The 56845-nt window shown below is 69.0% G+C and carries 55 protein-coding genes (2 of these 55 only partly in view); 25 read left to right on the top strand and 30 right to left on the bottom strand.

Annotation, left to right across the window (positions count from 1 at the left end):
• From ASD43_RS16195 to ASD43_RS17610, 4 genes are all read right to left on the bottom strand, one after another.
• On the bottom strand, nt 1-79 hold the 5' end (the start) of the coding sequence (locus tag ASD43_RS16195; RefSeq protein WP_157551080.1) for a sensor histidine kinase. The gene continues 1391 nt to the left of window position 1, outside the view; only the first 79 of its 1470 coding nucleotides appear in the window; the start codon lies at nt 77-79; the stop codon falls past the left edge of the window.
• A gap of 26 nt (nt 80-105) precedes the next feature.
• The gene (locus ASD43_RS16200) at nt 106-834 is read right to left on the bottom strand and encodes a response regulator transcription factor (protein WP_056420864.1); all 729 of its coding nucleotides are present in this window, start codon (nt 832-834) and stop codon (nt 106-108) included.
• A 154-nt stretch (nt 835-988) separates the two neighbouring features.
• On the bottom strand, nt 989-2437 hold the full coding sequence (gene gndA / locus ASD43_RS16205) for an NADP-dependent phosphogluconate dehydrogenase (RefSeq protein ID WP_045253537.1): 1449 nt from the start codon (nt 2435-2437) through the stop codon (nt 989-991).
• 87 nt (nt 2438-2524) lie between these two features.
• Nucleotides 2525-2650: a hypothetical protein gene (locus ASD43_RS17610; protein WP_256381367.1), complete on the bottom strand. Its 126-nt coding sequence runs from the start codon at nt 2648-2650 to the stop codon at nt 2525-2527.
• A gap of 223 nt (nt 2651-2873) precedes the next feature.
• Between ASD43_RS17610 and ASD43_RS16210 the strand changes: the two genes are divergently transcribed.
• Complete coding sequence (locus ASD43_RS16210) at nt 2874-3497, top strand: 50S ribosomal protein L25/general stress protein Ctc (RefSeq protein ID WP_056421182.1); 624 nt, start codon at nt 2874-2876, stop codon at nt 3495-3497.
• A 119-nt stretch (nt 3498-3616) separates the two neighbouring features.
• The gene (gene pth, locus ASD43_RS16215; protein ID WP_056420867.1) at nt 3617-4198 is read left to right on the top strand and encodes an aminoacyl-tRNA hydrolase; all 582 of its coding nucleotides are present in this window, start codon (nt 3617-3619) and stop codon (nt 4196-4198) included.
• A gap of 31 nt (nt 4199-4229) precedes the next feature.
• Here pth and ASD43_RS16220 read toward each other — a convergent pair whose 3' ends face one another.
• The 8 genes from ASD43_RS16220 to sdhC all read right to left on the bottom strand — a co-directional run bounded on the left by ASD43_RS16220 (nt 4230) and on the right by sdhC (nt 11590).
• Nucleotides 4230-4883 carry a hypothetical protein gene (locus tag ASD43_RS16220; protein ID WP_082539506.1) on the bottom strand — a complete coding sequence of 218 codons (654 nt, stop codon included), beginning with the start codon at nt 4881-4883 and terminating at the stop codon, nt 4230-4232.
• A 24-nt stretch (nt 4884-4907) separates the two neighbouring features.
• Nucleotides 4908-5912, bottom strand: a complete 1005-nt coding sequence (trpS, locus tag ASD43_RS16225) for a tryptophan--tRNA ligase (RefSeq protein WP_082539507.1) — start codon at nt 5910-5912, stop codon at nt 4908-4910.
• 45 nt (nt 5913-5957) lie between these two features.
• Nucleotides 5958-6800 (bottom strand): exodeoxyribonuclease III, encoded by an 843-nt coding sequence (locus tag ASD43_RS16230; protein WP_200946626.1) that lies wholly within the window; start codon nt 6798-6800, stop codon nt 5958-5960.
• Between the two features lie 10 nt (nt 6801-6810).
• A complete protein-coding gene (locus tag ASD43_RS16235) occupies nt 6811-8019 on the bottom strand; it encodes a YihY/virulence factor BrkB family protein (protein WP_056420879.1) in 1209 nt (402 codons plus the stop codon).
• A gap of 77 nt (nt 8020-8096) precedes the next feature.
• A complete protein-coding gene (locus ASD43_RS16240) occupies nt 8097-8864 on the bottom strand; it encodes a succinate dehydrogenase iron-sulfur subunit (protein ID WP_045253530.1) in 768 nt (255 codons plus the stop codon).
• Nucleotides 8865-8866: 2 nt separating this feature from the next.
• A complete protein-coding gene (sdhA, locus tag ASD43_RS16245; protein ID WP_056420882.1) occupies nt 8867-10693 on the bottom strand; it encodes a succinate dehydrogenase flavoprotein subunit in 1827 nt (608 codons plus the stop codon).
• A gap of 19 nt (nt 10694-10712) precedes the next feature.
• Nucleotides 10713-11156, bottom strand: coding sequence for a succinate dehydrogenase hydrophobic membrane anchor subunit (locus ASD43_RS16250; protein WP_056420888.1), 444 nt, complete (start codon nt 11154-11156; stop codon nt 10713-10715).
• A complete protein-coding gene (gene sdhC, locus ASD43_RS16255) occupies nt 11156-11590 on the bottom strand; it encodes a succinate dehydrogenase, cytochrome b556 subunit (RefSeq protein ID WP_072591539.1) in 435 nt (144 codons plus the stop codon). The genes ASD43_RS16250 and sdhC overlap by 1 nt, the downstream gene beginning before the upstream one ends.
• Before the next feature lie 200 nt (nt 11591-11790).
• On the opposite strand from sdhC, the gene ASD43_RS16260 reads away from it, so the two are divergent.
• From ASD43_RS16260 to ASD43_RS16300, 9 genes are all read left to right on the top strand, one after another.
• Complete coding sequence (locus ASD43_RS16260) at nt 11791-12906, top strand: mannose-1-phosphate guanylyltransferase (RefSeq protein ID WP_056420891.1); 1116 nt, start codon at nt 11791-11793, stop codon at nt 12904-12906.
• A 148-nt stretch (nt 12907-13054) separates the two neighbouring features.
• Nucleotides 13055-14167 carry a BMP family lipoprotein gene (locus tag ASD43_RS16265; protein WP_056420895.1) on the top strand — a complete coding sequence of 371 codons (1113 nt, stop codon included), beginning with the start codon at nt 13055-13057 and terminating at the stop codon, nt 14165-14167.
• 151 nt (nt 14168-14318) lie between these two features.
• The gene (locus tag ASD43_RS16270) at nt 14319-15833 is read left to right on the top strand and encodes an ABC transporter ATP-binding protein (protein WP_056420897.1); all 1515 of its coding nucleotides are present in this window, start codon (nt 14319-14321) and stop codon (nt 15831-15833) included.
• Entirely contained in the window at nt 15830-17143 is a 1314-nt protein-coding gene (locus tag ASD43_RS16275) for an ABC transporter permease (protein WP_056420899.1), read from the top strand. The genes ASD43_RS16270 and ASD43_RS16275 overlap by 4 nt, the downstream gene beginning before the upstream one ends.
• Nucleotides 17140-18426, top strand: coding sequence for an ABC transporter permease (locus tag ASD43_RS16280; RefSeq protein ID WP_056420901.1), 1287 nt, complete (start codon nt 17140-17142; stop codon nt 18424-18426). The genes ASD43_RS16275 and ASD43_RS16280 overlap by 4 nt, the downstream gene beginning before the upstream one ends.
• Before the next feature lie 7 nt (nt 18427-18433).
• Complete coding sequence (locus ASD43_RS16285; protein WP_045253522.1) at nt 18434-18853, top strand: cytidine deaminase; 420 nt, start codon at nt 18434-18436, stop codon at nt 18851-18853.
• Nucleotides 18850-20142, top strand: coding sequence for a thymidine phosphorylase (locus ASD43_RS16290; protein WP_045253521.1), 1293 nt, complete (start codon nt 18850-18852; stop codon nt 20140-20142). The genes ASD43_RS16285 and ASD43_RS16290 overlap by 4 nt, the downstream gene beginning before the upstream one ends.
• 51 nt (nt 20143-20193) lie before the next feature.
• Nucleotides 20194-21309 (top strand): adenosine deaminase, encoded by a 1116-nt coding sequence (locus ASD43_RS16295; protein WP_056420907.1) that lies wholly within the window; start codon nt 20194-20196, stop codon nt 21307-21309.
• 3 nt (nt 21310-21312) lie between these two features.
• Nucleotides 21313-22416: a polysaccharide deacetylase family protein gene (locus ASD43_RS16300; protein WP_056420914.1), complete on the top strand. Its 1104-nt coding sequence runs from the start codon at nt 21313-21315 to the stop codon at nt 22414-22416.
• A 24-nt stretch (nt 22417-22440) separates the two neighbouring features.
• Here ASD43_RS16300 and ASD43_RS16305 read toward each other — a convergent pair whose 3' ends face one another.
• From ASD43_RS16305 to ASD43_RS16340, 8 genes are all read right to left on the bottom strand, one after another.
• Entirely contained in the window at nt 22441-23190 is a 750-nt protein-coding gene (locus ASD43_RS16305; protein ID WP_056420916.1) for an alpha/beta hydrolase, read from the bottom strand.
• A gap of 9 nt (nt 23191-23199) precedes the next feature.
• Nucleotides 23200-24486, bottom strand: coding sequence for a flavin-containing monooxygenase (locus ASD43_RS16310; RefSeq protein ID WP_056420919.1), 1287 nt, complete (start codon nt 24484-24486; stop codon nt 23200-23202).
• A 120-nt stretch (nt 24487-24606) separates the two neighbouring features.
• Nucleotides 24607-25764, bottom strand: a complete 1158-nt coding sequence (locus ASD43_RS16315; protein ID WP_056420922.1) for a mannitol-1-phosphate 5-dehydrogenase — start codon at nt 25762-25764, stop codon at nt 24607-24609.
• The gene (locus ASD43_RS16320) at nt 25761-26192 is read right to left on the bottom strand and encodes a PTS sugar transporter subunit IIA (RefSeq protein ID WP_056420925.1); all 432 of its coding nucleotides are present in this window, start codon (nt 26190-26192) and stop codon (nt 25761-25763) included. Before ASD43_RS16320 ends, ASD43_RS16315 begins: the two co-directional genes overlap by 4 nt.
• 65 nt (nt 26193-26257) lie before the next feature.
• On the bottom strand, nt 26258-27886 hold the full coding sequence (locus tag ASD43_RS16325; RefSeq protein WP_056420928.1) for a PTS mannitol transporter subunit IICB: 1629 nt from the start codon (nt 27884-27886) through the stop codon (nt 26258-26260).
• Nucleotides 27883-29571 (bottom strand): phosphoenolpyruvate--protein phosphotransferase, encoded by a 1689-nt coding sequence (gene ptsP / locus ASD43_RS16330; protein ID WP_056420931.1) that lies wholly within the window; start codon nt 29569-29571, stop codon nt 27883-27885. The genes ASD43_RS16325 and ptsP overlap by 4 nt, the downstream gene beginning before the upstream one ends.
• On the bottom strand, nt 29568-29846 hold the full coding sequence (locus tag ASD43_RS16335; RefSeq protein ID WP_056420933.1) for an HPr family phosphocarrier protein: 279 nt from the start codon (nt 29844-29846) through the stop codon (nt 29568-29570). Before ASD43_RS16335 ends, ptsP begins: the two co-directional genes overlap by 4 nt.
• Nucleotides 29843-30154: a PTS sugar transporter subunit IIB gene (locus tag ASD43_RS16340; RefSeq protein ID WP_056420935.1), complete on the bottom strand. Its 312-nt coding sequence runs from the start codon at nt 30152-30154 to the stop codon at nt 29843-29845. The genes ASD43_RS16335 and ASD43_RS16340 overlap by 4 nt, the downstream gene beginning before the upstream one ends.
• Before the next feature lie 166 nt (nt 30155-30320).
• On the opposite strand from ASD43_RS16340, the gene ASD43_RS16345 reads away from it, so the two are divergent.
• Complete coding sequence (locus ASD43_RS16345) at nt 30321-32243, top strand: BglG family transcription antiterminator (RefSeq protein ID WP_056420938.1); 1923 nt, start codon at nt 30321-30323, stop codon at nt 32241-32243.
• A gap of 35 nt (nt 32244-32278) precedes the next feature.
• On the opposite strand, the gene ASD43_RS16350 is transcribed toward ASD43_RS16345, so the two are convergent.
• Genes ASD43_RS16350 through ASD43_RS16360 form a run of 3 tightly spaced genes read right to left on the bottom strand, consistent with a single transcriptional unit; the run spans nt 32279 to nt 35050 of the window.
• Nucleotides 32279-32542, bottom strand: a complete 264-nt coding sequence (locus ASD43_RS16350; protein WP_056420941.1) for an HPr family phosphocarrier protein — start codon at nt 32540-32542, stop codon at nt 32279-32281.
• Nucleotides 32543-32549: 7 nt separating this feature from the next.
• The gene (locus tag ASD43_RS16355) at nt 32550-34220 is read right to left on the bottom strand and encodes a phospho-sugar mutase (RefSeq protein WP_056420943.1); all 1671 of its coding nucleotides are present in this window, start codon (nt 34218-34220) and stop codon (nt 32550-32552) included.
• Nucleotides 34217-35050, bottom strand: a complete 834-nt coding sequence (locus ASD43_RS16360) for a purine-nucleoside phosphorylase (RefSeq protein ID WP_045253507.1) — start codon at nt 35048-35050, stop codon at nt 34217-34219. Before ASD43_RS16360 ends, ASD43_RS16355 begins: the two co-directional genes overlap by 4 nt.
• Nucleotides 35051-35098: 48 nt before the next feature.
• Between ASD43_RS16360 and ASD43_RS16365 the strand changes: the two genes are divergently transcribed.
• Nucleotides 35099-36553 (top strand): NAD(P)H-quinone dehydrogenase, encoded by a 1455-nt coding sequence (locus ASD43_RS16365; RefSeq protein ID WP_188042459.1) that lies wholly within the window; start codon nt 35099-35101, stop codon nt 36551-36553.
• A 74-nt stretch (nt 36554-36627) separates the two neighbouring features.
• Here ASD43_RS16365 and ASD43_RS16370 read toward each other — a convergent pair whose 3' ends face one another.
• Nucleotides 36628-38394, bottom strand: coding sequence for an acetyl/propionyl/methylcrotonyl-CoA carboxylase subunit alpha (locus ASD43_RS16370; protein WP_056420945.1), 1767 nt, complete (start codon nt 38392-38394; stop codon nt 36628-36630).
• 78 nt (nt 38395-38472) lie between these two features.
• A complete protein-coding gene (locus tag ASD43_RS16375) occupies nt 38473-39111 on the bottom strand; it encodes a Maf family protein (RefSeq protein WP_056421186.1) in 639 nt (212 codons plus the stop codon).
• A gap of 23 nt (nt 39112-39134) precedes the next feature.
• Here ASD43_RS16375 and ASD43_RS16380 point away from each other — a divergent pair, with 23 nt between their 5' ends.
• From ASD43_RS16380 to ASD43_RS16400, 5 genes are all read left to right on the top strand, one after another.
• Entirely contained in the window at nt 39135-40364 is a 1230-nt protein-coding gene (locus tag ASD43_RS16380) for a class I SAM-dependent RNA methyltransferase (protein ID WP_056420947.1), read from the top strand.
• Between the two features lie 36 nt (nt 40365-40400).
• Nucleotides 40401-41063 carry a response regulator transcription factor gene (locus ASD43_RS16385; protein WP_056420950.1) on the top strand — a complete coding sequence of 221 codons (663 nt, stop codon included), beginning with the start codon at nt 40401-40403 and terminating at the stop codon, nt 41061-41063.
• Complete coding sequence (locus ASD43_RS16390; protein WP_056420954.1) at nt 41053-42285, top strand: ATP-binding protein; 1233 nt, start codon at nt 41053-41055, stop codon at nt 42283-42285. Before ASD43_RS16385 ends, ASD43_RS16390 begins: the two co-directional genes overlap by 11 nt.
• Entirely contained in the window at nt 42282-43292 is a 1011-nt protein-coding gene (locus tag ASD43_RS16395; RefSeq protein ID WP_056421188.1) for a hypothetical protein, read from the top strand. The genes ASD43_RS16390 and ASD43_RS16395 overlap by 4 nt, the downstream gene beginning before the upstream one ends.
• Before the next feature lie 265 nt (nt 43293-43557).
• A complete protein-coding gene (locus ASD43_RS16400) occupies nt 43558-44787 on the top strand; it encodes an ROK family transcriptional regulator (RefSeq protein ID WP_235564204.1) in 1230 nt (409 codons plus the stop codon).
• A 197-nt stretch (nt 44788-44984) separates the two neighbouring features.
• On the opposite strand, the gene ASD43_RS16405 is transcribed toward ASD43_RS16400, so the two are convergent.
• From ASD43_RS16405 to ASD43_RS16420, 4 genes are all read right to left on the bottom strand, one after another.
• Entirely contained in the window at nt 44985-45230 is a 246-nt protein-coding gene (locus ASD43_RS16405; RefSeq protein WP_374612834.1) for an acyl-CoA carboxylase subunit epsilon, read from the bottom strand.
• A complete protein-coding gene (locus ASD43_RS16410; RefSeq protein ID WP_396654963.1) occupies nt 45227-46816 on the bottom strand; it encodes an acyl-CoA carboxylase subunit beta in 1590 nt (529 codons plus the stop codon). Before ASD43_RS16410 ends, ASD43_RS16405 begins: the two co-directional genes overlap by 4 nt.
• Before the next feature lie 115 nt (nt 46817-46931).
• Nucleotides 46932-47909 carry a hypothetical protein gene (locus ASD43_RS16415; RefSeq protein ID WP_056420960.1) on the bottom strand — a complete coding sequence of 326 codons (978 nt, stop codon included), beginning with the start codon at nt 47907-47909 and terminating at the stop codon, nt 46932-46934.
• A gap of 80 nt (nt 47910-47989) precedes the next feature.
• Nucleotides 47990-48682, bottom strand: coding sequence for a phosphocholine cytidylyltransferase family protein (locus tag ASD43_RS16420; protein WP_056420968.1), 693 nt, complete (start codon nt 48680-48682; stop codon nt 47990-47992).
• 250 nt (nt 48683-48932) lie between these two features.
• Here ASD43_RS16420 and ASD43_RS17655 point away from each other — a divergent pair, with 250 nt between their 5' ends.
• The 3 genes from ASD43_RS17655 to ASD43_RS16440 are packed head-to-tail and all read left to right on the top strand — an operon-like array spanning nt 48933 to nt 52577.
• Nucleotides 48933-50729, top strand: a complete 1797-nt coding sequence (locus ASD43_RS17655; protein ID WP_327044632.1) for an ABC transporter ATP-binding protein — start codon at nt 48933-48935, stop codon at nt 50727-50729.
• Nucleotides 50705-52270 (top strand): hypothetical protein, encoded by a 1566-nt coding sequence (locus tag ASD43_RS16435; RefSeq protein WP_056420977.1) that lies wholly within the window; start codon nt 50705-50707, stop codon nt 52268-52270. Before ASD43_RS17655 ends, ASD43_RS16435 begins: the two co-directional genes overlap by 25 nt.
• A gap of 40 nt (nt 52271-52310) precedes the next feature.
• Entirely contained in the window at nt 52311-52577 is a 267-nt protein-coding gene (locus ASD43_RS16440) for a DUF3039 domain-containing protein (protein ID WP_045253497.1), read from the top strand.
• Nucleotides 52578-52599: 22 nt separating this feature from the next.
• Here ASD43_RS16440 and ASD43_RS16445 read toward each other — a convergent pair whose 3' ends face one another.
• Nucleotides 52600-53925 (bottom strand): nicotinate phosphoribosyltransferase, encoded by a 1326-nt coding sequence (locus ASD43_RS16445; protein ID WP_056420979.1) that lies wholly within the window; start codon nt 53923-53925, stop codon nt 52600-52602.
• Between the two features lie 75 nt (nt 53926-54000).
• Here ASD43_RS16445 and murI point away from each other — a divergent pair, with 75 nt between their 5' ends.
• The 4 genes from murI to ASD43_RS16465 all read left to right on the top strand — a co-directional run.
• Nucleotides 54001-54834, top strand: coding sequence for a glutamate racemase (gene murI, locus ASD43_RS16450; protein WP_056420982.1), 834 nt, complete (start codon nt 54001-54003; stop codon nt 54832-54834).
• Between the two features lie 61 nt (nt 54835-54895).
• Nucleotides 54896-55630 (top strand): ribonuclease PH, encoded by a 735-nt coding sequence (gene rph, locus ASD43_RS16455; RefSeq protein ID WP_045253494.1) that lies wholly within the window; start codon nt 54896-54898, stop codon nt 55628-55630.
• A complete protein-coding gene (gene rdgB / locus ASD43_RS16460) occupies nt 55630-56223 on the top strand; it encodes an RdgB/HAM1 family non-canonical purine NTP pyrophosphatase (protein ID WP_056420985.1) in 594 nt (197 codons plus the stop codon). The genes rph and rdgB overlap by 1 nt, the downstream gene beginning before the upstream one ends.
• Before the next feature lie 59 nt (nt 56224-56282).
• Nucleotides 56283-56845: the 5' portion of a dihydrofolate reductase family protein gene (locus ASD43_RS16465; RefSeq protein WP_056421194.1), read on the top strand. 13 nt of this gene lie beyond the right edge of the window; 563 of the gene's 576 nt are visible here — the first part of the coding sequence; its start codon is at nt 56283-56285; its stop codon lies off the right edge, out of view.

Here is a 56845-nt window from a genome sequence, read left to right on the forward strand (position 1 = left end):
TGGTGATCACGGCGACGATCACGAGGATGAGCGAGACGAACCCGATCACGGCTGTCATCAGCCGGGTCTGCAGGCTCATCGGACGATTCGTCATCCCCGTGCTGCTCACTGGGGCGCCTTGATCATGTAGCCGACACCTCGCACGGTGTGCAGCAGCGGGGTGCGGCCCGCGTCGATCTTCTTGCGCAGGTACGAGATGTACAGCTCGACGACCGACGATTTGCCGCCGAAGTCGTAGCTCCAGACCCGATCGAGAATCTGCGCCTTCGAGAGCACCCGACGCTCGTTGCGCATCAGATAGCGCAGCAGCTCGAACTCCGTGGCGGTGAGCTCGATCTCGGTGCCGTCGCGCACGACCTCATGGCTGTCCTCGTTGAGCGTGAGGTCGGCCACCCGGAGGATCGACTGCCCCTCGTCTGCCATCGCATGCCCGGTGCGGCGGATGATGGCACGCAGCCTTGCGATCACCTCCTCCAGGCTGAAGGGCTTGGTGACGTAGTCGTCGCCACCGGCGGTGAGGCCCGCGACGCGGTCGCCGACGGCATCCTTCGCGGTGAGGAAGAGCACAGGGACGAGGCTGCCGGACTCGCGGAGCCGGCGCAGCACAGCCATCCCGTCGAGGTCGGGCATCATGATGTCGAGCACCAGGGCATCCGGTTCGAACTCGCGCGCGACCTGCAGGGCCTCGAGGCCGGAGGACGCGGTGCGGACCTCCCAGCCCTCCATCCGCAGCGCCATCGCGAGCAGATCGGTGAGCATCTGCTCGTCATCGACGGCGAGGATACGCAGCGGGGAGCCGTCGGGACGGTGCAGTTCGGGGAGATCGGTGCTCATGAGTACATTCTGCGGAATCAGCTATGGGTTTTCTATGGAGTCCGTTATGCGTCTGCTGTGAGGTCCGAAGCATCGGCGACCCCAGGCGCGATGCAGCGGACACGACGAAGGCCCCGGCGTTCCCGCCGGGGCCTTCGTTCTGTCGCAGACGCGATCAGTGCGTGTCTTCCGCCTCGATCTCGGTACGGTCGCCCGACCACTGCGTGTGGAAGGTTCCCGGCTTGTCGATGCGCTTGTACGTGTGCGCGCCGAAGAAGTCGCGCTGACCCTGCACGAGCGCGGCCGGAAGGCGGTCGGCGCGGATGCCGTCGTAGTACGACAGCGACGACGAGAACGCCGGAGCGGGGATGCCGGCCTCGGCCGCGGCGATGACGACACGGCGCCACGACGCCTGTGCGCGCGTGATGGCCTCGGTGAAGTACGGGGCGGTCAGCAGCACCGGAAGACCGGGCTCCGCCTGGTACGCGTCGGCGATGCGGTTGAGGAACTGGGCGCGGATGATGCAGCCTCCGCGCCAGATCTTGCTGATGGCGCCGAGGTCGATGTTCCAGTCGTACTCGGCCGCGCCGGCGCGGATCTCGTCGAAGCCCTGCGAGTACGCGACGATCTTTGACGCGTAGAGCGCCAGGCGTACGTCCTCGATGAAGGACTCGGTGTCCTCGACCGTGAACTCGTCTTCGGGGCCGGGCAGGTCGCCCGACACCGCACGCTGCTCGGGGTGCGACGAGAGCGAGCGGGCGAAGGTCGCCTCCGCGATGCCGGAGACGGGCACGCCGAGCGACAGGGCGGTCTGCACCGTCCACGCGCCGGTGCCCTTGGCGCCGGCCTGGTCGAGGATCACGTCGACGAGCGGTTGGCCGGTCTCGGCATCGACCTGGCGGAGCACCTCGGCGGTGATCTCGATCAGGTACGACTCGAGCTCGCCCGTGTTCCACTCGGCGAAGATCTCGGCGATCTCGGCGGGGGACTTGCCGGTGCCGCGGCGGATGAGGTCATAGGCTTCGGCGATCAGCTGCATGTCGGCGTACTCGATGCCGTTGTGCACCATCTTCACGAAGTGGCCGGCACCGTCGTGTCCGACGTGCGTGACACAGGGCTCGCCCTCGGCTACGGCGGCGATCGACTTGAGGATCGGCCCGAGGGTGACCCACGACTCATCCGAACCGCCGGGCATGATCGACGGGCCGAGCAGTGCGCCCTCCTCGCCGCCGGAGATGCCGGCGCCGACGAAGTTGATGCCGGTCTCGCGCACGGCCTTCTCGCGACGGATCGTGTCGGGGAAGTAGGCGTTGCCGCCGTCGACGATGATGTCGCCCGGCTCGAAGACCTCGACGAGGGAGTCGATCACGGCGTCGGTCGGCCTGCCGGCCTTCACCATGATGATCGCGGTGCGCGGCTTCTGGAGGCTGTCGGCGAACTCCCGGTAGGTCGCGGCCGGCACGAACTCGGCTTCAGGATGCTCGGAGAGGAGCGTCTCGGTCTTCTCGTAGCTGCGGTTGAAGATCGCCACCGTGTTGCCCTCGCGGCTGGCGAGGTTGCGGGCGAGGTTCGACCCCATGACGGCGAGTCCGACGACTCCGATGTTCGCTGATGCTTCGGGCACAGAAGGCTCCTAGATCGAGAAGAGAGGGATGAGTCCAGATTATCGCGGCGCCGGGGGAGAGGCTCCCGTGTGTCGCCGCCCTCGCCCTCAGTCCTTGCGGTAGCCGGAGCGTCCGAGCGAGAACAGCGCGGCGAAGGTGAAGCCCGCGGCGCACACCGTCATCGCGCCGATGAGCCAGGCGATCGCGTGAGAGAAGAAGACGCCGTCGAGCATGAGTGAGACTCCGTGATCTGCAGAGGGGAAATCGGTGTTCTCAGCCTATCGGCTCATCCGGTACCATGAGAGGAGTACCTCGGCGAGGGATGCTTCTGCGCGTGCGCTGGCATCCGTTATCGACGCGGCGAAGCAAGCCGGTGGCTTTCCTCACGTGTCTGCGTTCGAGAACAATTCCAAGACCACCGCGCGGCTCTCGCTGCGTGTCCCGAAGGAGAACCCCATGTCTGAAGACACCAAGGTCGTCGCCGAGCTCCGCGAGAGCTTCGGCAAGGGCTTCGCCCGCCGTCTGCGCGCAGCCGGAAAGATCCCCGCCGTCATCTACGGTCACGGCACCGAGCCCGTGCACGTCGCACTGCCCGGCCACCAGGTCTCGCTGATCATCCGTCGCGCCAACGCGCTCCTCGAGCTCGACATCGAGGGCAAGGGCCAGCTCGCACTGGTCAAGGACGTCCAGCGCGACCCGGTGCACCAGATCATCGAGCACATCGACCTGCTCGTCGTGAAGAAGGGCGAGAAGGTCACGATCGACGTCCCGCTCGTCGTCACCGGCGAGACGTTCCCCGGCACGATCGCCAACCTCGACGCGACCACGCTGTCGATCGAGGCCGAGGCGACGCACATCCCGCAGAACGTCGAGGTCTCCGTCGAGGGACTCGAAGAGGGCGCGCACATCACCGCCGCCGACGTCAAGCTGCCCAAGGGCTCGACGCTGCTGACCGACCCCGAGACGCTCGTCGTCGCGGTCTCCGTGCCGGTGCTCGACCTCGAGACCGACACCACCGCCGAGGAGCCCGCCGAGGGCGAGACCGAGGAAGAGGCCGCGCAGGAGGACGCCGCGGAGTGATCTCCGCAGGCGCAGCCCACGGCTGACTGCTTCACAGAGGGGGCGCGAGCAGATCGCGCCCCCTCTGTCGTATCCTGACCCGGGCGCCGCACAGGGCCCACCCCCGAGAGGACGACGACATGGCATCCACCTGGCTCGTGGTGGGGCTCGGCAACCCCGGCCCGCGATACGAGGCGACCCGGCACAATGTGGGTCAGATGGTGATCGACGAGCTCGCTGCGCGGCGTGGCGAGACCTTCCGCGAGCACAAGGGCGGCGCGCGCGTCGTGGAGACGTGGCTCCGTCCGGGCGGAGACAAGCTGGTGCTCGCGAAGCCGAACACGTTCATGAACGTCTCGGGCACTCCGGTCGCAGCCCTCGCGCGCTTCTACTCGGTGCCTCCCGAGCAGATCATCGTGATCCATGACGAGCTCGACATCCCGTTCGACACGGTCAAGCTCAAGACAGGCGGCGGACACGGCGGGCACAACGGCGTGCGCGACATCGCCCGAGCGATCACCACGCCCGATTTCCCGCGCGTGCGGGTGGGGATCGGTCGGCCCGTCGGACGGCAGGATCCCGCGGACTGGGTGCTCTCGCCCTTCGGCAAGGACGAACGCGCGAACCTGCCGATCCTCGTCTCCGACGCGGCGGATGCCGTCGAACTCCTGGTCGCCGAGGGGCTCCTCGCCGCGCAGCAGAAGCACCACGCCCCGCGCTGAGCGTGGGTGCACGCCCGGAGGCGCACGGCGGTCAGGGCAGGAAGCCCGTGGCGGTTCCCGTCGATACGGTCACGAGCACGACGACCCAGAAGATGATGGGGCCCAGTACGGCGACGACCAGGGCCGCGATCCCGGCGCCACGCCCCTGCTTCTTGCGGATGGCGAGGATGCCGATCACGATCGCCGCGATCCCGAGGATCGTGCCCGTCCAGAACGACACCTCCGCCCACAGCACCTGGTCGCGGGCGGGGGAGAGGACCGAGAGGAAGTCGGGCGAGGTGGTGTCCAGCCCGCCGGGGATGCGGCGGCCGATCTCGAACCCCGCGATGCCGGCCACGATGGGCGTGACGACGGCCGCCACGATCGACAGGATCAGGGCGATGAGGCCGAGGACCCCGGACTTCTTCGGCTCCGTGGCGGGCGGCTGGTAGGAGCCTGCGGGGGACTGGTAGCCGCCCACCGGCACCTGATAGGCGCCGGGAGGGCTGGCCTGGTAGACGGGAGCGCCCGCGGGCGCCTGGTACGGCTGCGCGGTGGGGGCCGACGGTGCCGACTGCGGGTATGCCGGAGGGGCGGGGGGAGCTGGCTGATACGTCGGAGCCGCGGGCGGAGCCGGCTGATAGGCCGGAGGCGCGGGTGGTACGGGAGGAACGGCGCCGGACGGGGGCAGCTGCGGGTCAGTCACGCCCCCATCCTATGGCGCAGCGCGTCAGATGCGACGGAGCAGTCCCACCCGGTCGTACACCGCTCCGAGAGTGGCGTCGGCGACGGCATCCGCCTTGGCGGCGTTCGCGGCGAGGATGCGGTCGAGCTCCGCGGGATCGTCGAGGAGCTCCAGCGCGCGCGTGCGCACGGGGGCGAACTCGTCGACGACGACCTCGGCCAGACCCTTCTTGAAGTCGCCGTAGCCCCGGCCCGCGTACTCGTCTTCGATCGACCCGACCTGGCGGCCGGTGAGGGCAGAGTAGATCGTCAGCAGGTTGGAGACTCCGGGCTTGTTCTCGCGGTCGAAGCGCACCGACCCCTCGGTGTCGGTCACCGCGCGCATGATCTTCTTCGCCGACTTGGCGGGGTCGTCGAGCATCCACAGCACGCCGGCGTCGCTCTCCGCCGACTTCGACATCTTCGAGGTGGGGTTCTGCAGGTCGTAGATGCGCGCCGTGTCCTTCTGGATCACCGGACGTGGCACGACGAAGGTCTTGCCGAAGCGCGAGTTGAAGCGCTCGGCGAGGTCACGGGTGAGCTCGACGTGCTGCTTCTGGTCGTCTCCGACCGGCACCACATCGGTCTGGTAGAGCAGGATGTCGGCCGCCATCAGCACGGGGTAGGTGAACAGGCCCACGCTCGTGGCGTCGGCGCCCTGACGCGCCGACTTGTCTTTGAACTGGGTCATGCGTCCGGCCTCGCCGAAGCCGGTGATGGTGGACAGGATCCACGCGAGCTCTGCGTGCGCGCGGACGTGCGACTGCACGTACAGCGTCGACAGCGACGGCTCGATGCCGGCAGCGATGTACTGCGCCGCCGTCCGACGCGTCTTCTCACGCAGCTCGGCCGGGTTCTGCGCGACGGTGATGGCGTGCAGGTCGACGACCGAGAAGAACGCGTCGTTGGTGGTCTGCAGCTCCCGCCACTGCAGGAGCGCTCCGATGTAGTTGCCGATCTGGAGGGAGTCGGCGGAGGGCTGCATTCCTGAGTACAGGCGAGGTTTCGTCACAGCATCAATCCTATGGGGATGCCGGCGTCGGCAGAGTCCGCACGCTCAGCAGGTGTAGTCGACCACGACGGGCGCATGGTCGCTCCAGCGCTGGTCGTAGGCGTCGGCCCGAGCCACGTGGTACGCGGTGACCCGCTCGGCGAGGGCCGGGGTGGCCAGGTGATAGTCGATCCGCCAGCCGGAATCGTTGTCGAAGGCCTGCCCGCGCATCGACCACCAGGTGTAGGGGCCCTCGACCTCTCCGTGGAAGGTGCGCCCGACGTCGACCCAGCCGAGGCCCTCGCCGGTGGTGCCGTCGACACCCTCGACGGTTTCGCCCGCCGCGCCGAGGAAGCGGTCGAAGTACGCGCGCTCGCGGGGGAGGAAGCCCGCCTTCTTGCGGTTGCCTCGCCAGTTCTTGATGTCGAGCTCGCGGTGGCCGACGTTCAGATCGCCCGTCACGAGAGCGAGCGGACGGTCGCCCGCACCGAGCTCGGCGAGACGCACGCCGAAAGCGTCGAGGAACTTCCACTTCTCGTCCTGCTTCGGGGTGTCGGCTTCGCCGCTGTGGACGTAGGCGCTGACCACGGTCAGAGGGCGATCGCCGATCAGGAAGTCGGCTTCGATCCAGCGACCCTTCGAGTCGAAGTCCGCATCGCCGAAGTCGGTCCGTGTCGCGAGGGCAGGGGTGCGGCTCGCGATCGCCACTCCGGCACGGCCCTTCGCCGTCGCCTCATCGTGCACGAACGTCCACCCGGGGAGAGCCGCCTCGAGGTGTTCGTCCTGCCCTCGGACCTCTTGCAGGGTGAGGATGTCGACGTCGGCGGTGTCGAGCCAGGAGGCCATGCCGTTGCGAGCCGCCGCTCGGATCCCGTTGACATTGACCGAGGCGATACGCAGATGAGGCATACCCACAAGCCTAACGAGGGGGGCCGACATCGGGAGACGTGCGCCCCGGCTCCGCCAGGAAGCGCTGGACGAGCGGCGACGCCGTCTCCGGCGGAGGGGGAGCGGACGCCTCGAGCGCGTGCAGATCGTCTTCGGCCGCGCGCAGTGCGCGTCGCGCCGCGAAGGCACGGAACCAGGGTGCCTCGTCGACCGCGGCGCGGGCGTCCCGCACGCGGATGCGTGAGGCCCGCAGCAGCGTCCGGTGCTCGGCCACCCGCCGCTCCGCCTCGGACTGGTGCATCAGCGGCAGATCACGATCCTGCGCGGCGACCGCGATCCACGAGGACGCCACCAGCATCACGACGCCGTTGATCCGGAACCAGAGCAGCAGGCCGACGAAGATCGCGAACGTCGCGAGGAGGGGATTCGAGGGGGTGTAGCTCAGCAGGAATCCCACCCCGAACTGCAGCACGGTCATCGCGCCTCCACCGAGCAGCGCACCGGGCCAGATCACGACCCAGTCGAGCGAGGTCCCCGTCAGGAAGCGCACCATCGCGGCGAGCGCGCTCGAGAGCAGGACGAAGGAGAAGAGGATCGTGCCGATGCGGATGCTGATCTCCCAGCCCGTCGATCCGGAATCCCAGCCGACGAGGCCGAGGATCCAGGTCAGCGCGGCCGCGCTGGCGGAGCTGAGCACGGAGCCCGCGATCAGGGCGATCCCGAAGAGCAGCGCGGCCAGCAGATCCCGTGCCTTCAGGAGGACGTAGCTGCGCAGATCCGGCGGCAGCCCGAAGATGTCCCTCGTCGCCCGTCGTGAGAAGGTGACCCAGCCGATGGCGGTCCAGATGACGGTGCCGAGGGCGATCAGACCCGTCACGCTCAGCACGCCGGTGGTGTTCGCCGCGATCTCCTGCACCTGCGCCGGGGTGAACACGCCCCCCTCGTCGCGGATCAGGTTGGGGACGTAGCCGTTCACGAGGGCGATCACGCCGTCGACCGCCTCAGAGCTGCCGCCGAGCCACAGCCCGGTGACGGCGAACGCCAGGTAGATCGCCGCGAAGATCGCGAACAGGGCCTGATAGCTCACCCCTGCCGCGAGGAGGAACCCGTTGTGCTGCAGGAAGTGCCGCCACACCCGCACGGGGAACAGCGCGAGGGTGCGCTGCGTCAGGGCGGTGGCGCGCTCGACCGCAGCGTCGACACGACCGGAGCCCGAGGCACCTCGATCACGATCAGACACGTCTTCACCCTATCCACGCGACGCGAAAGGGCGGGCACCCGACCGGGCGCCCGCCCTTTCGCTGCGTACGAGTCGCGTCAGGGACGCCCGCGCAGCACGGCCTGCTTGACCTCGGCGATGGCCTTGGTGACCTCGATGCCGCGGGGGCATGCCTCGGAGCAGTTGAAGGTGGTGCGGCAGCGCCACACGCCCTCCTTGTCGTTGAGGATGTCGAGGCGCACGGCGGCGTTGTCGTCGCGCGAGTCGAAGATGAAGCGGTGCGCGTTCACGATCGCGGCGGGGCCGAAGTACTGTCCGTCGGTCCAGAACACCGGGCACGAGGACGTGCAGGCGGCGCAGAGGATGCACTTGGTCGTGTCGTCGAAGATCTCGCGGTCGGCGATGCTCTGCACGCGCTCCTTGCCCTTCTCCGGCACGGAGTTCGCCACGAGGAACGGCTGGACCTCGCGGTAGGAGGCGAAGAACGGCTCCATGTCGACGACGAGGTCCTTCTCGAGCGGCAGGCCCTTGATGGCCTCGACGTAGATCGGCTTCGAGATGTCGAGGTCCTTGATCAGCGTCTTGCAGGCCAGACGGTTGCGGCCGTTGATGCGCATGGCATCGGAGCCGCAGATGCCGTGGGCGCACGAGCGGCGGAACGTGAGCGATCCGTCGACCTCCCACTTGATCTTGTGCAGCGCGTCGAGCACGCGGTCGGTGGAGAAGAGCTCCACGTCGTAGTCGACCCAGTGCGGCTCGGAGTCGACCTCGGGGTCGAACCGGCGGATGTTGAAGGTGACGATGAAGGACTGGATCGCCGCCTCTTCGGTCGTGGCTGCGGGGGCTTCGGCGATGGCGTTCGACATGCTCAGTACTTCCTCTCCATCGGCGGGTAGTTCAACTCGCCCTGCTCGTTCTTCGTGAACACGACGGGCTTCCAGTCGAGCTTGATGTGGTCGCCCGGGTCGGACGAGTGCGCATCTCCCGTGAGGTAGGCCATGGTGTGCTGCATGTAGTTCTCGTCGTCGCGCTTCGGGAAGTCGTCGCGCATGTGTCCGCCACGGCTCTCCTCGCGGTTCTGCGCGGCGTAGACGACGACCTCGGCGATGTCGAGCAGGAAGCCCAGCTCGACGGCCTCGAGCAGGTCGGTGTTGAAGCGCTTGCCCTTGTCGTCGACGTGGATGTTGCGGTAGCGGTCGCGCAGGTCGGCGATGACGCCGAGAACGTGCTGCAGGGACTCGTGCGTGCGGAACACCTGCGCGCCCTTGTCCATCTCGTCCTGCAGCGTCTTGCGCAGCACGGCGATGCGCTCGGTGCCCTGGTTGTTGCGCAGCCCCTCGAGCATGTCCGAGACGAAGGCGGCGGGGTTCTCGGGAAGCGGCACGAACTCGGCGGTCTTGACGTACTCGACCGCGTTGCGCCCGGAGCGCTTGCCGAACACGTTGATGTCGAGCAGCGAGTTGGTGCCGAGACGGTTGGCTCCGTGCACCGAGACGCAGGCGCACTCGCCGGCGGCGTACAGACCGGGCACGACGGTGTCGTTGTCGGCCAGGACCTCGCCGTTGTTGTTCGTCGGGATCCCGCCCATCGCGTAGTGAGCGGTCGGCATCACCGGCACGGGCTCGACGACCGGGTCGACGCCCAGGTACGTGCGGGCGAACTCGGTGATGTCGGGGAGCTTGGTCTCGAGGACCTCCGCGCCCAGGTGCGTGCAGTCCAGCAGCACGTAGTCCTTGTGGGGACCCGCGCCGCGCCCCTCGGCGACCTCCTGGACCATGCAGCGGGCGACGATGTCACGCGGCGCGAGGTCCTTGATGGTCGGGGCGTAGCGCTCCATGAAGCGCTCGCCCGAGGCGTTGCGCAGGATCGCGCCCTCACCGCGGGCGCCCTCGGTGAGGAGGATGCCGAGTCCGGCGAGACCGGTCGGATGGAACTGGAAGAACTCGAGGTCCTCGAGAGGGAGGCCCTTGCGCCAGACGATGCCCACGCCGTCGCCGGTGAGGGTGTGCGCGTTCGAGGTCGTCTTGAAGATCTTGCCGAAACCGCCGGTCGCGAAGATCACGGCCTTGGCCTGGAAGACGTGCAGCTCGCCCGTGGACAGGTCGTAGGCCACGACGCCCGAGACCTGCGTCTTGCCGTCGGCATCCTTCACCGTCAGGAGGTCGAGGACGTAGAACTCGTTGAAGAAGTTGATGCCGAGCTTGACGCAGTTCTGGAAGAGCGTCTGCAGGATCATGTGACCGGTGCGGTCGGCGGCATAGCAGGCGCGACGCACCGGGGTCTTGCCGTGCTCGGCGGTGTGCCCGCCGAATCGGCGCTGATCGATCTTGCCCTCGGGCGTGCGGTTGAAGGGGAGACCCATGTTCTCGAGGTCGATGACCGCGTCGATCGCCTCCTTGGCGAGGATCTCCGCAGCATCCTGGTCTACGAGGTAGTCGCCACCCTTGACCGTGTCGAAGGTGTGCCACTCCCAGCTGTCCTCCTCGACGTTCGCGAGGGCGGCCGCCATGCCTCCCTGTGCCGCGCCGGTGTGCGAACGCGTCGGGTAGAGCTTGGAGATGACGGCGGTGTTCGCGCCGGAGCCTGCCTCGATCGCCGCGCGCATGCCGGCACCGCCGGCGCCCACGATCACGATGTCGAACTGGTGGTAGTGCACTCCGTCGCGCACGACGGAAGCCTGGGTCTCTGTAGTCACTTCTCGTATGCCTTCTCTTCTACTTGCCCAGGGTCTGGCACTGTTCCCACAGCGTGCTCGTCTCGGTCACACCGAGGCACGGGTCGAATGTGAAGACGACCAGCGTGCCGAGGATGATGAGCAGTGCCGCGGCCAGGCCGAGGGCCCAGGTGAGTGCCTTGCGGGCGGTGTTGTTCGTGACGTAGTCGTTGACGATCGTCCGCATGCCGTTGGCGCCGTGGATCAGGGCCAGCCACAGCATGAGGACGTCCCACCACTGCCAGAACGGCGTGGCGAACTTGCCCGCGATGAACGCGAAGTCGAGGGCGTGGATGCCCTCGCCGACCATCAGGTTGATGAACAGGTGGCCGAAGATCAGCACGACGAGGACGACGCCGGAGCCGCGCATGAACAGCCAGCCCCACTTCTCGAGGTTGAATCCGCGGCGGGTGCGTGCCGGAGCGGCGACGGTCTGAGCGGTCATCAGTGTCCTCCTCCGAAGCCGGCGAACGCGAGCATGAGGTGGCGCGGCACGAAGCCCGCCATGATGATGCCCCAGACCAGGAGCACGCCCCAGAAGAGCTGTCGCTGGTACTTGGCGCCCTTCGACCAGAAGTCGACCGCGATGATGCGCAGGCCGTTCATCGCGTGGAACACGATGCCCGCGACCAGCACGACCTCGCCGAGGGCCATGATCGGGTTCTTGTATGTGCCGATGACCGCGTTGTAGGCCTCGGGGGACACCCTGATGAGTGCTGTGTCGAGCACATGCACCAACAGGAAGAAGAAGATGGCGACTCCGGTGATGCGGTGAAGCACCCACGACCACATGCCTTCGCGACCTCGGTAGAGGGTGCCGCGGGGCGTCTTGGAAGTGGTTTCCGAAATCGACGGTGTCAAGCGAGCGCTTGTGGACACGGTCGTCCTCCCTGGATCGATGTGACTCGGTCGCGTGCGATGCGTCTTTCCAGCGTGAACGTGCTGTCGTAGGGCACGGCCGATCGGACACCATCCTATTCCCGTGAGAGGGCACCGGGCGACGAAGGGGAACCTAACTCTCTCGATGTCGAGATGTCCGCCTCCGATGTCCGGATGGCGGCCCGCGATAGCCTGTCAGGGTGAGCCAACCGATTCCGAACTTCTATGCCGTCATCCCCGCCGGCGGCATCGGCAGCCGTCTGTGGCCGCTGTCGCGCGCGGACGCCCCGAAGTTCCTGCACGACCTCACCGGGTCGGGGCATTCGCTGCTCCGCGACACCTGGGACCGGCTGGAGCCGCTGGCCGGAACCGATCGCATCGCCGTCGTCACCGGCCGCGCGCATCGGGCCGCGGTCGAGGCCGAGCTCCCCGGCATCCAGGACCTCAACGTCTTCCTCGAGTCCGAGCCCAGGGAGTCGGCGGCCGCGATCGGCCTCGCCGCCGCGATCCTCCACCGCCGCGACCCCGACGTCATCATCGGATCCTTCAGCGCCGATCACGTGATCCGCAGCACGCGAGTCTTCGAGTTCGCCGTGCGAGATGCGGTCGAGGTCGCTCGCGAGGGCTACATCTGCACGATCGGCATCGCTCCGACGGAGCCCGCCATCGGCTTCGGGTACATCAAGAAGGGTCCCGAGCTCGTCGTGGAGGGCGCGCGCGAGGCCGCGCTCGTCGAGAGCTTCGTCGAGAAGCCCGACCTCGAGACGGCGAAGGCGTACTTCGCCGATCGCGACTACCTCTGGAACGCCGGCATGTTCATCGCGAAGGCGAGCGTGCTCCTCGAGGAGCTCGCCGAGAACGAGCCCGCGCTCTACTCCGGACTGCTCGAGCTCGCCGAGGCGTGGGACGACCGCGAACGTCGGGGCCCCGCGGTCGACCGCATCTGGCCGAGGCTGAAGAAGATCGCCATCGACTACGCCGTCGCCGAGCCCGCCGCCCGTCGCGGCCGCCTCGCCGTCGTGCCCGGCCATTTCGACTGGGATGACGTGGGGGACTTCGCCTCGCTCACCAAGCTCATCAACAACGGCCGCAAGAACGACCTCGCCGTGCTGGGGCCCAAGGCCCGGGTGCTCTCGGACGCGGCCAGCGGAATCCTCGTCAGCCAGACCTCGCGAGTGATCAGCCTGATCGGCGTCAAGGACATCGTGGTCGTCGACACCCCCGACGCTCTGCTGGTGACCACGGTCGAGCACGCCCAGCGCGTGAAGGGCGTCGTCGAGTCGCTCAAGCTCACCGGTCGGGGCGACGTGCTCTGATGAGCACCCGCCGGCGCTCATCGGCTGGCTTGGTTTCAGCTTTGTAACCATTCGAAGGCGGCCACGGGTCGAGCATGCACAAAAGTCGAAACAGTAGGTAACTTTGAGCGATCCGCGATGGGCGCGGGACCCTTCCAGGAGGCATGAGTTGACCATCTCCACCACCAAGAAGCTGCTGGGCGCAACCGTCGCCGCTGGCGTCATCTTCTCTCTCGCCGGCTGCGGCCAGGCTCCCACCGAATCCGGTGGTGATGCAGGCGGAGACGCAGCATCCGACTTCCTGCCCTGCCTCGTGTCCGACGCCGGCGGGTGGAACGACAAGTCGTTCAACCAGTCCGCCAAGGAGGGCATGGACAAGGCGGCCGACGAGCTCGGCGTCAAGCCGCTCGAGTTCGAGTCGGCCAACGACAACGACTACGCGCCGAACCTCGAGACCGCTGTCTCCGAGGGCTGCTCGCTCATCGTCTCGGTCGGCTTCAAGCTTTCCGCCGCGACCGTCGAGTCCGCACTGGCGAACCCGAAGATCAACTACGCGATCATCGACGACTACGCCGACACCGACTTCGACGGCACCACGGATGCTCCGAACATCAAGCCCCTCGTCTTCGACACCGCTCAGGCCGCCTACCTCGGTGGGTACGCCGCCGCTGGATGGTCCGCGCAGGCCGGTGTGAACAAGGTCGGCACCTTCGGCGGAATGCAGATCCCGTCGGTCGCCGTGTTCATGGACGGCTTCCAGCTCGGCGTCGAGAAGTACAACGAGGACAAGTCCGGCTCCGTCGAGGTCTTCGGCTGGGACAACGTGACGCAGAAGGGCTCGTTCACCGGCGGGTTCGACGCGAACGACACGGCCAAGCAGACCGCTCAGGGCGTGCTCGACCAGGGCGTCGACGTCATCCTCCCCGTCGGCGGTCCGATCTACCAGAGCGCCGCTGCGGCGATCAAGGACAGCGGCAAGGACACGCTCATGGTCGGCGTCGACAGCGACCTCGCCGTCGCCGACGAGTCGGTGGCCGACGTCACCCTCTTCTCGATCATGAAGGCGATCGACGTCGCCGTCCAGGACGCCACGATCGCCGCCTCCAAGGGCGACTTCGACCCGGCGCCGTACGTGGGAACGCTCGAGAACGAGGGCGTGAAGCTCTCGGGCTTCGGCTCGTTCGAGGGTGACCTGCCCGACGGCCTGCTCGACGAGATCGCAGCGCTGCAGGAGCAGATCATCTCTGGCGACATCACGGTGGAGTCCCCGAACTCCCCGTAAGTCATCGTGGTCCAGCACGGGGCGAGTGGTGAAAGCGGCCACTCGCCCCGTGCCGTGGGCGGACGATGATGACTGTTCACGGCGCACCAGGGCGATCCCCGGTGATTGCGCCGCAGACCCTCTGGATCACACTTCTGGATAAGGTGCAGATATGAAGCTCGAACTTCGCGGAATCACCAAGAGATTCGGCACCCTCGTGGCCAACGACCACATCGACCTGGTCGTCGAGCCCGGGCAGATCCATGCGCTGCTCGGCGAGAACGGTGCGGGCAAGTCCACGCTGATGAACGTGCTCTACGGCCTGTACCAGGCCGATGAGGGCGACATCCTCCTCGACGATGTGGTGCAGCGGTTCCGCGGCCCCGGCGATGCGATGAACGCCGGCATCGGCATGGTGCACCAGCACTTCATGCTCGTGCCCGTCTTCACCGTCGCCGAGAACGTCATGCTCGGCCACGAGCAGACCAAGGGCGTCGGCACCCTCGACATCGCCAAGGCCCGCGAGCACGTGCGCGCGGTCGCCGCCCGCTTCGGCTTCGACATCGATCCCGACGCCGTCGTCGGCGATCTCCCCGTCGGCGTGCAGCAGCGGGTCGAGATCATCAAGGCGCTCTCGCGCGACGCCAAGGTGCTCGTGTTCGACGAGCCCACCGCCGTGCTCACCCCTCAGGAGACCGACGAGCTGATGGCCATCATGCGCCAGCTCCGCGATGAGGGAACCGCGATCGTCTTCATCACCCACAAGCTCCGTGAGGTTCGCGAAGTGGCGGACACCATCACCATCGTGCGTCTCGGGCGCATCGTGGGCGAAGCATCGCCCACGGCCACGAACGGCGAATTGGCGTCGCTCATGGTCGGCCGCGCGGTCGAGCTCACCGTGAAGAAGGATGCTCCGCGTCTCGGCGAGGGCGGTCTGGTGGTCTCCGGCCTGCGCGTGCTCACCGCCGCGGGGGCCATCGTCGTCGACGGCGTCGACTTCACCGTGCGTCCCGGCGAGGTGCTCGCCGTCGCGGGTGTGCAGGGCAACGGACAGACCGAACTCGTCGAGGCCATCGTCGGCCTCGCATCGCGCGTCGAGGGATCGATCACTCTCGACGGCACCGAACTCGTCGGCAGGAGCGTGCGGGCCATCCTCGACGCCGGTGTCGGCTTCGTCCCCGAGGACCGCACGGAAGACGGACTGGTCGCCGGCTTCACCGTCGCAGAGAACCTGATCCTCGATCGCTCGGCCGACCCCGAGTTCAGCCGCGGCGGCACACTGCGTCGTGCGGCGCTCGACGACTTCGCCCACGCGCGCATCAAGGAGTACGACATCCGTGCTCAGGGTCCGCACACTCCGGCGGGCACGCTCTCGGGCGGAAACCAGCAGAAGGTCGTCATCGCGCGGGAGATGAGCCGCGAACTGCGTCTCCTCGTCGCCGCTCAGCCGACGCGCGGCGTCGATGTGGGGTCGATCGAGTTCATCCACAAGCGCATCATCGAGACGCGCGACGCGGGGATCCCCGTGGTCGTGGTCTCGACCGAGCTCGACGAGGTCGCAGCTCTCGCCGACCGCATCGCGGTCATGTACCGGGGGACCATCGTCGGGATCGTCCCCGGCGACACCCCCCGTGAGACCCTGGGACTGATGATGGCGGGCGCCGCCGAAGGAGAGGTGGCCGCATGAGCGGTACGACGCCGCAGGCCGGCTCGAACGAGGGGTCGGGCGATCAGCTCTCGCTGAACACGACGACCACTCTGCGCGACTCCGGAGACGTGCCGCCGCCCCCTCGGGGCAATGTCATCCTGAAGGAGATGCTGCGGGGGAGCGCCGTCACCACGATCCTCGCGATCTTCCTCGCGCTCGTCGTCGGCGGCATCCTCATCGCCCTCACCAACGAGGACGTCCTCACCGCATCCGGCTACTTCTTCCAGCGTCCGAGCGACACGATCGCCGCCGTGTGGAACGCCGTCTACAACGGCTACGAGGCCCTGTTCCGCGGAGCGATCTTCAACGCGCGCGGTGCGGACTTCGCCGCTCAGATCCGTCCTCTGACGAACACGCTCGGCTTCGCCGCCCCGCTCATCGCGGCCGGTCTCGGCGTCGCCCTCGCGTTCCGCGTCGGCCTGTTCAACATCGGCGCCCGCGGGCAGATGCTCATCGGCGTCGCTGTCGCCGGGCTCCTGACGTTCCAGCTCGATCTGCCGTTCTGGCTGCACATCCCTGTGACGCTGATCGCCGGCATCGCCGGCGGTGCACTGTGGGGAGCCGTCGCGGGCCTGATCAAGGCCCGCACCGGGGCGCACGAGGTCATCCTCACGATCATGCTGAACTACGTGGCGTATTACCTGCTGCTGTGGATGATCCGCACCCCCGGCCTCCTCCAGAAGCCGGGCACGAACCAGGCCCTCGGCTATGCCACGCCGGAGAGCGCGCAGTTCCCCGAGCTGCTCGGGCCGCAGTTCCCCCTGCTCGACTTCGGCTTCGTCCTCGTCATCGTCGCGACGCTGTTCGTCTGGTGGCTGATCGAGCGCTCGTCCCTCGGCATGCGGATGCGCGCCGTCGGCGAGAACCCGCACGCCGCCCGCGCCGCCGGAATCAGCGTGCAGCGCGTCTACGTCTACGCCATGCTCCTCGCCGGTGCGCTCGCGGGGCTTGCAGGCATGAACCAGATCCAGGGTGCGGTCACGACCGGCCTCACCGAGACCATCGACGCGGGCATCGGCTTCGACGCCATCACCGTCGCACTGCTCGGGCGCAGCCGCGCCTGGGGCACGTTCGCCGCCGGCATCCTGTTCGGCGCCCTCAAGGCAGGGTCGTTCTCCATGCAGGCGCAGGACATCCCCGTCGACATCGTGCTCGTCGTGCAGTCGCTCGTCGTGCTGTTCATCGCCGCGCCGCCGCTGCTGCGCGCCGTGTTCTTCCTTCCCAAGACCGATGCGGAGAAGGCGGCCAAGTCGAGAGCCAAAGCCGCGAAGAAGGCGGTGACCGCATGACCTCCCTCGCCCAGACCGAAGCCGCCGACGGAACCGTGCAGCTCGCCACCGTGCGCGAGCGGCACCTCAAGGCGCCGATCGTCCTCGCCGGAGCCACCGTGCTGCTGGCCCTCCTGTTCCTGCTCGTTCCGCGCAGCGGCACCAGCAGCTTCCGGCTCAACGACCCCGCCTCGCCCTTCGCGCTGCCCGACGTGGCGCTGCCGACCGGGCCGACGAGCTGGGTCATCATCGCGATCCTCGCGGTGCTGTCGGTCCTGGCCTTCCTGCGCGCATGGTCGTACCGCACGCCGTCGATCTGGCTGGTCATCGCCTTCAGCGTGCTCGCGGTCTTCGGGTTCCTCGTGTGGGCCGGTGCCGGCGGACTCGTGCCCGTGAGCAGTCTGCTCTTCGGTGCCGTGTCGCTGTCGGTGCCGCTCGTGTTCGGTGCGCTCGGCGGAGTGATCGGCGAGCGTGCCGGTGTCGTGAACGTCGCGATCGAGGGTCAGCTGCTGCTCGGCGCCTTCTCGGCCGCCCTGCTCTCGAGCATCACGGGCAGCGCGTTCATCGGCCTGCTGGGTGCGATGGTCGGCGGCGTGCTCGTCGCCGCCGTGCTCGCGGCATTCGCCATCAAGTACCTCGTCGAGCAGGTCATCGTCGGTGTCGTGCTCAACGTCCTGGTCAGCGGTCTCACCGGGTTCCTCTACGGAGCGCTCCTCGCTCCGAACGAGGCGACGCTCAACACCCCGGTGCGGTTCAGTCGCATCGAGATCCCGCTTCTCAGCGACATCCCCATCATCGGACCGGTGCTGTTCAACCAGACGTTCATCGTCTATCTCATGTTCATCACCGTCGCCGTCGTGGCCTGGGGCCTGTACCGCACCAAGTGGGGGCTGCGGCTCCGCGCCGTCGGCGAGCACCCGCAGGCCGCCGACACCGTCGGCATCAAGGTCAACGCGACGCGCTTCTGGAACGTGCTCCTGGCCGGCGCCATCGCCGGCATCGGCGGTGCGTACTTCACGCTCGTCTCGGTGCCGCAGTTCGGCAAGGACATGACCGCTGGCCTCGGCTTCATCGCCCTCGCCGCCGTGATCTTCGGCCGCTGGGACCCGATCCGCGCCACGCTCGCCGCCCTGCTCTTCGGCTTCGCGACGAACCTGCAGAACCTGCTGTCGATCCTGAAGACCCCGATTCCCGGCGAGTTCATGCTCATGCTGCCGTACGTGGTGACGCTGCTCGCGGTGGCGGGCTTCGCCGGTCAGATCCGCGGGCCCGCTGCCAGCGGCAAGCCGTACATCAAGTCCTAGGAGAGACATGACAGACATCGACTGGGACGAACTCCGTCAGGTCGCGACCGAGGCGATGACGAAGGCGTACGCGCCGTACTCGCGCTACCGGGTGGGCGCCGCCGCCCTCGTCGGCGACGGACGCATCGTCGCCGGCTGCAACGTCGAGAACGCCTCGTACGGCGTCACGCTGTGTGCGGAGTGCGCGCTCGTCGGCGACCTGCACATGTCGGGCGGCGGGCAGCTCGTCGCCTTCGTGTGCGTCAACAACGACGGGCAGACGATCATGCCGTGCGGACGCTGCCGGCAGCTGCTCTATGAACACGCGATGCCCGGGATGCTGCTGGAGACCGTCTCCGGCATCCGGACCATCGATGAAGTACTGCCGGACGCGTTCGGCCCCCGAGCCCTTCGTCAGGCTCAGGAACCAGAAGGAGAGTGGCGATGAGCGTTGAGCCTTTCGACGCGGTGGATGTCATTCGCGCCAAGCGCGACGGAGGTGCGGTGCCCGAGAAGGCGCTGCGCTGGATGGTCGACGCGTACACGCGCGGCTACGTGTCGGATGCGCAGATGGCATCGTTCGCGATGGCGATCTTCCAGCGCGGCATGGAGCGCGACGAGATCCGTGTACTCACCGATGCGATGATCGCATCGGGCGAACGGATGAGCTTCGCCACCCTGGGCAAGAAGACCGTGGACAAGCACTCCACCGGAGGCGTCGGCGACAAGATCACCCTGCCGCTCGCGCCGCTCGTCGCCGTGTTCGGCGTCGCGGTGCCGCAGCTCTCCGGTCGTGGTCTCGGGCACACCGGCGGCACGCTCGACAAGCTCGAGTCGATCCCGGGGTGGCGCGCGGCGCTCAGCAACGAGGAGATGTTCGCGCAGATGCAGGGCGATGTGGGCGCGGTGATCTGCGCCGCAGGCTCGGGCCTCGCTCCCGCCGACAAGAAGCTCTACGCGCTGCGTGATGTGACCGGTACGGTCGAGGCGATCCCGCTGATCGCCTCGAGCATCATGTCGAAGAAGATCGCCGAGGGCACCGACGCGCTCGTGCTCGACGTGAAGTTCGGCTCGGGAGCGTTCATGCAGGACATCGACAGGGCGCGCGAGCTCGCCCGCACGATGGTCGCTCTCGGCACCGACTCCGGCGTCGCCACCACCGCGCTGCTGACGGACATGAACGTGCCCCTCGGCTTCGCCATAGGCAACGCCAACGAGGTGCGCGAGTCGGTCGAGATCCTCGCCGGCGGCGGACCCGCCGACGTCCGGGAGCTGACGATCGCCCTGGCTCGCGAGATGCTGGCGCTGGCCGGACAGCCGGACGCCGATGTCGAGGCGGCTCTCGACGACGGACGCGCGATGGACGGCTGGAAGGCCATGATCCGCGCCCAGGACGGCGACCCCGACGCGGCACTGCCGACGGCGCGGGAGACCCACGTGGTCACGGCACCGGCAGACGGCGTCGTCTCGCAGATGGATGCACTGCCGTTCGGCGTCGCAGCCTGGCGGCTCGGTGCAGGACGCGCGCGGGCGGAGGATCCGGTCGTCTTCGAAGCCGGCATCGATCTGCACGCGAAGCCGGGCGACCGGGTGGTGGCCGGTCAGCCGCTGTTCACCCTCTCCGCTGCAGATGAGGCGCGATTCCCGAGAGCGCTCGAGGCGCTGGAGGGCGCGTGGGCCGTCGGCGACGAGGCTCCGACCGCGGGTCCCATCGTGCGCGAGCGCATCACGGCGTGAGCGGCGACCGCTAGCCTGAACTGAGCTCAATCCGCGACCGAGAGGAATCCGATGTCGATCGACGCGAACGGTGATGTCACCATCCAGGGGGCCTCCCTGCGCAGCCTGCCCAAGGTGTCGTTGCACGACCACCTGGACGGCGCCGTGCGCCCGTCGACCATCATCGAGCTCGCGGATGCGATCGGACTCGCTCTTCCCGAGACGAACCCGAGGTCGCTCGGGCAGTGGTTCGCCACGAAGAGCGACTCGGGCTCGCTCGTCGAGTACCTGAAGACGTTCGACGTCACCACCGCCGTCATGCAGACGACGGAGGGCCTGACCCGCGTCGCGCGCGAGTTCGTGCAGGATCTGGCGGACGACGGCGTGATCTACGGCGAGGTGCGCTGGGCTCCCGAGCAGCACCTCACGCGCGGACTCTCGCTCGAGCAGGCCGTCGAGGCCGTGCAGCAGGGCATCGAAGAGGGCGAGGATGCCGCGGATCGCGCCGGTCGCAGCATCCGCGTCGGCCAGCTGCTCAGCGCCATGCGGCACACCGATCGCTCGAGGGAGATCGCGGAGCTCGCGGTCGGCTTCCGAGGCCGTGGTGTGGTCGGGTTCGACATCGCCGGTCCCGAAGACGGATTCCCCGCCTCGGATCACCGCGCTGCATTCGACCTCCTCGCCGAGAACTTCTTCCCGGTGACGGTGCACGCCGGCGAGGCCGCAGGCCCCGATTCCATCCGCTCCGCGCTGATCGACGGACGCGCACTGCGTCTGGGGCACGGCGTGCGGATCGCGGAGGACCTGCAGGTGATCACCCAGGAGGGCGACGAGGTGCAGGTGCAGTTCGGCGACCTCGCCCGCTGGGTGCGGGATCGCGAGATCCCGCTCGAGCTCTCGCCCTCATCGAACCTGCAGACCGGGGCGATCACGGCATGGGGCAACACCCTCGCCGACCACCCGTTCGATCTGCTCTACCAGCTCGGATTCGCCGTCACGGTCAACGTCGACAACCGCACCATGAGCGCCACGTCGCTCACGCGGGAGCTCGCGAACCTCGTGGCGACGTTCGAGTACGACCTCGACGATCTCGAGACCTTCCAGTTCAACGCGGCGGCCGGGGCGTTCCTGCCGGTCGAGGAGCGCGAGGAGCTCGTCGAGATGATCGCCGAGGGATTCGACGTCTGAGTCATGGTTTCCGGGGGGAAACGACGCCGTGCAGGCCTCGTCATCATCATCAGTGCCGTCGTCGTCCTCGCCGGGGGAGCCGCCCTGGCGTACGCCTTGGTCACGCGCACGCCGGCGGAGGTCATTCCGCGCACGAGCACCGCGACCATCGAACGCTCTCTGACGCCCGCACAGCGGCTCCTCGCGGATGCGGACGACCCGCTGGCGTGCGCGGTGAGCTTCGTGGGCGACGGCGCACCGCAGGACCCGATGCTCCAGCATCAGGACGCCCTGTACGTCGGTCTTCCGATCCCCGCCCAGGACGGCCGCGTGTTCGCGGGCTGGTACGCGACCGAGGCCGATGCCACGGCGATGACGGTCGCCGCCCGGGTGAACGGCGCCGACCCGGTCGTCTGCGTCGATCAGCAGGTAGCCCTGTTCGCCGCGTGGACCACGCCGGAGGCCAACGCGGCCGCCGACGTGCAGGTGTCGATCCTGATGTACCACCAGTTCACGACGAACCCCGACGGAGAGTCCGGATGGCTGCGGGGCAACTACGCGTACATCGGCGACTTCGACGCGCAGATGAACCACATCGCGAGCACCGGCTTCTACCTCCCGACGTGGGATGAGCTCAGCGCGTTCATCGACGGTCGGCTCTCACTGCCCGCGCGTTCCGTGATCATCACGGATGACGACGCGGACCAGACGTGGTTCGACCTGGCGGTGCCGGTGATCGATCGGTACGGGCTCCTCTCGACCTCGTTCATGATCACCGCGGATCGTCAGGATCCTCCGCCCTCGGAGTACGTCCTCCGGCGATCGCACACGCATGACATGCACAAGGCGGGCGACAACGGCAAGGGACGGATGGTGAACTGGACCGCCGAGCAGATCGCCGCAGACCTCAACGCCTCCGCCGACGTGCTCGGAGTACGCGAGGTCATCGCCTACCCCTACGGTCACTACAACGACACGGCGAAGCAGGGCGTCACGATGGCCGGCTACGAGATGGCGCGCACGATCGAGCCGGGATACGTCGAGATCGGCACGGACAAGCTGGCACTCCCCGTCGTCCGCATCGACTACGGCATGGGTCTCGACTCGCTGATCAAGCGGATCGGCTGACCGCCGTCCACCCTTGGCAGCCGGTCAGCGCGGGGCGAGCTCCGCCATGAAGGAGCCGAGGATCTCGGCGACCAGCGCGTGCATCTCGTCGCTCGTGATCTTCGGCTCTCCGTCGCCGGACTGCGGGCCGTAGTCGCCGAACGATGCGTGCGACGCTCCGTCGATCGCGACCATCTTGGCGTCGGCCGGCAGCAGGTCGCGGGCCGCATCGACCTTCGCGGGCGTGGACAGCCCGTCTGCGGTGCCCGAGAGGCTCAGCACCGCGAGATCGGAGTCGGAGACGTCGTTCGCGCAGTAGGAGCCGAACAGCACGAGTGCCTCGGCATCGGCGGCCAGCTGGCAGGCGCGGACGCCACCCAGCGAATGACCGCCGACGGCCCAGTCGTCGATGTCGGGGGCGGCGGAGGTGAACGCGTCGAGTCCGCGGAGGTCGAAGAACGCGAGGTTGAGCCATGGGCGCGTGATCACGACCGTGACGCCCTCTTCGGCGAGGCTCTGCAGGATCGGGGCGTACGCCCACGGATCCACCTTCGCTCCGGGCACGAAGACCAGGCCGCGGTCGGAGGCGCCGTCGGCCGGGGTGAGGACGATCCCCTGCTCGGCATCCTCCACCTGGATCGCGGGGTTCTCCCTGACGCTCGCCAGCGGTGCCCGCTCCGCCGGCATCACCCCGATCTGGCTCCAGGCGACGGTGCCGCCGATTCCGAGGACGAGGACGGCGACGAGTCCCCAGACGATCACCTTCAGGACGCGACGGCCACGCTTCTTCTGCACGTCTCCAGACTACGGCTCGATCGCGAGCCGCTCCCGGCGTACGGCCGTGCGGTACGCGTCCTTGTTGACGTAGTACGCCATGCGGTCCAGCCCGAGGTAGCGGTAGCCGCCGGTGAGGTCCGGCCACGGTGCGGTCCTCACACGGGCCCGGAACCGCGCGGCGGCGCCGGGGTCACGCTCGGCGGCATGGAGGTAGGCGGCCAGGAGGTCGGCCTGTTCGTAGCGCCCCTGCCAGCCGATGCCGGACGCCTCGATCATGCCCATCACGTACAGACCGTTGAACGAGGACGGGAAGATGTTCAGGAACAGACGAGGGGCTGCGCCCTGCCACGACAGGTGCGCGCGGTCGACGAACGGGTAGTCCAGCCGGTATCCGGTCGCGAGCAGCACGAGGTCGTAGTCGTCGGCGGACCCGTCACGGAACCGCACGGTCGCCCCGTCGAATCGGTCGACGTCGGGACGGATGCGCAGATCGCCCTGCCCGAGATGGTTGAGGATCATCGTGTTGACGATCGGATGGGATTCGTAGATCCGATAGTCCGGCCGGGGGAAGCCGAAGCGCACGGGGTCGCCGGTGAACGCGCGGAGCACCCGACTGTCGACCGCCTGCTTGATGCGAGCCGGCAGCGGCCTGCCCTGGTTGAGGGTGTCGCTGGGGCGTCCGAACAGGTATCGCGGCACGAAGTAGTAGCCGCGGCGCACGCTCATGTCCACGGACGCCGCTCGGTGCACCGCGTCGACGGCGATGTCGCACCCGGAATTGCCCGCGCCGATCAGCAGCACGCGTCGTCCCTCGAGCTGGTCGGCGGATCGATAGTCGCTGGTGTGCATCAGCTCACCGGTGAACGCGCCGGCGAAGGCGGGGATGCTCGGCGTCGCCAGGGTGCCGTTCGCGAGCACGACTCCCGCGTACCGCCGCGTCCGTGTGCCCTCCGCGTCCACACTCGTGAGGTCCCAACCGCCGTCGCGCGGCTCGAGGCGGGTGACGGTCGTGTCGAAGCGGAACAGATCGACGAGGTCGAAGCGGTCCGCGTACTCCTCGAAGTACTCCTTCAGCACACGGTGACCGGGGTAGTCCGCCGAGGACCGCATGGGGAACTCGGCGAACTCCGTCGTCGTCCTCGACGAGATGAGATGAGCCGACTCGTACATCGTGCTGCGGGGGTTGTCGATGTCCCAGAGCCCGCCGACGCCGTGCGAGGCCTCGTAGCCGTCGACGGCGACACCCCGACGCGTCAGCGCCCGCGCGGCGGCCAGTCCCGACGGACCCGCGCCGATGATGGCGTACCTGCTCATGCTGCTCCTCACACGGCACCGTGCTGACACGGCATCCTGCTCACACGACACCGTGCTCGCGCGACTGCGCCCCCTGCCGATCGTAACGGCAGGGGGCGCAGGGGCGACAGGGCGCAGGACTCAGGCGCGCAGCGCCGTCTGCCGCGACACGACCGCATCGTGGATCGCCGGGAAGAGCGGATGCTCGGGCGCGAGCCCCGTGGTGCGGGTGGTGAACGCCGCGGCGTCCTCCGTGCGCAGAAGCTGCTGCAGCTCCACGGCCTGCTCGTCGTCCGACTCGTCGAACTCGAGGGCGGCGGTGACCGCGCCGACGAGCGCCGTCGTCGACAGCCCGCGCTCTGCGGCCATGGCCGCGGGGCCGATGAATCGCTCGTTGCGCGAGATCTTGCGCAACGGCTGACGTCCCACGCGCTGCACCGTGTCGACGAGTGCAGGGTTGCGGAAGCGCTCGAGGATCGTCGCGCGGTAGTCGGCGAGGTCGGCAGGATCGAGACCGTGCTGTGCGACGAGCACCGCCGACGTCTCCTCCAGGGCGGCGGAGACCCGAGCCGCGATCTCGGCGTCGTCGAGCGCATCCGAGATGCGCTCGATCCCGGCACGGGCGCCGAAGTACGCCGTGGCGGCGTGCCCGGTGTTCACCGTGAACAGCTTGCGCTCGATGTAGGGCGCCAGGTCGTCGACGAAATGCGCGCCGGGGATCGTCGGCAGAGCGCCGTCGAAGGCCCCGGTCTCGATCGCCCACTCGAAGTACGGTTCGACGGTCACGTCGACACCGCCGTCCGCGGGCTGTCCCGGCACGATGCGGTCCACCGCGGTGTTGGCGAACACGGCGCGCGAGAGCAGGTCGCCGGCATCCGCGCCCGCCGCCTTCTCGACCTCCGCGCGCAGGGTGTCGGTCGCGCCGATCGCGTTCTCGCACGCCATGACCTGCAGCGGGGCGGCGTCGGGGGAGCGGCGGCGCAGCCCCTCGACGATCGTCGGCGCCACGAACCGCAGCACGGTCGGACCCACGGCCGTCGTGACCACGTCGGCCGTGGCGACCTCGTCGGCCACGGCATCCGGATCGGTCTTGCTGTTCACGGCGCGGAAGCCGGTGACGGCGTGGTCGACGCCTCCCGGGCCGGCCTCGTGCACCGTGTACGAATCGACCGCGTTGATCGCGTCGACCAGGGCGTCGGCGACGTCGGAGAAGACGACCTCGTAGCCGCCCTCGTGCAGCAGCAGCCCGACGAAGCCGCGCCCGATGTTGCCGGCGCCGAAGTGGACCGCCTTCTTCACTCGTTCACCGCCGAGAGCAGGGCGTAGAGCTCCTCCGGGGTCTGTGCGGCGTTGAGCTTCGCGACGTCATCCTCGTCGGAGAAGAGGATCGCGATCTGCGAGAGGATCTCGAGGTGCTCGTCGCCGCGGCCCGCGATGCCCACGACGAACGTGGCGGGCTCGCCGTCCCAGTCCACGCCGCCGTCGTAGCGGACCACCGAGAGCGCGGAGCCGAGGATGGCATCCTTCGCGTCGTTCGTGCCGTGCGGGATCGCCAGGCCGTTGCCCATGAAGGTCGACACCGTCTGCTCGCGCTGGCGCATGGCGTCGACGTACGCGGGGGTGACGGCGCCGGCGGCCACGAGGATGTCGGTGGCCTCCTGCAGGGCGGCGTCCTGCGTGCTGGAGCCTGCGTGGATGCGGACCTGGTCGAGGGTGAGAACGCTCATGGTGATTCCTTCTTCCTGAATGTGGAGGAGGGGCGGATGCCGAGGCACCCGCCCCTCCCGGTCTGTCACGCCTCGGTGCCGCGCTGCTCGCGCACCATCTCGACGACTTCTTCATACTTCGGGGAGTTCATGAAGTTGTCGACCGACACGTGGATCGAATTCGGCGACTGCGCCTTCGCGCGATCCGTCAGCTGCTGCTGCGTGATCACGAGGTCGGCCGTGCCGTCGAGGTTCGCGATGGCCTGGTTGGTGACGGTGACGCCGTCGACCCCCGCCTTCTTGAACCTGTTGCGCAGCACGCTCGCGCCCATCGCCGACGAGCCCATGCCGGCATCGCAGGCGAACACGACGTTCTCGATGCGGCGGTCGGTCGCGACCGCTGCACCCGCGCCGGCACCCGCGGCCGCGCCGGAGGAGGCGCGGAGCGCGTCCATCGCAGCCGACGACTTGCCCTTGTTGGCCTCGGTCTGTGCGATCGCGGCGCCGAAGGTGTCACCCTCGGCGGCCAGGTCGCTCTTGCGAGAGGCTCTCAGGATCACACCGGTGATGAGGAACGTCACCGCGGCCGCGACCACCACCGACAGGTACACGACGAGGAGGTTGCCCACGCCGCTGCCGATGGCCGCTGCCGTCACGGCGATGATGCTGCCGGGTGCGGCCGGGAAGGCCAGGCCTCCGCCGAGGATCATGTTCGTCGTGACACCGGCCGCTCCACCCGCGATCAGCGCGAGGATCGTCGTCGGCTTGCTGAGCGCGTAGGGGAAGTAGATCTCGTGGATTCCACCGAAGAACTGGATGATCGCCGCTCCCGGTGCCGACGCCTTCGCCGCACCGACCCCGAAGAACGTGAAGGCCAGGAGCAGTCCGAGGCCGGGGCCGGGGTTCGCCTCGATGAGGAAGAGGATCGACTTGCCGTTCTCCGCAGCCTGCTCGATGCCGAGCGGTGTGAACACGCCGTGGTTGATCGCGTTGTTGAGGAACAGAACCTTGGCGGGCTCCACGATGATCGACACGATCGGCAGAAGGCTGAGCGACACGAGCCAGTCGACAGCGGCGCCGAGCACGGCGCTGATGCCGAGCATCGCCGGACCGAAGGCGAAGAAGCCCAGGATCGCGAGGATCATTCCGAGGATGCCGGCAGAGAAGTTGTTCACCAGCATCTCGAACCCGGGGCGGATCTTGCCGTCCCACAGTCGGTCCATCTGCTTCGTGATCCATGCGGCCAGCGGGCCCATGATCATCGCTCCGAGGAACATGGGGATGTTCGTGCCGACGATGACTCCCATCGTCGCGATCGTGGCCACGACGCCACCGCGCTCGCCGTAGACCATGCGGCCGGCGGTGTTGGCGATGAGCAGCGGGAGCAGGTACGTGACCATGGGTCCGACGAGGCCCACGTAGGCGAAGATGTTGCCGCCGTCGCCTTCGGCGAGTGCCGTCATGGCACCCTGCCAGCCGATGACCGCGGAATCTCCGCCGCCGCCGATGATCTCGGCGACCGGAGCCCAGTGCCATCCCGGGAAGGGCGTCTCCGCCCCGAAGAAGCCTTTCGGGATGAACAGCATGGTGATGAATCCCCACGCGATGAACGCGGCGATGTTGGGCATGATCATTCCGGACAGGAACGTGCCGAAGCGCTGCACGCCCGTTCGGAGGCCGCCTGCCTTCGTGGCGGCCGGTGACGTCGTCGTCATGATGTCGTCTCTTTCTGCTGGTGAGGGGGAAGGGGTGCTGTGGCGTCGGCCACGGCGAGGCGGGCTCCGGCGGCGTCGTCTGCCGCCAGTGCCAGTTCGGCGAGGTTGCGGGCCTCATCGAGGGTTCGGGTGGAGAGCATCTGGCGCACGTCCGCGAGTGCGGAGGGCGCCATCGAGAGGGTCGTCGCGCCGAGGCCGACGAGCACGACCGCGAGCATCGGATCTGCGGCGGCTTCGCCGCAGATGCCGACGGGTTTGCCGAGGCGGGCACCGGCGGCGCCGACCTCGCGCACGAGGCGGAGGACCGCAGGATGCCAGGGATCCTGGAACCCTGCCACCGAGCCGAGCATCCGGTCCGCGGCCATCGTGTACTGGGTGAGGTCGTTGGTGCCGATCGAGGCGAAGTCCGCGTGGGCGAGCACCCGATCCGCCAGCAGCGCCGCCGCCGGGACCTCCACCATGACGCCCGCCGTCTTCAGCCCGTATTCGCGGGCGAGGGAGGTGAAGTACTCGGTCTCCTCGACGGTCGCGACCATCGGCGCCATGACCCACAGGTCGGCCTCGGTCGCCGCATCCGCCTCGGCGAGCGCCGTCAGCTGCTCGCGCAGGATGTCCTCGCTCGCCCGCAGCGCGCGCAGACCGCGGAGCCCGAGAGCGGGGTTCTCCTCGTGCGCGTCGTTGAGGAACGCCAGGGGCTTGTCGGCGCCGGCATCGAGCATCCGCACGACGACCTTCTTGCCGGGGAAGGCCGCGAGCAGCTCCCGGTAGGACTCGCGCTGCTGCTCGACGGTCGGCGCCTGGGCCGACGAGAGGAACAGGAACTCGGTGCGGAACAGCCCGACGCCCTCAGCCCCGCGTTCGACGGCATCGGCTGCGTCTGCAGGTTTCCCCAGATTCGCCAGCAGCGGGATCAGCGTGCCGTCGGCGAGGGCGCCGGGAGTCAGTGGTGCGTCGTCCGCCGAGCGTCGAGCGGCCGCACGCTGGTCGGCGCGGTCCTTCTCCTCGTCGGTCGGATCCACGGTCACGATCCCTGCCGCCGCGTCGACGATCACGGAGGTGCCCGTGCCGAGGTCCACGGCCGCAGATGCGCCGACGATCGCGACGATGCCCTTCTCCCTGGCCAGGATCGCGGTGTGCGAGGTGGGGCCGCCGTCGAAGGTGACGAGGGCGAGCACCTGATCGAGGTCGAGGAGCGCCGTGTCCGCGGGCGCGAGGTCCCTCGCGACGAGGACGAACGGATGACCCGGATCCGGCACGCCGGGAGCGTCCTCGCCCCGGAGCCGGGCGAGAACGCGCTGGGCGATGTCGTCGAGGTCGGCGGCGCGCTCGCCGAGGTAGCCGCCGACGGCCTCCAGCGTCGCGCGGAAGCCGGCGAACGCGTCGTGCACGGCCCACTCGGCGGTGGCGCCGTCGTCGATCCTGGCGTCGACCTCGTCCTGCAGCGTCGGGTCCTCGGCGATCATCGCCTGGGCCTCGAGCACCTCCTGGGCCGAGCCGCCCGCGGACTCGCCGCGAGCCGTGAGCTCCGCCGCGACCGCGGTGACCGCCTCACGCGCGCGGGTGCGCTCGACGTCAGCCCCCTGCGTGCTCGGAGTGTTCTCGGGTGCGGGCGAAGCCTCGGTCATGCGCACGACGACGCCCTGGGCGACGCCCAGCCCGATGCCGACGCCGCGCACTTCGCTCATGCGCTCTCCTGGTCGTGGTCGGTGGTGAGCAGTTCGGTCAGGGTGTCGAGAACGCCCTCCGCGCCGTCGCCGTCCGCCGACAGAGTGACGTAGTCGCCGTGCTCCACCGCGAGCGCGATGACACCGAGGATGCTGGCGGCGTTGACCGGCTTGCCGGAGTCCTTCGCGATGGTCACCGGGATACCCGACTCCTTCGCAGCCTGTGCGAACAGCTTTGCGGGGCGGGCGTGGAGTCCGTGGGAGGAGCCGATCCGAACGGTGCGGGAGACGGTCATGATGTTCCTTTCGAGGTGGTGTCGGCGAGGATCGAGCGCGCGAGTGCCAGCGTGCGGGTGCCGTCGCGGTCGGTGAAGACGTCCTCCGGGAGCACGACGACACGGGTGCGCGCCACGTCACGGATGGCGTCGAGGCGATCGGCGAGGTGAGGGCCCACGAGGACGAGGTCGTGCACGCCTCCGGCGACGGAGTGCTCCATGCCGGCAGACGCGTCCCAATCGAGACCGGCGTCCGACGCCGCTCTGCGGAGCCGCTGCGCGACGAACGTGCTCGACGCGCCAGCGCCGCACACCACGAGGATCCTCATCGATGCTCACCCTTCCTGAGAACAGTCTGGGAACCGGAAGCCCCCTCTCGCCAACAGCATCCTTTCCGCCCCTGCGGAACGTGGGTTCCGGAGCGGGGTGCTCCGCTTACTGACATCATGGGAATCACGTCAGGACAGTGCAGTCGGCACGGAGGAGGGGAGGATCATGTCGCGTCAGCGTCAGGACCAGCTCCTCTCGACCCTCCTCCGCCAGGGCGACTGGGCGACGGCCGCGAGCCTCGCCGATCAGCTCGGGGTGACCCCGCGCAGCATCCGCTCGTATGTGGCCGCCGTGAACGCCCGGACCGGTGATGCGGACGCCGTGGAGTCCGGACCCGCGGGGTATCGGGCTGGTGTCGGTGCGCGTCGCGCACTGCGCACGCGGCAGAGCGGCGAGTCGGCCCCCAGAGACCGACTGCACGGGCTGGTCCGCACGCTCCTCGACGTTCCGACCGGCGTCGACGTGTTCGAGGCGGCGACCGAGCTGCACGTCAGCGAGGCGACCCTCGAGGCGGATCTCGCGCGGGTGCGCGGCCTGCTGGAGGGGACGGAGCTGACCCTGGAGCGCGACCGCGAGATCGTGCGGCTGCGCGGCACCGAAGCGGCGCAGCGGCGGCTGCTCAGCCGCCTCGCCCACGACGAGATGGACGCCGCCTCCTTCCACCCCGAGACCTTCCGGCGCGCGCTCGAGGGCGGCGCGGTCGCGGCGGGGTCGGTCGCGCCCTTCAAATCCGCGCTGGTGCGCGAGCTCGGTCAGCTCGGCTACTACGTCAACGAACTCGCGATCTCCGACGTACTGCTGCACATCGCGATCGCCGCCGAGCGGGTCGCCGCGGGACATGCCCTGGAGGCCGGTCCCACGGGGGCGCGCGAGGAGATCCCCCGGGTGGGCGCCGTGATCGCCCGTCTGGCTCGCGAGCACTTCTCGGTCACGCTGGGCGACGGCGACAGCAGTCACCTCGCCTCGCTCGTGCTCACGCGCATCGTCGCACCGGGGGAGGATGCCGCGGGCGACGTGGCACGCAGCGGTGTCGACCCCGCGGTCGAGAGCGCCGTCAGAGCCGAGATCGCCCGTGCCGCCGAGGACTTCCAGGTCGATCTGGTGGATGAGACCTTCGTGCTCCGTCTGGCGCTGCACGTGCAGAACCTGATGCGGCGTGCCGAAGAGCGGGCGCTGACCCGCAACCCGCTCACCCGCTCGCTGAAGACCTCGTATCCGATGATCTTCGAGGTGGCCGTCTCGATCGCCAGCGGGCTGCACGATCGCCTGGGCACGCCGATCCACGACGACGAGATCGCCTACGTCGCCATGCACGTGGGAGGACGCCTCGAGCGCAGCCGCAAGGCGGAGTCGATCCTCACGGCGACGATCGTCTGCCCCGGATACTACGAGCTCCACGAACTGCTGCGATCGAGCGTCGACCGGTCGCTGGGCTCGGCGATCGAGGTCACCAGCGTCATCACGAACGTCGATCCCGACTGGACGTCCTTCGACACCGACCTGGTGCTCAGCACCATCGAGCCCGGCGCGGTCGGCGATCGGTTCGTGCGCATCCAGCCCTTCCTCACCGACTCCGATGTGGATCGCATCCAGCAGGCCGCGGCCAGGGTGCGACGGGGGCGACGGCTGACCCGGCTGCGCGCCGAGCTCGCCCGCTACTTCGATGCCGACGCCTTCGTCTACCCGCTCCCCGACGAGGGCGAGGAGGCGATCATCCGACGACTCGGAGGGCTGCTCGTCACGGCCGGGCTGATCGGCGAGGACTATGTCGAGAACACGATCGTGCGCGAGCGCATGTCGTCGACCGCGTTCACCGACGCGCTCGCCGTCCCGCACGCGCTGCAGATGACGGCGACGAGGACGGCGATCGCCATCGGCGTGGCGGACGGATCCGCCGCGTGGGGCGGAGGACGGGTGCAGGTGGTCGCGCTCGCCGCCTTCAGCGAGACGGATCGTGCCGCATTCCAGACGGTCTTCGAGCAGCTCGTCGAGGTGTTCAGCGAGCGCGACAGCGTGCAGCGCATCCTCCGCCGGGGCACGAGCTTCGAGACGTTCCTCGACGAGCTCGTCGCCGTCATCGACGGCTGACGGTCAGCGGTCGCCGGCCGTCCGCCCCCGTGTCGTCAGCCGCGGGGGTCGAGGACCGCGGCGAGGGTGTCGAGGACGGAGGCGGCGCCGGCCGACTCCGCGGTCTCGAGCACCACGGCGTCGCCGGGCGCGAGCGCGAGATCCATCAGCGCGAGGACGCTGCTGAGATCCACGACCGCGCCCGACGACGTGCGCAGGGTGACGGCATGCGGATGCGCCTGCACGAGCCGCACGAGCTCGGCGACGGGGCGGGCATGCACCCCGTTGTGCGCGGTGATGACGACGTGTCTTCTCGGCATCCGCGGCCTAGGAGCGTTCTTCCAGGAGCGACCGCACGGCGGCCTCGAGTCCGCGCACGGTCTCGGCCGCGCCCGCAGCCGAGTCGGCCTTCGCGTCGATGTAGACCTTGAGCTTGGGCTCGGTGCCGCTGGGGCGGACGATGATCCGGGAGCCGTCGTCGAGCCGATAGCGCAGGACGTCGCCCGAGGGCTGCCCCTGCGCCGCGTGCAGCAGGTCCTGCGCCTCGGCGACGCCGAGAGTGCCGAAGCGCGCGGGGGGCAGGGTGCGCAGTGAGAGCATCACGTCGCCGATGATCGAGAGGTCCTCGACGCGCACCGACACCTGTCCGCTCGCGTAGTGGCCGTAGGTGTCGCCGAGCTCGGTGAGCAGCTCGGAGAGCGACCCTCCGCGGGCGTGCGCCTCGGCCGCGAGACCGAGGATCGCGACCGCAGCCGAGATGCCGTCCTTGTCACGCACCGTCTCGGGGTTGACCAGGTACCCGAGCGCCTCCTCGAAGCCGAAGGCGATCCCCGGCGCACGCGAGATCCATTTGAATCCTGTGAGGGTCTCGTGGAAGTCCAGTCCGTGATGAGCGGCGACGGCGCCCAGACCGGGGGAGGAGACCAGCGAGCAGGCCAGTGACGCCCCCGGTGTGCCCGCGGCGACCCGCGCCGCCCGCGCGCCGAGCAGCAGGCCGACCTCGTTGCCGGTGAGGCGGCGCCAGCCGCTCTCCGAGGAGGCATCGGGGATCGCCACGGCGAGGCGGTCGGCATCCGGGTCGTTCGCCAGGATGAAGTCCGCCTGCACCCGCCGGGCGCGTGCGAAGGCGAGGTCCATCGCACCGGGTTCCTCCGGATTGGGGAACGACACCGTGCGGAAGGTCGCGTCTGGCTTCGACTGCTCCCCGACGACCATGGGCTGCGGATACCCCGTAGCAGCCACGATCTTCGACAGCGTCTCCCAGCCCACCCCGTGCAGCGCCGTGTACACCCAGCGCAGATCCGAAGCGCCTGCGGGGGCCGGCGCCACCGCGGCGGTCGCGGCGATGTACGCGTCGACGACATCCTCGCCCGCCGTCTCGTACGCCCGCGAGCGCGGGAGCGTGGAGATGTCGCCGTCGTCGGCGATCCGCTGGATGTGCGCGGCGATCTCCGAGTCGGCGGGGGCGACGATCTGCGACCCCTGATCCGCTCCGCCGAGGTACACCTTGTAGCCGTTGTCGTTCGGCGGGTTGTGCGAGGCGGTCACCATGACACCGGCATCCGCGCCGAGGTGCCGCACCGCGAAGGCGAGCACCGGGGTCGGCAGGAGCCGGGGGAGGAGGATCGCGCGGAGTCCCGCTCCGGCGAACAGCTCGGCCGAGTCCGTCGCGAAGACCCGCGAGTTGCGACGGCCGTCGTAGCCCACGACGACCGTGGGGGTGCCCTCACCGGCGCGCTCGCGCAGGAATGCGGCGAAACCGGCGGCGGCCTGCGCCACCAGCACCCGGTTCATGCGGTTGCTTCCGGCCCCGAGAGCTCCGCGCAGTCCCGCGGTGCCGAAGGCCAGACGGGTGCCGAAGCGATCGTCGAGGTCGGCGACGGCGGTCTCCTCGCCGCCGGCGGCGCGGGTGATCACCGCGGCGAGCTCGTCACGGGTCTCCGCGTCGGGGTCCTGCCGCATCCACGCGCGAGCCTGCGCGAGACGTGCCTCGCTCACAGCGCCTCGACCACGCGGGCGAGCAGCGCCGAGATCACGGGCTCCGCCTCGCGGCCGGCCTCGATCACCTCGGCGTGGCTGAGCGGGGTCTTCTGGATGCCGGCGGCGAGGTTCGTGATGAGCGAGAAGCCCAGGATCTCCATCCCGGCCTCCCGCGCGGCGATGGCCTCGAGAGCCGTCGACATGCCGACGATGTGTCCGCCCATGTGCTTGGCCATCTGGACCTCGGCCGGCGTCTCATAGTGCGGTCCGCGGAACTGCGTGTAGACGCCCTCGTCGAGCGAGGGATCGACGCTGCGCGCGATGTCGCGCAGACGGGTGGCGTAGAGATCGGTGAGGTCGATGAACGTGGCACCCTCGAGCGGCGAATCGGCCGTGAGGTTGATGTGGTCGCTGATCAGCACGGGCTGGCCCGGGGTCCAGGTCTCGCGCACGCCGCCGGCGCCGTTGGTGAGCACCATGATCTTTGCGCCCGTGGCCGCGGCCGTGCGCACCGAGTGCACGACACGACGGACGCCGTGGTTCTCGTAGTAGTGGGTGCGGGCGCCGATGACGAGCACGTTCTTGCCGTCGGGGGTGCGGATGCTGCGGAGAGTGCCGACATGGCCCTCGAGGGCGGGCTTGGAGAAGCCGGTGACCTCGGTCGCCGGGATGGTCGCTGTGGTCTCGCCGATGATGTCGGCGGCCTTGCCCCAGCCGCTGCCGAGAGTCAGAGCGATGTCGTGCTTCTCGACTCCGGTCAGGCGCGCGATGTCTGCGGCTGCGGCTGCGGCGACCTCGAACGGGTTCGCATTCGGGTCGTCGAGGGGGTTGCTGTGTGTTTCGGACATGGATCCACTCTAGGAAGGTGCAGGCTCGGGGGCCAGGATTGCGGAAGAATGGAGACCATGTCTTCCACCCCTTTTGAGCGCACTCAGCGCGTCGCCGTCCTCGGTGGCGGTCCCGGCGGTTATGAAGCGGCCCTGGCGGCCGCTCAGCTCGGAGCCGAGGTGACCCTGGTCGAGCGCGTGGGCGTCGGAGGCGCGGCCGTGCTCACCGACGTCGTGCCGTCGAAGAGCCTGATCGCCACCGCGGATGCCGCCGTGGCGATCTCGGAGGCCTCGGATCTCGGCGTGCAGTTCTACGCCAAGGGGGAGCACGGCAAGCCGCTCAAGCCCGAGATCGCGATCAACCTGGCCGCCGTCAACAAGCGCCTCATCGCACTCGCCGGTCAGCAGTCCGAGGACATGCGCACGACACTCCTCGACGCCGGTGTGCGGATCCTCTCCGGCCACGGCCGCCTCGAGGGGCCGAATGCGATCGTCGTCTCGACCGGCCAGGACGGCACCGACTTCGACCGCATCGAAGCCGACACCATCATCGTCGCCGTCGGGGCCTCGCCCCGTGAGCTCGACTCCGCGAAGCCCGACGGCACACGCATCCTCACCTGGACGCAGCTGTACGACATGAAGGCGCTGCCCGAGCACCTCATCGTCGTCGGCTCCGGTGTGACCGGTGCCGAGTTCGCCTCGGCGTACATGAACCTCGGCGCGAAGGTGACCCTCGTCTCCAGCCGCGACCAGGTGCTGCCGGGTGAGGACCAGGATGCCGCGCACGTGCTCGAGAAGGTGTTCACACGTGGCGGCATGACGGTGCTCTCCAAGGCTCGTGCCGAGAAGGTCGAGGTCACGAAGGACGGCGTCATCGCCACCCTCTCCGACGGGCGCACGGTCGAGGGCAGCCACTGCCTGATGGCCGTGGGCTCCATCCCGAACACGGCGGGCATCGGGCTCGAAGAGGCGGGCGTCGAGCTCACCGAGCAGGGCAACATCCGCGTCAACCGTGTCGCGCGCACCTCCGTGCCCAACGTCTACGCGGTCGGCGACTGTACGAACTTCTTCCCGCTGGCCTCCGTCGCGTCGATGCAGGGCCGCACGGCCGTGTTCCACGCGCTGGGCGACATCGTCATCCCGTTGGAGCTGATCAAGATCACCTCGAACATCTTCACGGCGCCCGAGATCGCGACGGTGGGCTACTCCCAGAAGGACGTGGAGGAGGGCGTCGCAGACGGGCTCGTCTACAAGCTGCCGCTGGCGGCGAACCCGCGCGCCAAGATGATGGGCATCAAGGACGGCTTCGTGAAGCTGATCGCCCGCAAGGGATCCGGCACCGTGATCGGCGGCGTGATCGTGGCGCCCAAGGCCTCCGAGCTGATCTATCCGATCGCCGTCGCGGTCGAGCGCCGTCTGACCGTCGATCAGGTGTCCCGCGTGTTCGCGGCATACCCGTCGCTGTCGAGCAGCATCACCGACGCGAGTCGTGCCATGCACCTCGTCAACGCGAAGATCACCTGACCTCTGCGACATCCGCAGCGTGCGAGAAGAGGCGCCCCACATCAGCGGGGCGCCTCTTCTCTTCGACGACGTGGTCAGCTGATGGTGAGCAGCTGGTGGCCGGCCGAGACGGTCGCTCCGGCGACCGCGCCGATGTTGCCGATCGTCCCGTCCTTGTGCGCCTGCAGCGGCTGCTCCATCTTCATGGCCTCGAGGACGACGACGAGATCGCCCTTGACGACCTGCTGCCCCTCCTCGACGGCCACCTTGACGACGGTGGCCTGCATGGGCGACTTGACGGCATCGCCGGAGGCCCCGGCGCTCACCGAGGTCGAGTGGTTGCGGCGCGACGGCGGCACGGCCGCCGGGCGACCGGAGGTCCCTGCGGCGACGGCGACGCGGTCGGGGAGGCTGACCTCGAGACGCTTTCCTGCGACCTCGACGACCACCGTGTGGCGGGTCTCCGAGGGGGACGGCGTCTCCAGCTCGCCGTCCCAGGCGGGGATGTCGTTCTCGAACTCCGTCTCGATCCAGCGGGTGAAGACCCCGAACTCACCGTTCTCCGCCGTGAAGGCGGCGTCGCGGACGACCTTGCGGTGGAAGGGCAGGACAGTGGGGAGACCGGCGACCTCGAACTCGTCGAGAGCGCGACGCGAGCGCTCGAGCGCCTCGGCGCGGTCCTTGCCCGTGACGATGATCTTCGCGAGCAGGGAGTCGAACGCGCCCGACACGGAATCACCGGCGGTGACGCCGGAGTCGAGCCGGATGCCGGGGCCGCCGAACGTCTTGAACACGTGGATGGGGCCGGGCTGCGGCAGGAAGCCGCGACCGGGGTCCTCGCCGTTGATGCGGAACTCGATGGAGTGACCGGTGGGGGCGGGGTCGTCGTAGTCGATGGTGCCGCCCGCGGCGATGCGGAACTGCTCGCGCACCAGGTCGATGCCGGTGACCTCTTCGGACACCGGGTGCTCGACCTGGAGGCGGGTGTTGACCTCGAGGAACGACACGGTGCCGTCGGCGCCGATGAGGAACTCGCAGGTTCCCGCACCCACGTAGCCGACCTCCTTGAGGATCGCCTTGGAGGCGGAGTACAGCTGCGCGTTCTGCTCGTCGGTGAGGAACGGCGCGGGCGCCTCCTCGACGAGCTTCTGGTGCCGGCGCTGCAGCGAGCAGTCGCGGGTGGAGATGACGACGACGTTGCCCTCGGCATCCGCCAGGCACTGCGTCTCGACATGGCGCGGCTTGTCGAGGTACTTCTCGACGAAGCACTCGCCGCGTCCGAAGGCGCTGACCGCCTCGCGGGTGGCCGACTCGAACAGCTCGGCGACCTCGTCGAGCTCGCGCGCGACCTTCAGGCCGCGGCCGCCGCCGCCGTAGGCCGCCTTGATCGCGATCGGGAGACCGAACTCGCGGGCGAAGGCGATGACCTCGTCGGCGCCCGAGACCGGACCCGGGGTTCCGGGGGCGAGCGGCGCTCCCACCTTCTCGGCCACGTGGCGGGCGGTGACCTTGTCACCCAGCGCCTCGATGGCCTCGGGGGACGGGCCGATCCAGGTCATCCCCGCACCGATCACGGCACGGGCGAACTCCGCGTTCTCCGCGAGGAAGCCGTAGCCGGGGTGCACGGCGTCAGCGCCGGCACGACGGGCGACCGAGAGGATCTTCTCGATCTGCAGGTAGGTCTCGGCGCTGGTGGACCCGCCGAGGGCGTAGGCCTCGTCGGCGAGACGGGTGTGCAGAGCGTCGCGGTCCTGGTCGGCGTATACGGCGACGGAGGCGATCCCGGAGTCACGAGCGGCACGGATGATTCGGACGGCGATCTCGCCGCGGTTGGCGATGAGCACCTTGGCGATATCAGGCATGGTTGCCAGCCTAGCGAGAAGGTTCTCGATCCATTTGACGACTCTCCACAAGAAAGACGCGAAAACGTCGAGCGGACTCTACGACCAGAGGTCCGTCCAGCGGACACCGAGGTCGGTGGAGAGCCGTCGCACCGTCGACAGCGACATCCCGACGACGGTCGAGGGATCACCCTCGACGCGGGTGATGAAGGCCCCGCCGAGACTGTCCACGGTGAAGGCGCCCGCGACGAGCAGCGGCTCCCCGGAGGCGACGTACGCGGCGATCTCGGCATCGGTGACGTCCTCGGCGAATGTCACCGCGGCTTCGGCGGTCGCCGTCGCCTCGACCGGCTCCGCCCCGGGGGAGACGCGGTAGACGGAGTGGCCGGAGTGCAGGATGCCGGTGGCGCCGCGCATCTCCCGCCACCGTCGTGTCGCCTCCTCCGCCGTATACGGCTTGCCGTACACGCGGCCGTCGAGGGCGAACATCGAGTCGCCCCCGATCACGATGCCGTCGAACTCGCCGTCGGCCGCGAGCCGGTGCGCCACGTCCGCGGCCTTGGCCCTGGCGAGCAGGAGCACGAGGTCGGCGGGAGGGAGATCCGCGCCTCTCTCCGCCGCCGCGGCGGCGGCCACGGCATCCTCATCGACGTCGGGTGACTGGGTCAGCGGCTCGATCCCGGCCTGTCGCAGCAGCATCAGACGGGCGGGGGAGGTGGAGGCGAGGCAGACGCGCATGTCCACCACCGTATCCTCGAAGGATGACTTCCTCCCCAGCCCTGCTCGATCTGGACATCACCGGCATCGCGCACGGCGGCACGTTCATCGCCCGCCACGACGGACGCGTCGTCTTCGTCTCCGACGCGATTCCGGGTGAGCGGGTGCGCGCCCGACTCACCGCCGACTCCACCGACGAGTCGAAGAGCTTCTGGCGGGCGGAGACGGTGGAGGTCCTCGAGGCCTCGCCGCACCGTCGCCCCCACATCTGGGCGGAGGCCGACGTGTCGAGGGCGCCGGAGGACCGACCGGGTGGCGCCGACCTCGGTCACATCGATCTGGCCCACCAGCGCACCCTGAAGCGCCAGGTGCTGACCGAGGCGCTCGACCGGTTCGCCGGCCCCGGACTCGAGGCCCCCGAGATCGAGGCGGTCGACTCGACCGACGGCACCGGATGGCGCACCAGGGTCACCCTGCACGTCGACGACGAGGGCCGGGTCGGGCCCTATGCCGCGCGCAGCCACCGGGTGATCCCTGTCGGCTCGCACCCCCTCGCGCGCCCGGCGATCGCGAAGGCGGCTCTGCGTCTCGAAGGCGGGGAGGCGGGCAGCGTCGATCTGGTCGAACCCGGCGACGGCACGGTCCGCGTCATCCGTCGCGAGCGGCTCGACGAGCGCCCGGCACGCGGGCAGGGTCGTCGGCCCGCGCCGGAGGTCGTGTACGAGCAGGTGGGCGACCGCCGGTTCCAGCTCGACGCCGGCGGGTTCTGGCAGGTGCACCCGCGCGCGGCGTCGGTGCTCGACGGTGCCGTCTACGGGATCCTCGACGGACACGTCGACCCCGAGGCGTCGCACCTCGACCTCTACGGCGGGGTAGGGCTGTTCGCCGCATCCCTCGCCGACCTCGGTGCCACCGACACCGTGACGGTCGAGTCGAGCAAGAGGGCGACCGCCCACGCGCAGCAGAACCTCGCGGGGATGGGCGTGAGGGCGGTGACCGCGCGAGTCGACCGCTACCTGGCCGGCCTGGCCGCGGGAACCCGCACCGGTGCCGTCGTGCTCGACCCGCCCCGGGCGGGAGCCGGGCGCGCGGTCGTCGACGCGCTGCATGCCCTCGCGCCGGACGCGATCGCGTACGTCGCCTGCGATCCCGTCGCACTGGCCCGCGACCTCGGGACCTTCCGTCAGCACGGATGGAACGTCGGCACGCTGCGAGGCTTCGACCTCTTCCCCCACTCGCACCACTTCGAGGTCGTCGCGCTGCTCACCCGGTGACCGGGCCGCTGCCGTCGCACTCAGTAGGCTGGGGGGATGAGCAGGGTCGCACTGATCGACGATCACGAGTCCGTCCGCCTCGGTCTGGAGGCGGCATGCGCCCGTGACGGCGCGCAGACGGTGGTCTTCTCCGGGAGCACCGTCGTGTCGTATCTCGACTGGCGTTCCGCGACATCCGCGCCCTCGGCCGACGTGGTCGTCCTCGATCTCACGCTCGGCGACGGCACGACGGTGACCGAGAACGTCAGAGCCCTCGTCGACGACGGAGCGAGCGTCGTCATCCACAGCGTCGCCGACCGACCGGCCGCGGTGCGCGAGGCGCTCGCCGCGGGGGCCGCAGGCGTGGTCAGCAAGTCCTCGGCTCTGGATGACGTGCTCGACGCGATCCGGACCGTGGCCGACGGCGAGCCGCTCAACAATGTGGAGTGGGCCAGCGCCGTCGACGGGGACCGCGACTTCGCCGACGCGCAACTGTCGGCCAGGGAACGCGATGTGCTGCGCCTGTACGCCGCCGGTCTGCCGCTGAAGGCCGTCGCCGAACGCCTCGGCGTCGCCTATTCGACGGCCAAGGAGAACATCACGCGGATCCGGGTGAAGTACGTCGAGGTCGGCCGACCGGCCCCCACGAAGGTCGATCTCCTGCGCCGCGCCATGGAGGACGGGATCGTCGCCGCAGACGGGACCCCGAGTGCCCACTGACCCGCTCAGCATCCGCGAGGCCTGGTCCACGATCCCCTCGCCGGGGAGCGTGGAGACCGAGTTCGAGCGGTTCACCGGCAAGCGCATGGAGCGCATCCTCGCGACCGTGGTGGCGCTCGGCTCCGGTGTCCTCGGCACGCAGGCGCTGATCGCCGGGATCGCCACGACGGCCTGGTCGGATGCCGCGCGGGTCGCGATCCTGCTGGTGGTCTTCATCCCGCTGCTGGCGATGCTGATCGCGTGCGTCGCCGGGCGCGGGGTGCGCGTCGCGGCGGGGATCTTCGCGATCCTCTACGTCCTCGCGCTGGGAGCCTGGCCGATCTTCGTCGATCCGGCGGGCAGAGCGGCGGATCAGCCGTGGATCTTCTTCCTCGTCAACGTCGGAGTCGTCGCGGCCGTTCTCGCCTTCCCGCTGTGGCTGCAACTGTCGTGGGCGGTGGCGCTGCCCTTCGTCTACGGCTACGTCCGGCTCGTCGAGGGCGACTTCTCGCGCGAGTACTGGGTGACGACGGCTTTCGACGTGTCGTTCACCCTGATCCTCGGCATCGTCATCATCGCGTTGGGGTGGATGTTCCGTTCGGTCGCGGCGGGCGTCGACGACGCTCGCACCCGGGCCGTGGCCTCGTACGCCGGCGCCGCCGCCGCGGCGGCCGCCGAGGAGGAGCGTGCCGCGATGTCCGCCCTCATGCACGACAGCGTCCTCGCCGCGCTCATCGCCGCGGAGCGCGCCGACGGCGAGCGGGCTCGGGACCTCGCAGTGGGGATGGCGCGCGAAGCGCTCACCCGTCTCGCCAACACCGAGGCCGCGGTCGCGGAAGAGGGGAGCGACGAACCGGTCGGCGCGGCGCAGATCGTGGTGGAGCTGCGCCGCGCGCTCTCCGAGCTCGGTGCAGATGCGATCGTCGAGGAGCGAGGCGGGATCGGACTCATTCCCGGGCGCGCGGCCCGTGCGCTCGTGCTCGCTGCGCGTCAGGCTCTCGGCAACGCGGTCGCGCATGCGCAGGGCAGAGGACTGCACATCATCGCCGAGGGGCGCGGGGAGGAGGGGATCAGTGTGACGATCTCCGACTCGGGGCCGGGCTTCGACCTGCGGGAGGTCGGGGAGGATCGGCTCGGCATCAGCGCGTCGATCCTCGCGCGCATGGCCGGAGTCGCCGGGACCGCCGACATCGAATCGAGCGAGTGCGGCACGACGGTCACGCTGGGGTGGGAGCGCCGATGACGTGGACGGTGCGCAGTGTCGCGACCTCGCTCGCGGTGGGATTCGCGATGTACTTCGCGGCGCGCGGCGTGTGGTGGATCGAGCAGCCCACGGCCCCCCTGCTCATGGTGGCGGCCATCGGTCTGTACCTCGTGGTCGTGAACGTCGCGATCCTCTGGGATTCCGCCGTCTCGGTACGGATGCCGATCTGGGCAGCGCTGCTCGCACTGATCTCGAGCGCACTCATCCCCGTGCTCGTGACGTTCTCGCTCGACCCGCTGACGCTCACCGCCCCGTTCGCCACCTGGTACATCGGCGCTCTCGGAGTGCTGGGCGTCGTCTGCATCGTGCGCCGACGGTTCGTGATCGGGTGGCTCGTCGTCCTCATCCTCCTCGCGTCGTCGTCGGCGTTCCTCGGCCCCTTCGTCGCGCTGTCCCTCGGCGTCGTCGGGTCGTTCATGTGGGTCGCGGTCGCGCACCTGCTCGTCATGTTCTGGGATCGCGCCGTGCGGGACGCGGAGCGGCTCGCCGGGATCCAGCAGGCGGTCTCGGCGTGGCACGCCACACAGCAGGTCAGGCAGAAGGAGCGGCGGCTGCGGACGCAGTTCGCGTTGGCCGTCGCGGGGCCCGTGCTGACCCGTGCGGTGGCGACGGGCGGTGTTCTCGATGACGAGGAACGGCTCCGTGCCCGCCTCGCGGAAGGGCGCCTCCGAGACGAGCTGCGGGGTGCGGATCTGCTGAACGACGCGGTGCGGGATGCGATCGAGGATGCCCGGCGACGCGGCGCGGTCGTCACGGTGTTCGACGAGGGCGGACTGGACGACGTCGATGAGGATCGACGCGCGGCGATCCGCGATGAACTGGCGCGGGTGCTCCGCGCAGCGGATGCCGAGCGCTGGATCATCCGCGCAGCGAGGGACGAGCGGACGGCGGTCACGGTGGTGGGCCGAGCCGGGTCGCGCGGAGCGGGCGATGACGACGCGGTAGACGTATGGCACGAGATCGCTCGCGAGGCCGCGGCGGAGTGACGCACTCTTCATCCCTCGGCTCCGGCCGGGGGAGGGAGCCGGAGACGAGGTTGGATGGAGTGGGCGAGGGGCGGCGATCACGCCAGCCCCTCGCCATGCGGACAGTTACCCGAAAACCGTCCGCTGGTGGCTGATCTGCGTCTGTCTACCCTGTGACAGAGACACCAGCCGAACGCGAAGCGTCCCCACAATTCTGACGCGTCTGCGCACGGCTGTCTGTAGGTATTTTGGGGGACAAGACCCCGGCGATAGGAGAGGATGGGGCATGGGTACGCGCAGAGGGACCAACCTCCCCAGGATGGGGGACTTCAATCAGTCCGTGATCCTCGAGGGCATCCGTCGGTCTGCTGCGGGTCTGAGCCGGATCGAGCTCGTCGACATCACCGGCCTGTCGGCGCAGACCGTCACGAACATCACCCGTCGACTGCTCGATGAGGGCGTCATCGCCGAAGCCGGTCGCACGATCAACGGACCGGGCAAGCCCCGCGTCACGTTGCGCCTGGTCGCCGAGAGCCGCTTCTCGGTGGGCGTGCACCTCGATCCTGCGGTGATCACGATCGTGCTCCTGAATCTCGCGGGGCAGGTCGTCGGCCGGCGCGCGCAGCGGACGACGGATCAGAATCCTCAGCACATCGTCGCGACCATGGCGCAGACGATCGACGCCGTGATCGACGAGGCTGGAATCGACCGCGGCCTCGTCGCCGGGGTCGGCGTCGCGGCTCCCGGACCGCTCGATGCCGAGAAGGGCACCGTGCTCGACCCGCCGAAGCTCGCGGGATGGCACCGTGTGCCGCTGCGGTCGGGGCTCGCAGAGGCGACCGGCCTGGCCGTCACGATCGAGAAGGACACCACGGCGGCGGCCGTCGGAGACCTGTGGACGAGCAGATCGACGGCGGGGGGATCCTTCGTGTTCATCTACCTCGGCACCGGGATCGGTGCGTCTCTCGTCCGCGAGGGGGAGGTCGTCGCGGGCGCCTCCCACAACTTCGGGGAGATCGGCCACATCATGGTCGATCCCGACGGGCCCGAGTGCGCCTGCGGGGGTCGGGGGTGCGTCGAGGTGGTGTGCACGCCGCAGGCGATCGTCGAGCAGGCGGTGGCGGCGGGCGTCTTCGACGACGAGGGAGCGGACGAGGCGCATGACGTGGATGTACGTCTCACCCGGCTGTGCGAGCGTGCCAAAGCAGGCGACGCCGGCGCCGCGCGCGTGCTGCGCCGTTCCGCCGGGCATCTCGCGGTGCTGATCTCCGTTCTGACGAACGTGCTCGACGTCGACCGCGTGGTTCTGGGCGGGCCGTTCTGGGCGAGGCTGTCCACGGTGTATCTGCGAGAGATCCCCGGACCCCTTCGGCTGCGCAACGCCACGAGATCGGTCCGTGAGCTGCCGGTGGAGGGGACGGTCGTGGGAGACGACGGGGGCGCCGTGGGTGCGGCGTGCGTCGTTCTCGATGCGATGCTGACACCGCGCGCGTCGGACCTGTACCTCGGCGACTGAACGGATCGTCAGTTCTTATACCGGAATACTGGTCGATCTCTCGACCGCAATAACTCCAATCGATATAATATCGAGTGGATGCGCCGACTGGGGTGATCCTGATGCGCGACGACGGTCCCGCATCGGCCGGGGGGAGACTGTCTGCGCGGCCCGTGAGCTGGGGGGCTCCGGGCCCGCAGGCGCCGCACATCTCGGGTTCAGCCCGCGAAGCGGCCCCAGGGGATGTCGCGTCGCAGCGGTGTGCGCAGCGGACGCTGTGTGCGAGACCACGCCGATACGACGGGTTCCTCTGCGACGGCGCCCGCAGCCTCCTGCGCGTAGGCGTCGCTGACCACGGCGATGAGAGCGGCGAGCTCCTCCTCCGTGGCGGCACCGCGCGTGATCTGCATCGCCGGCGTCGGCTGCGTGTCCGACCCGGCATCCGCCCCCTGCGCGTCGCTCACAGCGGGATGTTCCCGTGCTTCTTGGGCGGAAGCTCCGCTCGCTTCCCGCGCAGCGCCCGAAGCGCCTTCGCGATCGAGACGCGGGTGTTCGCCGGCTCGATGATGCCGTCGATCTCGCCGCGCTCGGCGGCGAGGAAAGGTGACGTCACGCTGTACGTGTACTCGTTGGCGAGCTTGGTGCGCACCGCGGCGACGTCTTCGCCGGCTTCTTCGGCGCGCTTGATCTCACCGCGGTAGAGGATGTTGACCGCGCCCTGGCCGCCCATGACGGCGATCTCGGCCGTGGGCCACGCGAGATTGACATCGGCTCCGAGCTGCTTGGAGCCCATGACGATGTACGCGCCGCCGTAGGCCTTGCGCAGAATCACCGTCACCAGCGGAACGGTCGCTTCGGCGTAGGCATAGATGAGCTTCGCGCCGCGGCGGATCACGCCGGTCCACTCCTGGTCGGTGCCGGGCAGATACCCGGGAACGTCGACGAGGGTGACGATCGGGATCGAGAACGCGTCGCAGAAGCGGACGAACCGGCTGGCCTTCTCGCCGGCTTCGATGTTGAGGGTTCCCGCCATCTGCGACGGCTGGTTCGCGATGATGCCCACCGAGCGGCCTTCGACGCGTCCGAATCCGATCACGATGTTCGGGGCGAACAGCGGCTGGACCTCGATGAAGTCCCCGGCGTCGACGACGTGCTCGATGACCGTGTGGATGTCGTACGGCTGATTGGCGGAGTCGGGGATGATCGTGTTCAGCGAACGATCGGCATCCGTGGTCTCCCACTCGAAGCCGCTCTCGTACCCCGGGATCTCCGCCATGTTGTTGTCGGGGAGGAAGCCGAGCAGCGTCCGTGCGTAGTCGATCGCGTCGTCCTCGTCTTCCGCGAGGTAGTGCGCGACGCCGGATCGGGTGTTGTGGGTGAGGGCTCCACCGAGCTCCTCCATGCCGACATCCTCGCCCGTGACCGTCTTGATCACATCGGGACCGGTGACGAACATCTGGCTGGTCTTGTCGACCATGATCACGAAGTCGGTGAGCGCGGGGCCGTACACGGCTCCACCTGCGGCCGGGCCCATGATGATGGAGATCTGCGGGATGACACCGGAGGACCGGGTGTTCAGGCGGAAGATCTCGCCGTACTTGCTGAGGGCGAGCACGCCCTCCTGGATCCGGGCGCCGCCGGAGTCGAGGATGCCGATGATCGGCATGCCGCCCGAGAGCGCGAACTCCATGATCTTGATGATCTTGTCGCCCGACACCTCGCCGAGCGAGCCGCCGAACGTGGTGAAGTCCTGCGAGTAGACCGCGACCGTTCGTCCGTGGATCGTGCCGACGCCGGTGACGACCGAGTCGCCGTAGGGGCGGTTCTTGTCCATCCCGAAGGCCGTGGTGCGGTGGCGCACGTACTCGTCGAACTCGACGAAGCTCCCGGGGTCCACGAGCAGTTCGATGCGCTCGCGGGCGGTCATCTTGCCCTTGGCGTGCTGCTTGTCGTGCGCGATCTTCTCCGCGTCGACAACGGCTTCGTTGTAGCGAGCGCGGAGGTCTGCGATTCTGCCGGCGGTGGTCGAGAGTTCGGGCTTGTCCGTCACGGATTCCACCCTATCGTCGGCTCGGGCCGCGCCGTTGGATGCTCGCCACAACGGGTCGTCCGATCCTTTGGTGAGGATCGTGCGAGCGTGGCCGGATCGTCAGCGCACTCCTCGCTCAGCGCTGAGAGTCACCGGACCCGAGCTCGCCGGGGAGATCGTGCGTCCCCGCCTGATCGATCGCCTTCGCGCTCTTCCCGCGGCCTCGACCGACCGAGGCGATCCGGCGTCCCGCCCAGCCGACGCCGCGCGCGGCCGAGCCTGCGGCACCGGCGACGGCGCCCCCCACGAACTGCGCCCCGTGCAGCATCCGCAGCTCCAGCTTCTCCGCACCGTCGACGGGTTCGAGCTCGAGGGGGAAGTCCATCGGCGCGTTCCCGAACGCGCGGTGAGACGTGGTGAGCACCCGGCGGCCGAGGATGTGGTTGCCCGCCCCGCCCACGGCGGCCCCCACGCCGAACGGCAGCGCCTTTCCGACGAACGACGCACCTCCTCGGGTGGCGAACTGCTTGACGAACATGCTCTTGAGTCGGTCGACGAGCGGACCGACGGCCGCTTTGGGCAGCGACTTCGTGACCATCTCTCCCCAGTACGACGACCGGGTGCCGCCCTTGCCCGTGGCCTCGCCGGCGAGCTGGCCGACCAGCGCCACGCCTTCTTTGCCGAGCATCAGGGTCATCACCAGTGCTCGCGCGCGGTCGGGGTTGGAGATGGCGATGCCGTGCACCTCCGCCACGGACTGCGCGAACAGCGCCGTCGATTCGACGAAACCGACGGTCTCGACGCCGGAGAGGGCGAGGGTGATCCCGGTTCCGATGCCGGGGACGACGGCCGTGGCTCCGACCGCTGCTCCTCCGGTGGTCACCGCCGCGAGGTATCGCCGCTCCAGGATGCGGATGATCTGCTCGGGGGATGCCTGCGGATTGCGCAGGCGGATGCTGCGGATGTGCGCGAGCACCAGAGGCCGCTGGATCGACAGCACGCGGTCGAGGCCTCGCACCATGAGCGGATGCTCGGTGGAGCCCACGGGAGGCACACCCTTGTCCCACGGGGAATCATCGGGGAGGGAGTGGATCTTGTGCACCTTGGAGGCCATGCGTCGATCCTAGGAACCCCTGCCGCGAAAATGCCGAAAGCCCGGCACCCTTGACGGGGCCGGGCTTTCGTGGAAGACGATCAGACGAACAGGTTCGCCCGCTCGAGGTCTTCGGCGAAGTCGACCTCGACCGCGTACAGGTCAGAGACGTCCATGGGCTCGAGGAGCAGCCCGTCCTCGGCGATCGCGAGCTCGAGGCCGCGCTCGAAGTAGTCCTGGTCCTCGACCCGCTGCAGCTGGCGCATGAACGCCTTCTTGTTCGCGGCGGAGATGTAGTTGATGCCGACGGCCTCGCCCAGGCCGCCCTTGACGGTCTTCGACAGCTTGTCGATGAAGCCCTCGGCCGTGACCGTGTACTTCACCTCCTCGTCGCTGACCTTCGAGGTGTTGACCGTGACGAAGGACTGGTCGCGCTCGATGAAGGCCGCCGCGCGGCCGAGGATCATCGGGTCGAAGACGACGTCGCCGTTCATCCAGAGAACGCCGGCCTTGCCTGTGGCGCCGAGGGCGCGCAGCAGGCTCTTGGACGTGTTGGTCTCGTCGTAGCGCTCGTTGTGCACGTAGTTGACGCTGGGGAAGGCCTCGATGATGGTCTCGGCGCGGTATCCGACGACGGACGTGATGCGGGCATCGGAACCGAAGGCGGCGCGGATGTTGTCGTGCTGCTGGCGCATGATGGTGCGCCCGTCGCTGAGCTCGGTGAGCGGCTTGGGCAGCGCACGGCCCAGGCGCGAGCCCATTCCGGCTGCGAGGATGACGGTCTGAAGAGTCACGAGTGCTCCTAAAGGAAGTTGTGTTCACGATCGGTTCACCGATCAGACACTTCGTCGTGCCGAGAGTCATGGTATCGACCGAGCCTGGGAACCCCGGGGGCTGAAGGCCGCTGTTGCCAATTCGTGATCCAGTACACACCCCACACTCAGATTCGTAAAGGGGGCGCGCGTTTTCGGTGAACCTGCGCGTCGGCCGGGTAATTGTTGCGGCGACCCGAAGAAATCGATCGCCCGTTGATACCGTAGGACGGTGACTGCTTCCCCCGACGACCCCACCGATCAGGCGGCTGACGCCGCCCCCGCGCCTGAGAAGAAGACGCCGGCTCGGAGGACTCCGACGAAGAAGGCTCCGGTGAAGAAGGCCGCGACTCCGCGGACGCCGGCGAAGGCGGCCGCCGAGAAGGCCGCCGCGACCATCGAGGTCGTCGCGGAGCCCGCTCTGCGGATCAGTCCGCGCCCCGGCGAGGGGGCAGGCTCCGCCGCGCCGGTGAAGAAGACCGCCGCCGCCGCGCGCACCGCCGCGGCCAGGAACTCCGCGCCTAGAAGCTCCGCGCCCAAGACCACGGCGGCCAAGACCGCAGCGGCCAAGACGACCGCATCCAAGACGACAGCGGCAAAGACTGCGGCAGCGAAGGCCACGGCGGCCAAGACGACCGCGGCGAAGACCGCAGCGGCCAAGGCGGCAGCGGAGAAGAGCGCGGCAGCGAAGACCGAGGCCCGCACGGCGGCAGCGCGTGCCACGGCGGCCAAGACGGCCGCCGCTCGGACGGCGGCGGCCAAGGCTGCTGCAGCGAAGGCTGCCGAAGCGGAGGCGAAGGCCGCGGAGGCGGAGAAGGCTGCCGCTGCCGAGGCCCAGGCTGCCGAGGCTCGGGGCAGCGACGCCCGGGATGTCGAAGCTCAGGGCGGCGAGGCTCAGGATGGCGACGCGGGCGCGCTCGAGACGCACACGCTGATCGACCCCGCACATGACGAGGCGGCGTCCATCGAGTCCGCGGTGAGCGCGCCGGAGGCGCAGGAGCCCGAGATCGTCGTCGCGGAAGAGACCGATGCGCCCGCAGTCGAGGAGCCTCCCGTGGTCGAGGGGTCTCCCGCAGTCGAGGAGTCTCCCGCGGTCGAGGAAGCCCCCGTCGAAGAAGTGACCGACGATGCGGTGCGCACCGATGACGAGGTCACCGAAGTCGAGGCCGAGGCAGAGGCCGAGCAGACCGTCGTCGAGGACGACGCGACCGCCGTCGCGGGCGTGGTCGCAGGCGGGCAGCCGGTCGGCGGCCCCGGAGCGGCATCCGCGAGCGAGGCGATACGCATCCGTGGGCTCGTCAAGAGCTTCGGCGACCACACGGCTGTCAACGGCATCGATCTGACCGTGCCCGCCGGATCGTTCTACGGGATCGTCGGCCCCAATGGTGCAGGCAAGACCACCACACTGTCGATCGTCGCGGGACTGCTGCGCTCCGATCGGGGCGAGGTGGTGATCTGCGGTATCGACCAGGCGAAGAAGCCGCTCGCGGCGAAGCGCATGATGGGCGTCCTCCCTGATCGCCTGCGGACCTTCGACCGACTGACCGGGCGTCAACTCCTCTACTACTACGGTCTGCTGCGGGGCCTCCAGTCCGACGTGATCGAGAAGCGCGTGGGAGACCTCGCGCGGGCCTTCGATCTGGGCGAAGCGCTCAACCGCGTCGTCTCCGACTACTCGGCGGGTATGACGAAGAAGATCATGCTCGCCGGTGCGATGATCCACTCGCCCCGTGTGCTGGTGCTCGACGAGCCGTTCGAAGCTGTCGATCCCGTGTCTTCGTCGGTGATCCTGGACATCCTGCGTGCGTACGTGGCACACGGCGGGACGGTGATCCTGTCCAGTCACGGCATGGACCTCGTGGAGCGCGTCTGCTCCCGCGTGGCGATCATCGTCGGAGGTGAGGTGCTCGCCGAGGGCACGGTCGACGAGGTGCGGGCGGGGCAGAGCCTCGAAGCGCGGTTCGTCGAGCTCTCCGGCGGCATCGGAGAGGTGGAGGGGCTCGAGTGGCTGCACACGTTCTCCGACTGAGGGCTGCGCTCCTGATCGGATCGCTGCGCGGCGAACGTCGGGTCCGGACGCTGGTCGTGCTCGCCGTCGTCGTCGCCCTCACCGCTGTCGTCTGCGCCGCCGTGCTCAGCCTCGTCGATGCTCCCGTGGCCGTGGCACGCACCGTCATCATCCTCGGCAGCGCCGCGCTGCTCCTCGGCTTCCTCGTCGGACCGCTTCTCGTCGGATCCTCCGATCAGCTCGATCCCCGCCGCTTCGCGGTATTCGGAGTGAACGAGCGGCAGATGCCCTGGATCCTCGCGCTCGCCTCCCTGATCAGCGTCCCGAGCCTCGCGTTGATCGCGGTCAACATCAGCGTGTGCATCGTCGCGATCACGCTCGGCGCGCCCTGGGCGCTCGCCGTGCTGATGAGCGTCGTCAGTCTCCTGACCGCGACCCTCGCCGCGCGGGTGAGCATGGCCGTGAACGCCCTTCTGCTCCCCGAACGCCGCTCTCGCGAGCTCACCGCCCTCTTCGCGCTGGCCGTCGTCGTGGTCGCGTTCCCCGTCGCCGTCTTCCTCGCCTCACTGAAGTGGGACGGACAGGTGCCCGCCGCAGTGAGTGCGCTCACCGCATCCGTCGGTCTCACGCCCTTCGCCGCGCCCTCGCGCGTGCTCTTCTCGTTCGCCTCCGGCGATCCGACCGGCTCATGGATCAGCGGCATCGTCACACTGATCACTGCGGCAGGACTCTGGATCCTCTGGTCCTGGCTGGTGCGACGGCTCCTCACCACCACCGCACGCCCCGTGGCCTCGCGGGAGCGCTCGGGTCTCGGCTGGTTCGGCCTGATGCCGTCGAACGCGTTCGGTGCGATCGCCTCGCGCAGCCTGGTCTACTGGCTGCGCGACCGGCGGTACATCATGAACCTCATCGTGGTGCCCGTCGCCGGCGTGCTCACCGTGCTGCCGCTCCTCGTCGCAGGCGTTCCACTCGAGATCGCCGCGCTCGTGCCGGTGCCGGTCATGGCGCTGTTCTTCGGATGGCTGCCGCACAACGACGTCGCGTACGATTCGACCGCGCTGTGGACGCACATCGCCAGCGGCGTGAGAGGACTGCCCGACCGGCTGGGGCGTCTGGTCCCGGTCGCGCTCGTCGCGATCCCCGTCCTCGCCGTGGCCGTGCCGCTCACCCTGCTCTGGATCGACGACTGGCGGCTCCTGCTCCCGCTCACCGGTCTGGGCGCCAGCCTGCTGCTGTCCGGTCTCGGCTTCTCCAGCATCGTGTCGGTCGTCGCCCCCTATGCGGTCTCGCGCCCGGGTGACAGCCCGTTCCAGCAACCGCAGCGTCCGACCTCTCGAGGCACGTACGGGCCCGCGATCGCATTCCTCGGAGCGATCGTGGTCAGCATCCCGACGATCTGGCTGCTCGTGCTCACGATCGTCGAGGGCGGGCAGTTCGCACCCGCGACGTTCTGGGCGGGGCTCGCGACCGGAATCGTCGCGCTCGTGGCGGGAGTGGCACTGGGCGGACGCATCTTCGAGCGGCAGGGCGAGCGCCTGATGGAGTTCGTCGAGACCGCGTGACCGCTGCCCACCCCGCGTGCTCCACGGCTAGACTCTCGGAATGAGTACTCCGCTGGACAGCCCCGATCAGGGTGGCGTGGCAACGCTCGATCGCGAACTCGAAGAACTCCTCCGCGAGGAGAATCTCGAACCGGGAGACCACGAGCGCTTCTCGCACTACGTCAAGAAGGACAAGATCCTCGAGTCCGCGATCACCGGAAAGCCGGTACGCGCACTGTGCGGCAAGAAGTGGACCCCGGGCCGCGACCCCGAGAAGTTCCCGATCTGCCCCACGTGCAAGGAGATCTACGAATCGATGGTGCGCTGAGGCGCCACAGCGTCCGCGACGCTCACCCCGCGTCGACGAAGACCGTGGGGATCGCCGGGTCGGACTTGCTCAGCGCGAGCGCTCGCACGGGAAGCTCCTCCCGCACCCGCAGATGATGCGATCGGGCCGACGTCGTGCCCTCGGGACCCTCGAACGACGGATCGATCTCACCGCGCTCGACGAACGTCGTCTGCAGCGCGCGGCCATCCGGATGCTGCGCGGGAGTGCCGAGCTCCTCGAAGCCGTCCGACACCACCACCGTCTCCGCGGTCGCGACGCCGTCGACGAGAGTGCGGAACGCCGCCTTGCGCCCTCCGTGCGACGCCTTGTCCGTGGAGGCCTTCGCGACTCCGATCCAGGCACCGCTCGGATCCTGCCGAGCGACCAGCTTGTAGACCATGCTGGCGGTGGGGTAGCCCGATCCTGTCACCACCGAGGTGCCGACCCCGTAGGCGTCGACCGGTGACGCGGCGAGGGCCGCGATCGCGTACTCATCGAGGTCGCTCGTGACGGTGATGCGTGTGTCCGTCGCACCGAGCTCGTCGAGTTGCGCGCGCACCTCGGCCGCGACGATGGGCAGGTCGCCGGAGTCGATGCGCACGCCGCCGAGGCCGGTTCCAGCCACTCGGATCGCGGTCTCGACGCCCGTGCGGATGTCATAGGTGTCCACGAGCAGTGTCGTCGCGGTGCCGAGGCTGTCGATCTGAGAGCGGAACGCCTCCTCTTCGCTCTCGTGCAGCAGCGTCCAGGAGTGCGCGGCGGTCCCCATGGTCGGGATCCCCCAGCGCCGCCCGGCCTCGAGGTTGCTCGTCGCGCCGAAACCGGCGATGTACGCCGCCCTGGCGGCCGCGACGGCCGACTGCTCGGCGGCTCGGCGCGAGCCCATCTCCGCCAGCGGCCGCTCGCCGGCGGCGATGCTCATGCGGGACGCGGCGGTGGCGACCGCCGAGTCGTGGTTCAGGACGCTGAGCGCCAGGGTCTCGAGCACCACCGCATCGGCGAAGCTGCCCTCGACCGTCAGAATGGGCGATCCGGGGAAGTAGAGCTCGCCCTCGCGGTAGCCGCGGATGGAGCCGGTGAAGCGGTAGTCCTCGAGGTAGCGCAGCGAATCCGCGTCGACCACGTCGTTGTCGCGGAGGAACCGCAGCTCGTCGTCCTCGAATCGGAACTCGCGCAGCAGGCTGAGCAGACGCCCCGTACCGGCGACCACGCCGAAGCGGCGTCCGCCCGACAGGCGGCGGGAGAACAGCTCGAACACGCTGGGCCGTGAGGCCGTGCCGTCGCGGAGTGCGGCGGCGAGCATGGTGAGCTCGTAACGATCGGTCAGAAGCGCCGTGGACGTCGTCATCCGCTCAGCATAGTGACGAGATCCGCTCGAGTTCCTGAGCATGACCAGCGGCGCGCGCGGGTAGGCTGGGGAGTCATGAACGACGCCCCGATCGGAATCTTCGACTCCGGTGTCGGCGGACTCACGGTGGCCAGGGCCATCCGAGCCCAGCTGCCCCGGGAATCGTTCGTCTACATCGGTGACAGCGCGCACTCGCCCTACGGCCCGAAGCCCATCGCCGATGTGCGGCGCTACAGCCTCGAGGTTCTCGACACTCTCGTCGACCAGGGCGTCAAGATGCTCGTGATCGCCTGCAACACGGCATCCGCGGCCATGCTGCGGGACGCACGCGAACGCTACGACGTGCCCGTCGTCGAGGTGATCGGGCCCGCCGTGCGCCGGGCCGTGTCGACCACGCGCAACGGTCGGGTCGGTGTGATCGGCACGGTCGGGACCATCGGCTCCCGCGCCTACCAGGACATGCTCGAGGTGAACGAGCGTCTCGAGGTCTTCACCGCGGCATGCCCGCGCTTCGTCGAGTTCGTCGAAGGCGGCATCACCGGGACCCCCGAGGTGCTCGCCACCGCCGAGCAGTACCTCGCACCGCTGCGCGACGCCGGGGTCGACACGCTCGTACTCGGGTGCACGCACTACCCCTTCCTGCGCGGCGCGATCAGCTACGTGATGGGTGAGGGGGTCACGCTCGTCTCCAGCGACGACGAGACGGCGGGAGATGTCTACCGTCAGCTGGTTCGCGGAGATCTGCTCGCATCCCCCGACGCCACGGCGTCGTACGTGTACGAGGCGACCGGTGATTCCGCCACCGAGTTCACCGCGCTCGCCAACCGCCTGATGGGTCGCGAGGTGCGCGACGTGCAGCTCGTGCAGACCGGCGTCATCACCCTCCCGGGGCACGCCGCCGGGCTCTGACCTCGGCGTCCTCCGACTTCCTCCGTCTTCGCTTCACCCACCCTCCACCCGAAGGAATCTCATGACCAGCATCGTCCGTGCCGACGGCCGTTCCACCGACCAGCTCCGCGAGATCACCATCGAGCGCGGATGGAGCGCCCACGCCGAGGGATCGGCACTGATCAGCTTCGGGGGGACGAAGGTGCTGTGCACCGCCTCGTTCACGAACGGGGTGCCGCGCTGGCTCACCGGCAAGGGCAAGGGGTGGGTCACCGCCGAGTACTCGATGCTTCCCCGCGCGACCAACAGCCGCAACGACCGCGAGAGCGTGAAGGGCCGGATCGGCGGACGCACGCACGAGATCTCACGCCTGATCGGCCGCGCGCTGCGTGCGGTCGTCGACACCAAGGCCCTGGGGGAGAACACGATCGTCATCGACTGCGACGTGCTCCAGGCCGACGGGGGAACGCGCACCGCCGCGATCACCGGCGCCTACGTCGCTCTCGCCGATGCGATCGAGTGGGGCCGTGAGAAGAAGTTCATCGGCAAGAACTCGACGCCGCTGCTGGACTCGGTCTCCGCCGTGTCCGTCGGGATCATCGACGGCGAGCCCATGCTCGATCTGGCATACGTCGAAGACGTCCGCGCCGAGACCGACATGAACATCGTGGTGACGGGTCGCGGCCTGTTCGTCGAGGTGCAGGGAACCGCCGAGGGTGCCCCCTTCGACAAGCGCGAACTGGATGCGCTGCTCGACCTGGGCGTCGCCGGCTGCGCCGACCTGAAGAGCGAGCAGCTGAAGGCGCTCGCGGGCTGATGAAGGTCGTCCTCGCCACGCACAACCCGCACAAGGTCGACGAGTTCCAGCAGATCGTCGCGGTGACGCGTCCTGATCTGGAGGTCATCGGCTACGACGGTCCGGAGCCGATCGAAGACGGGGTGACCTTCGCGGAGAACGCGCTCATCAAGGCGCGCGCCGCCTCGCTGCACACGGGCCTCGCGGCTCTGGCCGACGACTCCGGCATCTGCGTCGACGTGCTCGGCGGGTCACCCGGTGTGTTCTCCGCCTACTGGGCGGGGCAGAAGAAGGATGCCGCGGCCAACCTCGCACTGCTGCTCGATCAGCTGCAGGACATCGCGGACCCGCACCGCAGCGCCCACTTCACCTCGACCATCGCGCTGGTGACCCCGGAGGGTGCCGAGCACGTGGTGGTCGGGAACTGGCCGGGGCGCCTCGCGACCTCGGCATACGGCGGCGGCGGGTTCGGCTACGACCCGATCTTCATCCCCGACGGACAGCCCGCAGGCGCTGAGCGCACCGTGGGAGATTTCACCGCCGACGAGAAGCAGTCGCAGTCTCATCGGGCGCGGGCCTTCCGCGAGCTGGCGCCACTCCTCGCCGACCTCTGACTCTTCACAGTAACCACTACGCTTGACGTACTTCACCCGTAGTGGTTACTGTGGTCGGCATGCGAGAACTCACCTACTACATCGGCGTGACCCTCGACGGATTCATCGCGGGGCCTGACGACGAGGTCGACTTCTATCCCGTGACGCCGGCGTTCGCCGAGACGCTGGGAACGGAGCTCGCCGACATCCAGCCTGCGCATGTGCGAGCCGGTCGGGGAGGCGTCGACGAGCCGCTCACCCGGTTCGACACGGTCGTGATGGGTCGTCGCACCTACGAGCCCGCGCTGCAGGCCGGGATCACCGATCCGTACTCGCAGCTGCGGACCGTGGTGTTCAGCAGCTCGCTCGCGGACCCGAGGGAGGCGAATGTCGAGGTCGTCCGCACCGATCCGGCGTCGCGCGTACGTGAGCTCAAGGCGGAGGACGGGCTGGGGATCTACCTCGCCGGTGGGGCGATGCTCGCAGGAGTGCTGCTCGAGGAGATCGACCGCCTGATCGTCAAGAAATACCCGGTGATCGCCGGGTCCGGCATCCCGATGGCGAGACACCCGTTCGCCCCGACGATGTTCGCTCTCGACCAGGTGCGTGCCTTCGACAACGGCTGCATCGTGCTCGAATACAC

This window comes from Microbacterium sp. Root553 (genome assembly GCF_001426995.1).
Lineage (GTDB): Bacteria > Actinomycetota > Actinomycetes > Actinomycetales > Microbacteriaceae > Microbacterium.

Coding starts and splice junctions, on each gene's coding strand:
- ASD43_RS16200 (WP_056420864.1), bottom strand. CDS start 834: ATGAGCACCGATCTCCCCGAACTGCACCGTCCCGACGGCTCCCCGCTG.
- ASD43_RS17610 (WP_256381367.1), bottom strand. CDS start 2,650: ATGCTCGACGGCGTCTTCTTCTCTCACGCGATCGCCTGGCTCATCGGC.
- ASD43_RS16210 (WP_056421182.1), top strand. CDS start 2,874: ATGTCTGAAGACACCAAGGTCGTCGCCGAGCTCCGCGAGAGCTTCGGC.
- pth (WP_056420867.1), top strand. CDS start 3,617: ATGGCATCCACCTGGCTCGTGGTGGGGCTCGGCAACCCCGGCCCGCGA.
- ASD43_RS16230 (WP_200946626.1), bottom strand. CDS start 6,800: ATGCCTCATCTGCGTATCGCCTCGGTCAATGTCAACGGGATCCGAGCG.
- ASD43_RS16240 (WP_045253530.1), bottom strand. CDS start 8,864: ATGTCGAACGCCATCGCCGAAGCCCCCGCAGCCACGACCGAAGAGGCG.
- ASD43_RS16250 (WP_056420888.1), bottom strand. CDS start 11,156: ATGACCGCTCAGACCGTCGCCGCTCCGGCACGCACCCGCCGCGGATTC.
- ASD43_RS16270 (WP_056420897.1), top strand. CDS start 14,319: ATGAAGCTCGAACTTCGCGGAATCACCAAGAGATTCGGCACCCTCGTG.
- ASD43_RS16275 (WP_056420899.1), top strand. CDS start 15,830: ATGAGCGGTACGACGCCGCAGGCCGGCTCGAACGAGGGGTCGGGCGAT.
- ASD43_RS16280 (WP_056420901.1), top strand. CDS start 17,140: ATGACCTCCCTCGCCCAGACCGAAGCCGCCGACGGAACCGTGCAGCTC.
- ASD43_RS16285 (WP_045253522.1), top strand. CDS start 18,434: ATGACAGACATCGACTGGGACGAACTCCGTCAGGTCGCGACCGAGGCG.
- ASD43_RS16290 (WP_045253521.1), top strand. CDS start 18,850: ATGAGCGTTGAGCCTTTCGACGCGGTGGATGTCATTCGCGCCAAGCGC.
- ASD43_RS16295 (WP_056420907.1), top strand. CDS start 20,194: ATGTCGATCGACGCGAACGGTGATGTCACCATCCAGGGGGCCTCCCTG.
- ASD43_RS16300 (WP_056420914.1), top strand. CDS start 21,313: ATGGTTTCCGGGGGGAAACGACGCCGTGCAGGCCTCGTCATCATCATC.
- ASD43_RS16310 (WP_056420919.1), bottom strand. CDS start 24,486: ATGAGCAGGTACGCCATCATCGGCGCGGGTCCGTCGGGACTGGCCGCC.
- ASD43_RS16320 (WP_056420925.1), bottom strand. CDS start 26,192: ATGAGCGTTCTCACCCTCGACCAGGTCCGCATCCACGCAGGCTCCAGC.
- ASD43_RS16325 (WP_056420928.1), bottom strand. CDS start 27,886: ATGACGACGACGTCACCGGCCGCCACGAAGGCAGGCGGCCTCCGAACG.
- ptsP (WP_056420931.1), bottom strand. CDS start 29,571: ATGAGCGAAGTGCGCGGCGTCGGCATCGGGCTGGGCGTCGCCCAGGGC.
- ASD43_RS16335 (WP_056420933.1), bottom strand. CDS start 29,846: ATGACCGTCTCCCGCACCGTTCGGATCGGCTCCTCCCACGGACTCCAC.
- ASD43_RS16340 (WP_056420935.1), bottom strand. CDS start 30,154: ATGAGGATCCTCGTGGTGTGCGGCGCTGGCGCGTCGAGCACGTTCGTC.
- ASD43_RS16345 (WP_056420938.1), top strand. CDS start 30,321: ATGTCGCGTCAGCGTCAGGACCAGCTCCTCTCGACCCTCCTCCGCCAG.
- ASD43_RS16350 (WP_056420941.1), bottom strand. CDS start 32,542: ATGCCGAGAAGACACGTCGTCATCACCGCGCACAACGGGGTGCATGCC.
- ASD43_RS16360 (WP_045253507.1), bottom strand. CDS start 35,050: ATGTCCGAAACACACAGCAACCCCCTCGACGACCCGAATGCGAACCCG.
- ASD43_RS16365 (WP_188042459.1), top strand. CDS start 35,099: ATGGAGACCATGTCTTCCACCCCTTTTGAGCGCACTCAGCGCGTCGCC.
- ASD43_RS16370 (WP_056420945.1), bottom strand. CDS start 38,394: ATGCCTGATATCGCCAAGGTGCTCATCGCCAACCGCGGCGAGATCGCC.
- ASD43_RS16375 (WP_056421186.1), bottom strand. CDS start 39,111: ATGCGCGTCTGCCTCGCCTCCACCTCCCCCGCCCGTCTGATGCTGCTG.
- ASD43_RS16380 (WP_056420947.1), top strand. CDS start 39,135: ATGACTTCCTCCCCAGCCCTGCTCGATCTGGACATCACCGGCATCGCG.
- ASD43_RS16385 (WP_056420950.1), top strand. CDS start 40,401: ATGAGCAGGGTCGCACTGATCGACGATCACGAGTCCGTCCGCCTCGGT.
- ASD43_RS16395 (WP_056421188.1), top strand. CDS start 42,282: ATGACGTGGACGGTGCGCAGTGTCGCGACCTCGCTCGCGGTGGGATTC.
- ASD43_RS16400 (WP_235564204.1), top strand. CDS start 43,558: ATGGGTACGCGCAGAGGGACCAACCTCCCCAGGATGGGGGACTTCAAT.
- ASD43_RS16415 (WP_056420960.1), bottom strand. CDS start 47,909: ATGGCCTCCAAGGTGCACAAGATCCACTCCCTCCCCGATGATTCCCCG.
- ASD43_RS16440 (WP_045253497.1), top strand. CDS start 52,311: ATGAGTACTCCGCTGGACAGCCCCGATCAGGGTGGCGTGGCAACGCTC.
- ASD43_RS16445 (WP_056420979.1), bottom strand. CDS start 53,925: ATGACGACGTCCACGGCGCTTCTGACCGATCGTTACGAGCTCACCATG.
- murI (WP_056420982.1), top strand. CDS start 54,001: ATGAACGACGCCCCGATCGGAATCTTCGACTCCGGTGTCGGCGGACTC.
- rph (WP_045253494.1), top strand. CDS start 54,896: ATGACCAGCATCGTCCGTGCCGACGGCCGTTCCACCGACCAGCTCCGC.
- rdgB (WP_056420985.1), top strand. CDS start 55,630: ATGAAGGTCGTCCTCGCCACGCACAACCCGCACAAGGTCGACGAGTTC.